The following is a 55367-nucleotide window of genomic DNA, read 5'->3' as shown; positions in this document are numbered from 1 at the left end:
GCGCCGGTCCGCCCTCCGCCGCCGGCGCATCATGTCGATCACCGGCGCCGGGGGTGTGGACGGCTCGTCCTCCTCGGCGGCCGCCTCCGCGCCGGGCTCGGCCGCGCCGGGCGCCAGCTCGAAGAGGGCGCCGGCCGCCCCGGACAGCTCGCCCAGCTCGGCCTGGCAGCGGCCGCACCCGTGCAGATGCGCCTCGAACGCCCGCCGGTCGGCGTCTTCGAGAAGGCCCAGGGCGTAGGCGCCGACGTCGGTGTGCTCGATCTGGGAGCTCATGAGGTCACCCCCCTCTCCTCCAAGGCGACGCGCAGGGCGCGCAGCGCGTAGTACACGCGGGACTTGACCGTCCCGACCGGGATGCCGAGGTACTCGGCGGCCTGGTTCACCGTACGGTCGCGCAGCACCGTCTCCGTCAGCGCCTGCCGATGCGCGGGGGAGAGGGACTCCAGCGCCTCCGTCACCACGACCTTGCGCAGCAGGCCGTCCATCTCGTCCGCCATCGGGAGGTTCTCCAGGGGGCCGTCGCCGACCTCCGGCGGCCTGACCTCGCGCTGCCGCCGGTTGTCGATCACGATACGCCGGGAGACCGTGGCCAGCCACGGCATCAGCGAGGACGTCCGGTCGTCCAGCCGGTCCGCGCTGCGCCACGCCCTGATCATGGTCTCCTGCACCACGTCCTCGGCCCACTGGCGGTCACCGCCGGTGAGCCGGAGCACGAACGCGAGGAGGGGCCGATGGTACTCGCGGTACAGCTCCGCGACGATCTCCTCGTCGCTCGCGGCCGATGGCGGCCGCGCCGTGCCGGGGCGGCGGAGCAGGCTCCGCAGCCCGCCGGTCGGGCGACCGGTCGATCCGGGAAGGGCCATGGCCGGGGCGTCTCCGTTGAGGTGGGGCGGTCGCCGAGCGGGGCTCGCCGACTGGTCGGTCGCGGGCGGGGCTGGAGGACGGTATGCGGTCACCTGGCAGTACGGGACCGCGCCGCTCCGCGGTTCAACGGCCTTGAGGCTCTTTTAAGGTTTTCTTCGGGAAGTCAGCGCTTGACCGCCTCCCTGACCTTCCCCGCCTGGGCCGCCGTGCCCGCCTTCACGGTCCGGCCGGCCTTCACCGCCTTCGCCGCCTGGGTGGCCGTCCCCGCCTTCACGGTCTTGCCCGCGGCCTTGCCGGCCTTCGCGGCCCGCCCGGCGCGGAGCGCCGCCATCTCGCGGATGTCCGGGTTGCCGCCCTGGGAGAACAGGCCGCCCCTGGACCGGCCGCGGGACCCGAGGCGGCCCTTCAGCGCGCCGGTCGCCTTGCCCGCCTTGAACGTGCCCGCGGCACCGGCCTTGCCCAGCACGCCGCCCGCCTTGGCGCTCTTGAACAGGCCGCCCTTGCCCGCCTTTCCGGCTTTGAACAGCCCGCCCTTGCCGGCCTTTCCGGCCTTGAAGAGCCCGCCGCCGGCCTTGCCCGCCTTGAACAGGCCGCCGCCCCGCTTGGCGGCCGGCTTCGCCCTGGCCGCCTTCGCGGCCTTCTGGGCGGCCTTGCGCCCGCCCTCCGCGCGGGCGATCCGGATCTGCCGCGCGGCCTCCCGGCGGGCGTCCCGCAGCGTGGCGGCCGCCTCCCTGCGCATCGCCTTGGCCTCGGCGCCGGTCCTGATCTGCGACTCGCGCATCGCGCGCCGCAGCTCCGCCGTGCGGGGCGGGCGGCGCGGCTCGGTCGCCGACATCAGCAGCGCGCCGAACAGCGCGGCGTTCTTCAGCAGGTGGGAGCGCTCATCGGCGCGGCGCTCGGGGTCGCTCTCGGTCCAGTAGCGGTGCTCGGTCGCCAGCGCGGGGATCAGCTCCACGGCGAGCATCAGCGTCGTCAGCCGGCGGAGCTTGCCGGTCAGCAGCAGCGCGCCCGTGCCGAGGCTCAGCGCGCCCTCGATGCGGACGAGGGTCTCCGGGTCCTTCGGCATCCAGTCGAGCCGGTCGGCGACCGGCTTGACGGCCGGGCCGACCTGCTCGGCGCGCTCCCGCGGATCGCGGATGGCGTCCAGGCCGGTCATGATGTAGGGCGCCGCCACGAGGGGGCGGGCCAGGGTCGTGAAGGGTCGCATGACCCTCTCCATGCCCAGCGCGCCGCACCTCAAGCGCGACCGGCCGGTGTCCCAGGCTCGTGGTGTCATGGGACGCATGTGCGGACGCTATGCCACCACCCGCGCGCGTCAGGAGCTGCTGGACGAGTTCCAGGTGCAGCTCGACGCCGTCGACGGGGATCTCCAGCCTGACTACAACGTCGCCCCGACGAAGCAGGTTCCGGTCGTCCTGAACCGGCGCCCGAAGGACGCCCCGGAGGAGGAGCCCGCCGTCCGGCAGCTGCGGACGGTGCGCTGGGGGCTCGTCCCCTCCTGGGCCAAGGACCTGTCCATCGGGTCGCGCATGATCAACGCCCGGTTCGAGACCGTGCACGAGAAGCCGTCCTACCGGCGGGCGTTCGCCCGCCGCCGCTGCCTGCTGCCGGCCGACGGCTATTTCGAGTGGTACACGCTCCAGAACCAGGGCGACGCGCCGGACCCGGCCGAAGGCGAGAAGAAGGCCAAGAAGAAGCCGCAGAAGCAGCCCTATTTCATCCGCCCGAACGACGGCTCCGTCATGGCGATGGCCGGGCTGTACGAGTTGTGGAAGTCGCCGGAGGACGAGTGGGTGTGGACGTGCACCGTCATCACCACCGAGGCGCCGGACGACCTCGGCCGCATCCACGACCGGATGCCGATGATCGTCGAACCGGACCGCTGGGACGCCTGGCTCGATCCGGAACTCACCGACACCGAGCGGGTGCGCGGGCTCCTGGTCCCCGCCATGGCCGGGACAATGGACGCCTACCCGGTGTCAAAGGCGGTCAACAGCGTGCGAAACAACGGGCCCGAACTCATAGAACCGCTGATTTCTGGGGATAGTCCGGGTAATCCGTCCGACAGTTTGTTCTGACCGCCGCCGCCTCGGGGGAGGGAGTGCGCACCATCGTGGACATCGCCGCCGCCCGTTCCCGCCTTGAGGTCATGCTCGCCGATCTGGAGCGGTCCATCGCCATTCTCCGCGGCGAGACGCCCGAGCACGACAATTCCGCGGCGGACGCCGGCGCCGGCCTCACCGCGCACGACCGCGTGGAGGCGGCGCTGGAATCCCTGGAGCGCCATCGCGGCGGGGTGGCCGCCGCCCTGGAGCGCATCGACGCCGGCGCCTACGGCCGGTGCGTCGACTGCGGTGAGGCGGTCCCGGAGGGCCGCCTGGAGGCCCGTCCCGACGCCGCCCGCTGCATCACCTGCCAGGCGCGCCGCGACCGCAGGCGCTAGCCCGCGCGGCGTGCGCTCGCCAGGAGGTGGACGCCCAGCGACTCGTCCCCCTGCGGGGCGTTCAGCTCGGTGCGGACGAGGCGGGGCAGGGCGCGGGGCGACTCGGCCAGCACGTGCTCGACCGTCGAGGGCGACAGCACGGTGCGCGGCCTGATCCACTCGACCTCAAGGCCGGCGTCGCCGAGCAGCTCGCGCAGCTGGTGGGACGAGAACGAGCGCGTGATCGTCCCGTCCGGCCAGGGGACGAGGACGACCTCGGCGCTCGGCACGTCCGACAGGTGCGCCCAGTAGTTCCGCTCGGCGAGCAGCGCCATCCCGAGGGTGAGGGAGTCGACGCAGAGCAGGACGCGGCCGCCGGGGCGCAGCACGCGGGCGATCTCGGCGATGGTGGCCTCGGTGGCCAGGTGCCGGGACAGCACCCGGTTCTCCGCGACCACGGCGTCCACCGAGGCGTCGACCAGGTAGGAGAGCGTTCCAGAGTCGCCCACCAGCGGGATCGTGCCCCGCACGGGGCGGCGGGTCTCGTCCCGGGCCGAGCGGCCGGCGCGGTCGGGGTCGCGCACCTCCAGCACCGCGTGGCCGGCCGCGGCGGCGTGGCCGGCGCTGCGCCCGTGCCCGCCCGAGATGTCCAGCACCCGCGACGGCCTGCGCGGCAGCCAGCGGGCCAGCTGCGCGTCGGCCACGGCCCGGTAGAACGTCCAGTAGCGCGCCAGGGACTCCCCGGACGCGGCTCCGGAGCCGTCGCGCAGGCTGGCGATGGTGGGCTCGGAAGGTCGCGCCGAAGGCACGGAGTGCACCGATTGCTCCTGTTCTCCGCGTGTATGTGACATCCTTCCCCGTCCGGGGCCGGTCATCACCCTGAGTGACCCGCCGGCGGGCCGCTCCGGGAATCGGCGGGGCCGTTCCGGTGTTGCACCGTCTCACAGCGAGCAACACGGAGGTGCAAGCCGATGACCACAGCCGTCGCCGATGGGCAGCGGAGAGCCGGGACGGCGATCCGGGGCGACGCACGCGCACCCGTCCGCATCGGAAGGCCGCGCGGACCGATATCGTCTGTGGGGTACGACGCCGCCGGCCCAGTCGGGGCCAAGGGCGCCACAGCCGAGGGGGTGGGTCAGGTACCGGGCACCACGGAGACCGTGGAGCAGCGCCAGGAGCGGTTCCAGCGCGACGTGCTCCCGTTCTTGGACCAGCTGTACTCGGCCGCGCTGCGCATGACGCGCAACCCGGCCGACGCCGAGGACCTCGTCCAGGAGACCTTCGCCAAGGCGTTCGCGTCCTTCCACCAGTTCAAGGAGGGCACGAACCTCAAGGCGTGGCTCTACCGCATCCTGACCAACACGTTCATCAACTCCTACCGCAAGAAGCAGCGCCAGCCGCAGCAGGCCGCCACCGAGGACATCGAGGACTGGCAGATCCACCGCGCCGAGTCGCACACCTCGAGCGGGCTGAAGTCCGCGGAGGCCGAGGCGCTGGAGCACCTGCCCGACAGCGACGTGAAGCGGGCGCTGCAGGACCTCCCCGAGGAGTTCCGCATCGCCGTGTACCTCGCCGACGTCGAGGGCTTCGCCTACAAGGAGATCGCCGAGATCATGGGCACGCCCATCGGTACGGTGATGTCCCGCCTGCACCGCGGCCGGCGCCAGCTCCGCGGCATGCTGGAGGACTACGCTGAGGACCGCGGGCTCACCCGCGCCGGCAGGGGGTCATCATGAGCTGCGGCAACCACCACGAAACGCCGTGCGACGAGGTCCTGGCCCGCGTCTACACCTATCTCGACGGCGAGCTCGACCAGGGCGGCTGCAGCGAGGTCCGGCAGCACCTCGACGAGTGCGGGCCGTGCCTGCGCGAGTACGGGCTCGAAGAGGCCGTCAAGAAGCTCGTGAACAAGTCCTGCGGCTGCGAGCAGGCGCCGAGCGACCTGCGGTCCAAGGTGCTCGGCCGGATCGAGGAGATCTGCGGCGAGATCAAGGCCACGGGCGGCGCGGAGAAGACCGAGAGCGCCTGACCCCGGGCGCTCGGCCGCGAGCGCCTGGCCGGGAGCGGCCGACCGGGAGCGGCCGACCGGGAGCGGCCGACCGGGAGCGGCCGACCGGGAGCGGCCGACCGGGAGCGGCCGCGGCGCCGCTCCGGCCCGCCGCCCCTTCGGTATCGTGCTGCGGGTGCTCGCACTCGTCACCGGCGCGGCCGGATTCATCGGATCCCATCTCGTCGACCGGCTCCTCGCCGACGGCCACGAGGTCATCGGCGTGGACGACATGACGTCCGGCGCGAACGTCCGCCCCGGCGTGGAGCTGTGGGAGATGGACGTCGCCGACCCGGCGCTGGTGGAGAAGGCGGCGGTGCGGCGGCCCGAGGTGATCTGCCATCTCGCCGCGCAGGTCAGCGTCCGCGCCAGCGTCTCCGACCCGCTCGCCGACGCCCGCACCAACGTGCTGGGCACCGCCAACGTGCTGGAGGCCGCGCGCGCGGCCGGCGGGCGGAAGGTGGTGTTCACCTCCAGCTGCGCGGTGTACGGGGTGCCGGACGCGCTGCCCGTCCCCGCCGACGCCGAGCTGCGGCCCGCGTCGCCGTACGCGGCCTCCAAGGTCTCCGGCGAGGTCTACGCGGGCATGTACCGGCGGCTGCACGGCATCGACTTCACGACCCTGACGCTGGCGAACGTCTACGGGCCCCGGCAGACCCCCGAGGGCGAGGCCGGCGTCGTCTCCATCTTCACCGACGCGCTGCTGTCCGGCCGCCCGACCAAGGTCTACGGCGACGGCACGCAGACCCGCGACTACGTCTACGTCCTGGACGTCGTGGACGCGTTCGCCCGCGCGGCCGGGGACGCGGGCGGCGGGCGCCGCTTCAACGTCGGCACCGGCGTGCAGACGACCGACCGCGACCTGCACACGCTGGTCGCCGAGGCGGCGGGCGCGCCCGACGACCCGGAGTTCGCGCCGCCCCGGCTGGGGGACCTGCCCGCGATGGCCGTCGACCCGCGGGCGACGCGGGAGGTGCTCGGCTGGGAGCCGAAGGTGGGCCTCGCCGAGGGGATCGCCGAGACCGTCGCCTGGGCGCGCGAGCGCGATCCCGCGCGGGCCGCAGGGCGCCGCTGAACACGCCTGGACACGGCAGAACACGCCTGAACACGTCTGGGCGCGGCAGAACGCGCGCACGCCCGGCAGAATTCGGCTGCATACCCCAAAACACGGGCTTGTCGTATTGTAGCCATTTCCTTGGGGTGAGTCTTTTTGATCCGAGAGGTACGGTACGTCGTACCCCGCGGGTCGCCGAGGCGAAAAGGCGCGGGGCCGCCGGCGCATTCGGCGCGGGTCGCCGGTGCATTCGCCGATGCACGTGCATTCTGTTGTGCAATCGGGTTGTGCGCTTACGTTGGGTGCATTCGCCGGGGCAATTGATCACCTATGGTGACGGTCGGTTCACGCTTTGCTCAGTTTTTCCCTCACGCCTGTGTGACCTGGGCAGTTCGCGTTAAGCTTGTGCCGAAATCAGCGACGGGAGCACGTGCGCGCCGATGCAATTCGGGGTATGTGCTCGCCCGGGAAGCCGGGCCCGCGCCCGGCCCCGGACGGAGGTCGGCCGCGAGGCCGGGACGGCCCGGTTCGGCGGGGGGAGGCAAGGAGCCATGCTCAAGCGTGTGTCGCCGGCAGGACACGGCGGGCGCCCGAGCGCCGCGGCGTCGTCGCTGATGCTGACCAAGGGCGTGTCCTGGGTCTAGGTGCCGGCAGGCGCACAGCACCCCGGCGGCGGCCCGCCATCTCGTCACTCCCCGAGGGGCGGCAATGCGTGGACTACCTCTCGCTGCCTGGGCGTACGTATGCGGTGTGGTGGCCCTCGCGGCCGGGCTCATCGCGACGTCGTCCTTCGCGGAGCTGGACTGGAGCAAGCTGGCCGTGCTGGCCCTGCTGTTCCTCGTCTGCGACTCGGCGCCGGCGCGGCTGAACATCGCGCGCGCCCGGGTGTCGCTCAGCTTCGCCGCGAGCCTGGCCTCGGTGGTGCTGCTCGGCCCGGTCGGCGCCGCGCTGCTCGGCCTGGTCGCCGTCGTCACCGGGCAGCGGTTCTTCGCCCCGGTCAAGCGGATCTTCAACGGTGCGCAGTTCGCGCTCAGCGGCTTCATCGCCGGGACCGTCTTCGACCTGCTCGGCGGCGCCCGCTTCCACCCCGAGCAGGCCCGCTGGGTGGAGAACGTCATCGGGCCGTTCCTCGGCGCGCTGGTCACCTTCGTCCTGGTCAACCTGACGCTGATGGGCGGGGTGCTGCTGCTCAGCCGGCAGACGACGCCGCGCGAATGGCTGCACGAGAGCGGCCAGCTCGCCGTCGGCTGCCTCGGCTACGGCATGGTCGGCCTGCTGATCGCCGGGCTGTGGCCGCGCGTCGGGCCGTTCGCCGCCGTGCTCGTCCTGCTCCCGCTGTTCATCGCCCGCTGGGCGATGGACCAGGCGTACGCGCAGCAGCAGGCGCACGCCGCGACCCTCGCCGCGCTGTGCCAGGCGGTCGAGACCAAGGACTTCTACACCCGCGGGCACTCCGAGCGGGTCTCCCGGGGCTCGGTGATGATCGCGCAGGAGATCGGGATGCGCGCCGACCGGGTCGAGGCGATCCGCTACGCCGGGATGCTGCACGACGTCGGCAAGCTCGGCGTCCCCACCAAGGTGCTGCAGAAGTCGGGCGCGCTGACCGAGGAGGAGTTCGCCGCGATCCAGCTGCACCCGATGCGCGGGCTGGAGATCGTCCGGGAGATCGGGTTCCTGGACGAGGCGCTCGCCGGGATCATGCACCACCACGAGAAGATGAACGGCCGCGGCTACCCGATGGGCCTCGCCGGCGACGAGATCCCCGAGTTCGCCCGGGTCATCTCGGTCGCGGACGCCTTCGACTCGATGACCTCGACCCGCTCCTACCGGGCGGCCCGCAGCATCGAGGAGGCCGTGGCCGAGCTCCGCCGCGGGATGGGCGACCACTTCGACCCGGAGATGGTCGAGGCGTTCCTGCGGGCCCTCGACCGGGAGGGCTGGGAGCCGCCGCGGCCGGTCGTCCTGCCGGACGACGCCGTCGCCGAGACCACCCAGCAGGACCACGACGACCCGAGCCGGCCGCTGCGGGTCACCGGCGGCGACGAGGTGCGGCACCAGTGACGACGAGCCGGATCCCCGCCCGCGAGCGGGCCGCGTGGCAGACCATCGACTCCGGCCAGCTGCTGCTGATCGCCACCGCCGGGCTGTTCGTCGTCGTCGCGGTCACGCAGGTCGCGGCCGTCGGCCTGCACCAGCCCAACGTCGCGATCATCTTCGGCGTGCTGATCGCGCTGGGCGAGCTGTTCCGCATGGTGATGCCCGGCAACCGGGAGGTCGCGCCGATCGCCAGCGCCGGTGCGATGGGGTACGCGCTGCTGGTCGGCGTCGGCCCCGAGGGCGCCCCGCCGGACGCGCCGCTCGGCGTCGTCCCGGCCGAGCACTCCGCGCTCCAGGTCGTCGCGGTCACCGCGGTGGGCATGCTCGTCGGCTCGCTGCCGCACATCGCGGTCGGCCGCACGCCGCGCCCGGACGCGATGGCGCGCCGGCTGTTCACCGTCGCGGTCATCGCGCTCTGCTTCCGGCCGGTGCTGGGCCTCGACCTCGCCTGGTACCTGCTGCTGGCCGTGATGGGCGTGGTGGTGATCGGGTCGTGCTTCACCGACGTGCTGATCGCCGCGATGATCCGGGCGGAGACCGTCCGGGCCCGGTTCGGCATCGCGCTGCGCGACGAGATCAGCGCGAAGATGGCGCTGTGCGCCGCGACCAGCGCGACCGCCATGCTGATCGCGGTCGCCACGACCGCGATGGGCGAGGCCGCGCTGCTGATCTTCACGGTGCCGATCCTGGTGACGCAGTTCGCGTTCCGCCGGTACGCGGGCATCCGCGCCACCTACCTGGAGACGGTCCGCGCGCTGTCGCGGGTCACCGAGGTCGGCGGCTACGTGGAGGCGGGCCACTCGCGGCGCGTGGCGCGGCTCGCGGTCGCGATGGGCCGCGAGCTCGGCATGACCGAGGAGGAGCTGCTCGAACTGGAGTACGCGGCGCTGATGCACGACATCGGGCAGCTGTCGCTCGGCGACCCGATCCCCGGCGGCGCGACCGTGCTGGCGTCCCCGGCCGAGCAGCGCCGCATCGCCGAGCTGGGCGCCGAGGTGATCAAGCAGACCGGGGTGCTGGACCGGGTCGCGCACATCGTGCAGCTGTCCTCGCACCCCTACCGGGCGGGCCGCGAACCCGTCGGCGACTCCGGTGAGCGGCCGATCCCGCCGCCGCTCGCGGGCCGCATCATCAAGGTCGCGAACGCCTACGACGACCTGGTGGGCGATTCCGCCGACCGCGACCGGGGCGCCGCCGTGCTGGAGCGGCTCAGGCTCGACTCGGCCGCCGAGTACGACCCGGCGGTCGTGGAGGCGCTCAGCCGCGTGCTGGACCGGCGCCCCCGCCCGTAGCGGGCCTGCACCGCCGCGACGCCGGCCGTGATCGCCGCCGCGGACGTCCACAGCAGGAGGGCGCCGAGGTGCTGGTCGTCCAGCGGTGACGCACCCCAGCGGCGGCCGAGGCTCCCGTACCAGTCGCCGCCGAGCACCGTCCCGTACCGCGTCAGCGCCATCCCGGCCAGCGCGTGCAGCGGCAGGACGGCGAGCGGGACGAGCGTCCCGGCCGTCCCGCGGTAGTAGGCGAGCCCGACGATGACGAACACGACCATCGCGAGCGAGTGGAGGGCGTGGTTGCTGAGCGACGGCGGGAACAGCGGCGACGCGTACCACGCGTAGAGGGTGAGCAGCAGCAGCGCCGACGCCGCGACCGGGTGGCCGAGCGCCCGCAGGCCGCGGCTGCCGGCGGCCGCGGCGAGCAGCGTCCGGCCCTCGCCGCGCATCGCCCGCAGCGCCAGCCGCACCGGCGCGCCGTACAGCAGCAGCGCCGGCGCGGCCACGCCGACGAGGACGTGCTGGATCGCGTGCGCGCTGAACAGCACCATGCTGTAGCGGGAGATGCCGCTCGCGGTGCCGAGCAGCAGGACGAGCAGCCCGGCGGCCCACGCCGCGGACCGCCGCAGCGGCCAGTCCCGGACGCGCACGAGGCCCAGCCCGTACAGGACGGCCCCGGCGGCGATCAGCACGAAGAACAGCGGATCGACCCACCAGTCCAGCAGGTAGGGGCCCGCCCCGGCCGGGCCGGGCAGCGGGAAGCCGAGCCGGAGCGCGGTGACGTCGAGGGTGCCGGGGGCGTTCTCGGGCGTGGGCGTCCTGGACAGCCCGGCGGCGAGCGCCATCGTCGCCGCCATCACGAGGGTCTCCGCCGTGCCGAGCCGGAGGAAGGCGCGCGGGCCCGTGCCGTCCCGCAGCGCCGGGATCGTGGTGCGGCGGTGCCACCAGCCGAACGCGCCGAGCGCGGCGAGCGCCGCGCCCTTCGCCACGACCAGCATCCCGTACCGCGACCCGAGGTGGACGCCGCCGAGCCGCACCCACGCGTTCACCGCGCCGCTGACCCCGACGACGGCGAACGCGACGAGCGCGAGGGAGCTGTAGCGTTCCACGACCCGGACGAGGCCGCCCCGCGCGCCGTCCGGGCCGTCCGGGGAGGGGTGGTGCCCGGCGCCCCGGGGGAGCCCGCCGCGGACGTCCGGCGCGACGGTGACCAGGGCGACGAGCCCGCCGACCCACAGCGCGACGCCCAGCACGTGGGCGGCGAGGCTGTAGACGGCGAGTGCGTGGTTCGAGGCGCTCGCGGCGTGCCCGGTGAACAGCGGCGGCAGCATGCCGGCGAGCGCGCCCGCGAGGAGGTACCCGGCGCCGCCCGCGGCGCGCGGCAGGCTCGCCGCGACCGCGATGGCGACCGCGGCGGCGAGGACGATGAGCAGCGCCCGCCCCTGCGGCAGCTCGACGAGGAGCGTCCGCATCATGTCGCCGGTGACGCCCGCGAGCCCGACCCCGAACAGGTCGAGGACGGTGCACACGATCAGCGCGAGCGTGCACAGCGCCCACAGCAGCGCGGTCAGCGACGCGGCGCGCAGGCAGCGGCGGCCGAGCGGGGACGCCCCCGGCACGAACGCGGCCGCGACGAGCAGCCAGCCGACCGTGAGGACGGCCGCGACGTCGCCGCCGAGCTTGGCGACCGACAGGCCGATCTTGGTCAGCGCGCCCTCCTGCGACAGCCCCGGCGTCGCGCTCGCGGTGAACGCGCCGCCGACCCGCAGCACGAACGCGAGGACGACCAGCGCGAGCGCGGCGGCCCCGATGACGAGCATCGCCCGGTCGGTCCGGGCCGAAGGCCGATCCGGGGTCGCCTCATGTGTCGTCACGGCCGGAAATACGCGTACAACCGGTGGAAAGTTCAATACTGTTTCCGCCAGACCGCAGACCGGCCGGCGCGCCCGGCCGCCCGATCCCGCCGAGGAGCGAGATGAGCGCCCAGCAGCCGGGGAGCAACACGTATCTGGAGAAGGTCGTCGCGCAGCAGGCGGTGCTGGCGGACGACCTGAAGAGCCGCCGCGCCCCGCAGGCGGCGCCCGGCGCGCCGGGCGCGGTCCCGGCGCCCGGCCCGCTCGCGAAGCGGGAGCGCGCCCTCGGCCGCGGCGCGCCCGGCGGCGACCAGACCGGCCCCGGCCCCGTGGACGTGCGGATCACCGGGTTCTGGCGGTGGAAGAACGTGCTCGTCCCGCCGAACGCGTTCGTGGTGCACACCCGGCGCGGCCGGGCCGAGCCGCTGCACATCGGGCTCGGGGTGTCGTTCCGGTTCAACCCGTCCACCGACTCGTTCATCGTGGTGCCGGGCGCGACGCAGACGATCCTCATCAACGCGTACTGCATCTGCCGGGAGCTGCAGGGCGTGCTCGTCCAGGGCTACGTCCAGTGGATCATCCAGGATTTCGCGACGGCGTACCGCAAGCTCGACTTCGGCGACGCCGACGACCCGATGCGGCTGGTGAACCTCCAGCTCCGCGAGCAGGCCGAGGCCGCGATCAAGGACAAGGTCTCCACGATGGGCGTGCGGGACGTCCTCAGCGACAAGCAGCCCATCATCGAGGAGCTGACGGCCCGGCTGCGCGCGGTGGCCGAGGGCGAGGACAACAGCGACCAGGGGCTCGGGCTGCGGATCGTCACCGTGCAGATCAAGGAGGCCGTGGTCAGCTCGTCCCAGCTCTGGGAGAACCTGCAGAAGCCCTACCGGGCGCAGCAGGAGCAGGTCGCGCGGCTCGCCGAGCTGGAGGCCGCGGAGGTCGTCGCGCAGCGCGAGATGGCGGCCGCGCGGACCAAGGAGTCGCAGCGGCTGGACCACGAGCGGGAGCTGGCCGAGCTGCGCGCCGCCAACGAGTCGCGGCTGTTCGAGGCGGAGGCGGCGGAGAAGCTGCGCCGCGCCCGGCGCGAGCACGACGACGCCCGCGAGGTCGCCGAGCTGGAGACCGAGACGACGCGGCACGCGCTGCGGATGGAGCGGGAGCGCCACGCGGAGGAGGCCGAGACGGGACGGCTGCGCATCGAGCGCGACCACGAGCTGGCCCGGCTGCGCACCGAGGGCGAGCTGGCCCTGGCCGAGTCCCGCGCGCGGTCCCGGCACGAGCAGGCGCTGCTGGACCTGGAGCGGGAGACGGCCCGCGCGGCGATCGAGAACGGCCGGACGCCCGCCGCCGTGCAGGCGCGGCTCATCGCCGCCCTTCCGGAGATCATGGCCAAGCTGCCCAAGCCGGACGAGCTGCGCACCGTCACCGTCAACGGCGCCGACCAGACCAGCGTGGCGGGCCTGATCGCCCAGCTGTCGGCGGTGATCGGCGCGCTGCGCGCCGCCGCGGACGGGTCGGTCAGTGACGCCTCCCCGCCGGCGGGAAGGTGACCGGCAGCGCGACGAGGGCGCGGTGGAACGGGCCGGGCCGCCACTCCAGCGCGTCCCTCGGGACGGCCAGGTCCAGGTCGGGCAGCCGGTCGAGGAGCACCTCGATCGCGGCGGACGCGATCAGCCGCGAGTGGCTCTTGGCCGGGCAGGTGTGCGGCCCGCCCGCGTAGGACAGGTGCGCGCGGTTGCCCTTCCGGTCGGCCGTCGCCCGGGACGGGTCGGTGTTCGCCGCGGCGTAGCTGATCAGGATCGGCTGGTGGGCGGGCAGCGTGTGCCCGTGGAAGTCGACGTCCTGGCGGGGGAACGTCGTCCCGTAGTTGGCCATCGGCGGGTCGGTCCACAGGATCTCGTCCAGGGCGTCCTCGACGGGCATGCTGCCGCCCGACAGGTCGCCGCCGAACCGGTCGTCCGACAGCAGCAGCAGGATGCCGTTGGCGATGAGGTTCTGCTCCGGCTCGGTGCCGGCGCCGACCAGCAGCGTCAGCTGGTGCGCCATCTCCATGTCGTCGAGCCCGGCGGGATGGCGCATCATCCACGACGTCACGTCCGCGCCCGGCCGCTGCCGCTTGTACGCCACCAGCTCGCCGGTGGCCTGGGCGAGCAGCGCGTTGCCCTCCTCGGCGCCCTCGGCGTCGAAGATCGCGCTCATGCCGCGGACGAGCTTGTCGCCGATGTCGCGGGGGCAGCCGAACATCTCGTTGAACACCAGCAGCGGCAGCGTCCGCGCGTACTGGCCGATGAGGTCGGCCTTGCCGTCGTCGGCGAACCGGTCGATGAGGGTGTCCGCGCTGGTCTCGACGTGCTCGCGCAGCGACGCCGGGTCGACGCGGTCCAGGCTGTCGACGATCACCGACCGGAGCCGCGCGTGGACGGAGCCGTTGGTGAACAGCGCGTTCGGCCGCGCCATCATCATCGGCAGCACCGGGCAGTGCGGGCCGACCTCCTCCTCCCAGACCTCGCTGCAGCGCGGGAACGTGTCCGGGTCGCGGAGGATCTCCAGCGCCGCCTCGTACCCGATGACCAGCGTCGCCGGGACGCCGGGGGCCAGCTCGACGGGCACGAGGTCGCCGTGGGCGCGCATCCGGGCGTAGGTCGCGGCCGGGTCCTGCGCGTACTCGGGGCCGTACAGCGGGAAGCGCTGCGGTTCGGTCATGCGGGTTCCCCATCCAGGGTGAGGAGGTGGTCGACGAGTGAGATGAGCGCCTCGGTGGACGACCTGCGGTCGCGGGCGTCGCAGGTGACCAGCGGGGTCGCGGGGGCGAGGTCGAGGGCCTCGCGCACCTCGGCGTCCGGGAAGACGGGCGAGCCCTCGAAGTGGTTGACGGCCACCGCGTACGGCAGGCCCTGCTTCTCCACGAGGTCCATGACGGCGAACGACTCCTTGAGCCGCGCCGTGTCCACGAGGACCAGCGCGCCGAGCGCGCCGCGCGCCAGGTCGTCCCACAGCCGGGTGAAGCGCTCCTGGCCGGGCGCGCCGAACAGGTACAGGACGAGGTCGTCGCTGAGCGTGAGGCGGCCGAAGTCCATCGCGACGGTGGTGGTCGTCTTGTCGCGGATGCCGGCGAGGTCGTCGACGGTCGCGCCGGCCTGCGTCATCCGCTCCTCGGTGCGCAGCGGGCGGATCTCCGACAGCGTCCCGACGTAGGTGGTCTTGCCGACGGCGAAGTGCCCCACGATGAGGATCTTGACGGCGGTCCGCACGCTGTCGCGGACGTAGGCCGCGTCAGAGGCGAGCGCGGAGTCCATCGAGCACCTCCTGAAGGAGCCGGGCCTTCGACTTCTGGGCCCCGGGCGCCGCGGCCCGGGTGGTGAGGTGCCCGCTGTCGACCAGGTCGGAGAGCAGCACCTTGACGACCCCGACGGGCAGCCCGAGGTGCCCGGCGATCTCGACGACCGACAGCGCGCCGCCCCGGCACAGCCCCAGGATGCGGAGCTTCTCCGGGGACAGCCCCTTGCGCGGCAGGTCGCCGGTGGCGATGACGAGCGTGACGAGGTCGAACACGTTGCGGGTGGGGTGCGCCCGGCCGCCGGTGACGACGTGCGGGCGCACCAGCGCGCGCTCGTTCCTGCGCGGGGTCATGCGGGACTGCCCGCGCCCGGCCGCGGCGGGGTGGTCAGCTCCTTGCCCAGCCGCTGCACGAGTTCCTGGAGGCGGAACGACACGGTCTCCATGTCGACGTGCTGCGTCGCCGACACCGCGAGGTAGGCGCCGGGGCCGGCCGCGACGAGGAACACGTAGCCGTCGTCGAACTCGTTCACCGTCTGCCGCCACGTGGTGCCCGCGTCGCCGCAGAACTCGGCGGTGCTGCGGGCGAGCGACTGCAGGCCCGCCATGCCGGCCGCCTGCCGCTCCGCCTCGTCCCGGCTGATCCGCTCGGAGTGCGCCATCAGCAGGCCGTCGGCCGACAGCAGGATCGCGTAGCGGGTCTCCGGCATCCGCAGCGCGTCGTCCAGCATCCAGCCGAGCCGGTTCGTACCGTCGTCCATCGCGCCGTCCCACCCCTTGTTCGTGGCCGCAGAGTTCATGGCCGCAGGTCCTTGCTGTCGGTGCCCTCGCCGTCGGGCGGTGTGGCGGCGCGGCCGGACCGCGTCCCGCGCTGCCAGGCGCCGAGGCCCGCGGCGGTCTCCCGCGCCGGGCGGGCCTGCGGCCGCTCCCCGGCGCCGGCCGCGCCGTCGCCGGCGTCGGGCTCGGCGGGACGTTCGGCCACGGCGACGCGGCTCCGCTTCGGCAGCCCGCCCGCCGTGGCGGCGGCGTCGGCCGTGCGGGGCGCGGCCGCGGGTTCGGGCGCGCGCTCGTCCGGCAGGGACGTCAGCAGCGCGCTCGGCACGAAGACGACGGCCCGCACGCCGCCGTAGGGGGACTGGCTGTCGACCGACACCCGGAACCCGTACCGGGCGGCGAGCACGCCCGCGACCGCGAACCCGACGCGGGGCGGGTCGCCGAGCCGGTGGATGTCCACCGACGCGTCGCCGGACAGCAGCTCGGCCGCGCGCTTCAGCTCGTCGGCGTCCATCGCGACGCCCGCGTCGTCGATCGTGATGGCGACGCCGTTGTGCGCGGAGCGGAAGTTGACCTCGACGGCGGTGTCGGGGCGGGAGTGCCGCGCGGCGTTGTCCAGCAGCTCGGCGAGCGTCAGCACGACCGGCTCGACGGCGCGGCTAGTCACCGCGGTGTTCGGCGTCCCCTCCAGGTTGATCCGCAGGTAGTCGCGGATGCGGGAGGTCGCGCCGCGCACCACGTCGGTGAGCGACGACGCCGAGCGCTGCTGCCCCGGCCACGACCCGCACAGCACGGCGGTGGCCTGGGCGCGCCGGCCGAGCTGGGCGTTCATGTGGTCGATGCGGAGCAGGCCCTCCAGCACGTCGGGGTCGTCGTGGCGCTCCTGCATGTGCGAGATGGCCAGCTGCTGCTCGTTCGCGAGGCTCTGCACGGCGCGCATCATCGCGCGCAGCGTCGACTTCGCGGACTTGTCCGCGCGTTCCCGGACGCGGGCGGCGGACCCGGCGAACAGGTCCAGGACGGTCTGCATCGCCTGCCCGTAGGCGGGCGCTTCGCGGTCCAGGTCGTGCAGCGGGCCGGTGACGCGCACGCCCGGGTTGGTGAGGGACTCCATCAGCTCGGGCAGCCGGACGTCCGCGAGGTGCCGCAGCTCCTTCTCGCGCAGGTCGAGGCCGCGGGCCAGCGCGGCGTTCTGCGCGCGGAGCTCGGCGGTCGCCTGCCGCTGGCGTACCAGCAGGACGCCGGCGGCGATGCCGGCGCCCGCCACGATGACGAACGCCGCCGCCAGGAGGAATTGCTCCATCAGATCCTCGGATGCAGGGGGTTTCGGGCGAGGTGGACCGGCCGCACGGCCGGGAGTGGGGTGGCGCAGAACACGCCACAGATTCGGCACCGTAAGGCCGTTCGCGCAGGTGTGCTTGTGCTCGCGCGCAAGGAACTTGCCGGTGGGCGCATCGCAAGATCACCCACAGTCTGAATCGCGTTACTTTCCGCTGGATTCACCTGATTCGGCGGCGGTGATCGTACTACCCTCGGCTCCGCAAGCGATCACCGTGCCGGGACGGGGCCGGCTCGGGACGGACCGGCGGAAGGGCCTGCGGTGGACGACCTCGGCGGGCCGGGCGCCTACCGGCTCGTCCTCTGCACGGCGGACCGCGCCGAGCCGTTCACCGCCGGCGGCTACCGGTTCCTGCTGCCGCTGCACGGCGAGCTCCTCATGCTCCAGGACGGCCGCGAGGCGCGGCTCGGCCCCGGCACGGGCGGCCTCGTCCCGCCCGCCGCGCCGCTCCGGGTCGTCCAGCGGCGCCCCGCCCGCGCCCTCGTCATGACGATCCCGGTGCACGAGGTGGACGGGCGGCTGGACCTGCCGCCCCGCCCGGTGACGGGCCTCGACCTGACCGCCGGCCTCGGCCGCGTCGTCGCCGACATGGTGCGGGCCGTGGGGGAGGAGCGCGACACCCTCTCCGAGCCGCAGTTCGACGCCGCCTGCGACCGGATCACCGAGCTGCTGTGCCTGGCCGTCGCGGGCCGGCACCGCCCGCCCTCGCCCGGCCATCTCGCCGAGGTGGAGGCGGTCGTGCGCCGGTACGTCCGCGAGCACGCCACCGACCCCGGCCTCACCGGCACCGCGATGGCGCAGGACCTCGGCTGGTCGCTGCGGCAGATCCAGCTCGCCCTGCAGCGCGCCGGGACGACGCCGCGCGAGCTGATCCGCGAGGAGCGCCTCCGGCTCGTCCGGGACCGGCTGCGCAACCCGCTCTACCGGCACGTCACCATCACCGACCTCGCGCACGCGACGGGCTTCTCCTCGGCGAGCGCGCTGAGCCACGCCTTCCGGCAGCGTTTCGGGATCAGCCCGCGCGAGCTGCGCCGCCGGACCGCGCACCGCTGACCCGCGCTTTGTGCCCGGTGACATGGACAACCGGCCGCCGGGGGCGTTCACTCGTGCTGTGGACGCACCACTCGACCGCGCGCCCGCCGGCGCCCTAGCGCCCTGGTCGGGGCTGAACTGCTCCGTCCTGTTCTGCGACGTCGCGGGCTTCGGCGACCCGTCCCGCACCGACGAGGACCGCCGGCTCGTCCGCGAGGTCGTCTACCGCGTCCTGCTGTCAGCGCTGGAGGCGTCGGGCGTCGGGGCCGCCGACATCTACCGCGAGGACCGCGGCGACGGCGCCCTGGTGATCGCCTCGCCGGCCGTCCGCACCGCGTCCCTCATCGACCCGCTCGCCGGGCACCTGGCCGTCGCGCTCCACCGGCACAACCGGATCGCGAGCGCCGCCGTCCGCGTCCAACTCCGCGCGGCCCTGCACGTCGGCCCCGTCACCGCCGACGCCGAGGGCCTGAACGGCCACGTCATCATCCAGACGGCCCGCCTCATGGAGGCCCCCGTCCTCAAGACGGCCCTCGCCGAGACGGGCGCCGACCTGGGCTTCATCGTCTCGCCGTTCGTCTACGACGCCTTCGTGACCCACCTGGACGGCCTGATAGCCCCGGACGCCTTCGAGCACGTGACCCTCAAGGTCAAGGAGACGGCGACCGAAGCGTGGATGTACCTGGCGGGCGCCCAGAACCGACCCGCCCCGGCCCGCCGCTCACCCGACCCCGACGGCCCCCAGGGAACCACCGTCTTCAGCGGCGACGTCCACGTCCGCGGCGACCTGGTCCTCGGAAACAAGATCACCCACGAACACTGACGGCACGTCCCCCCACCGCTCCTCGACCCCGCGCACGAGCCGCGCCCACTTCCCCGGCGACCGCGAAACCGCCAGATTCCGCACCGCCGTGAACCGGAACAACCACCCCAGCGCATCCGGCTTGATTTCGTACCCCGATTCGGCCTGGTAGGCGTCGACGAACGCGTCGGCCAGATCCCAGCGCAGGGTGGCCTGCCGGCAATGTGCGATATGCAGGGCGGCCAGCGTGACGTCGTACCACTGGACGTCCCAATGTGCGCGATCCCAGTCGACGATCTCGACGACTTTCTCGTCCTTGACGAGCAGGTTCTCCTTGTGCACATCGTGGTGGGTGAGCCCTTCAGGGCCGAGATCCAGCCCCTTTCTCGCGGCGCGCAGCCGGGTGAGCCCCGCGTGGACGGTCAGGATGTGCTCGGGAGGCCGTCCCTGGGCGCGCATGTCCACGACAATGGCGTCGGGATGCCGGAGAACGTCGAACATCCCCCAGTCGTAGATTCGCAGACCGTGCGCGGGATGGCGCAATACGCCGGGGTCGATGACGCCGGACGTGCGATGCGTGAGCGCCAGTTTCCGCGCGGCGTCCTCGACCAGCTGAGCGGACAGCCAATTCGGTGCGCTGTCGTGCTCGGTGTAGGGGCGGACGAACCACTGGTTGCGAGGGCCGGTGACCCACTGGTGGCCGTCCCGCGTCGTGATCGGAGACCGCACGATGGATCCCGCCGCGGTTGTCTCCAGTGCCCGAATTATGGCGAATTGTCGATTAAAAGGGACTCGTCCACGTTCCTTGCGCACCTTCGAGGCCACGTATGGCCGCCCCTCGTGCCAATACGTGTAGTGCAGGCTGTAGTGGCGCCGAGGAGGGCCCAGAAACAGCGGATCCCGGTGCCCGTAATACCAGCGCAGAACTTCGCGGCAGGTGAGAAATCGGTCGTCTGGTTCGAGCAAAGCGCGTCCTCGATAACGTGGTCGGGCCTTGCCGGAGACCCGGGAGGTGGTCGTCCCAAAATCGCACTTACTCACGCACTACAGGCATTCTACGGGAGTTGTCCAAGATCCCGTGTCATGTTCGCGACTTGTGCAGTGATGATCCGAGACTCGTCGACCTGTCCCAGATCAATGTGGATCTTCGCCTGCAGCCGGAGGATATTGATCTCCTCGTGCAGGTCGCCCGCCTGCTTGGCGAGTTCTCTCGCCGCCCGTGCGTGGGCCAGGGCCTCGTCGGGGTGCCCCAGCCGCCGGAGGATCTCGCCGAGCGCACTCAGCGTGATGATCTGCCCGTAGCGCTGCCCTATGTCTCCGGCCACGTTGAGAGCCTTTTCGGCGGTGCGCCGTGCCTTCTGATACAGCCCCATGTCCAGGTAGACCTTGGCGAGCAGATCGAGTGAGCCGGCGATGCCGCGCTTGTCGTCGATCGAGTGGCAGAGCCGGAGCGACAGCTTCGCCGCCCGCCGTGCCCTGCCGAGCCGTCCGGCGTGGAGTTCCACGAGTCCCAGCGCGTTCAGCGTGTTGGCCTCGCCGAGGCGGTCGCCGATCGACCTGCGGATGGTGAGCGCGCGGTTCACGTCCTCCCTGGCCCGCTCGTACAGGCCCAGTCGGCGGTAGCAGCGGCTCAGATTATCGAGGGCCTCCGCCTCGCCGTGCCTGTCACGCAACTGCTGCAAGATGTCGAGGGCCTCCAGGCCGGCCGCGAGGGCGCTCTCATACCGGCCGAGCCGTCGGCAGATCGTGGAGAGATGGACCAGCGCCTGGCCTTCCCCTTGCGGATCGGCGATTCCGCGCCGGATGGCGAGGGCGTGTTCGATGTGCTCGCAGGCCTGTTCGTGCCGGCCGATCCGCATGTGGAGGTAAGCGAGGAAGGCGAGTGTCTCGCCTTGGCCGTGGCGGTCACCGATGTCGCTGCGGATTCTCAGCGCCTTCTCCGTGGCCGTGAGCGAGTCCTTGATCCGCCCCGTCCCGTAGTAGATCCGGGCGAGGTTGTCGAGCGTCTCCGCCTCGCCCCGCAGGTCTCCGATCTCCTTGCGGATCTTGAGCGCGCCGTCGGCGCACTCGTAGGCCCGTGTGTACTTGCTGAGTCCCTGGTAACCGCGCGCCAACGTGTCGAGAGTGGTGGCCTCCGCGTGCCGGTCGCTGATGTCACGGCGGATCTCCAGGGCCTGCTTGCCCAGGTCGAGGGCCGTGCGGTAGTCGCTCACCTGGAGATGCGTCCTCGCCATGTTGTCCAGGACGGCGGCTTCGCCGTAGCGGTCCTCGAGCTGGATGCTGAGCTGGAGCGCCGCCTCGGCCCCCTGGAGGGCCTCCTCCGTCTGGCCCAGTTCGCGATGGCTGACCGAGATGTGATGGTGCATGAAGAAGCAGGCGAGCGGGTCGGATCCCCGCCGCGCCGCCTCCAGGCCGAGGCGGTGGACTTCCAGGTTCTCGTGGCAGTGGCGGCGCAACTCGAAGAAGTCGTAGACGGCATCGGCGAGCTCCCAGGTGAGCTGGTCCCAGCCCAGCCGGGCGACCTGTCGGATGAGCGCGATCAGGTTCGGTTGCTCGGAGGCGAACCAGTCGAGGTGGCGGGCCCTTTCGGCCGGGTCCGCGTTCACCGGCGGCGCGGTCAGCTCCTGGCGGATGGTCCGGCGGTAGCGATCGAGGAACCGTCCCGCCTGCTGGGCCGTGGTGAGGTACCACATCGCGAGCCGCTTGATCGCCGCCGATTGGACGATCGGTGTGTCCTCCTCGGCGGCGCGTCCTTGCGCGTATTCGCGGAGAAGCTCGTGCAGGTGGTAGCGGCCGCCGCCGACGGCCTGGACGAGACCGGCCGTCTCCAGCAGGTAGAGGAGTCGGCGGGCCGCCTCCGGCGTCGCTCCGAGAAGCGCGCCGACCGCCTCCGGCGCGACATGCGGTCCCTCCACGAGTCCGAGCAGCCGGAACGCGCGCCGCGTCTCGGGGACGAGCCCCCGGTAGGACAGGTCGAACGCGGCTCCGACGGCCTCGCCGGGGTCTTCGCCCAGGGCCAGTTTGGAAAGCCGGTCTCCCTCGGCGAGGGCGTGCACCGTGTCGGCCACCGACTGCTGTGGACGGGTGGCGATGTTCGCGGCGGCCACTCGGAGCGCGAGCGGGAGCCGGGCGCAGATCTGGACGAGCGCCGCCGCGGCGTCCGGCTCCTGCCGGGTCCGTTCGCGTCCGGCGACCTCGCTGACGAGGTCGAGCGCCTCCGCCTCCGACAGCAGATCCAGTGCCATCGCACGCGCGCCGTACCTCGCCACCAGGGCCGTGAGTTTCAGGCGGGCGGTCACGATGACGACGCATGAGGACGTTCCCGGGAGCAGCGGATAGACCTGCCGCGGATCCTCGGCGTCGTCCAGGACGATCAGCATGCGCTTGTTGGCGAGCCGCGACCGGTAGAGCGCCGCGAGTTCGTCCTCGTCGACCGGGAGCCTGCTGTCCGGGACGCGGAGGGTACGCAACGCCTGGCCGAGTGCCTCCCTGGACGTGAGCGCGCCGCGCTTGGAGTAGCCGCGCAGATCGATGAACAACTGGCCGTCGGGGAAGCGGTCCGACACCAGATGAGCCCAGTGCACTGCCAGCGCCGTCTTGCCGATGCCCGGCATGCCGGTCAGCGCGATGATCACCGGGGCGGGGCCGCCCGCGTCGACGAGGGAACCCAGACGGTCCAGGATGTCCCGGCGGCCGGTGAACCCGGGAACGTCCGGCGGAAGCTGGCGGGGCGGGGGGTCGGCCTCCGGCGCCGCCGCGCTCATGTGCACGATCTTGTCTCCGGAGACGGAGTCGCCCCCGATGCTCGCCCCGCCGAGATAGGTCGTCATGCCCGTCCCTCCACGGATAGACGGACCTTCGCCCACGGTAACGCCTGACTTGTCAAGAAAAATATGGACAAATGCACAAGTGGCGGGTATCGGTCGCGGGCCGTCGTGAGGAATTCGGCGCCCGTGTGGATCAGCGTATGGCCCTGCGCCTTACCAGTCGGCCGGGGAAGTACGGTGCCGGTGTGGATCAGAGTGAGGTCGTGCGTCTTACCAACTGGGCCGGGAACGTCACCTACGGGGCCGTACGCGTGCACCGGCCGGAGTCCGTGGAGGAGGTGCGGCGCGTCGTCGCGGGCAGCCGGCGGGTGCGGGCGCTGGGCAGCGGGCACTCGTTCAGCCTCGTCGCCGACACCGCCGGGGATCTCGTCCGGCTGGACGGGCTGCCGCCGCTGGTGGAGATCGACACCGCGCGGTCGACCGTGACGGTCGGGGCCGGGATGCGGTACGCGGAGGTCGCCGCGGAGCTGCACCGGAACGGGTTCGCCCTGCCGAACATGGCGTCGCTGCCGCACATCTCCGTCGCCGGGTCGTGCGCCACCGGGACCCACGGGTCGGGGGACGGGCGGCGGTGCCTGTCCGCGTCGGTCGTCGCGCTCGAACTCGTCGGCCCGGACGGCGGACTGGCCGAACTCCGGCGGGGCGACGACGGCTTCCCCGGTGCGGTCGTCGCGCTCGGGGCGCTCGGCGTCGTGACGCGGCTGACACTGGACGTCGAGCCCGCGTTCGAGGTGGCGCAGAGCGTCCGGGTCGGCGTCCCGCTCGACGAGGTGGCGGGGCGGTTCGACGAGGTCTTCGGCGCCGCCTACAGCGTCAGCGCGTTCACCGACTGGCGCAGCGGCGAGGCCGCGGTCTGGCTCAAGCGCCGCACCGACGCGCCCCGCCCGGCGTGGAGCGGCGGACGTGCGGCGGAAGGCCCGGTGCATCCCGTGCCCGGCATGGACCCGGCGTTCTGCACCGAGCAGCTGGACCGTCCGGGCCCCTGGCACGAGCGCCTTCCCCATTTCCGGCCGGATCTGACGCCGAGCGCCGGTCAGGAGCTGCAGTCCGAGTGGTTCCTGCCCCGGGAGGCGGCGGCCGAGGCGATCGCGCGGGTCCGGGGGCTCGCCGGGCGGATCGCGCCGGTCCTGCACATCTCCGAGATCCGGACCGTCCGCGGCGACGACCTCTGGCTGAGCCCCGCCCACGGCCGCGACTCGGTGACGCTGCACTTCACCTGGCGCGACGACCCGGACGGCGTGCTGCCCGTGGTCGGCGCGCTGCAGGAGCGGCTCGTCCCGCTGGGCGCGCGCCCGCACTGGGGGAAGGTCAGCACCACGCCCGCCTCGGAGGTCGTCGGGAGGTACGAGCGCGCGCCCGACTTCGCCCGGCTGGCACGCGAGCTGGACCCCGCCGGCAAGTTCGGCAACCCCTTCGTGGACGCGCTCTTCCCGCGCGGCTAGCCGCCGGGGAGGGTGACCGTGACGGTCAGGCCGCCCTCGTCGCGGGGGACGGCGGCCACGGTGCCGTCGTGGGCACGCACGATCGACTGGACGATGGACAGCCCGAGGCCCGCCCCCTTGGCGGTGACGACGCGGTCGGCGTCGAGGCGGCGGAACGGTTCGAACAGGGCCGGGATCTCGTAGGGCGGGACGGCCGGTCCCGAGTTGGCGACCTCCAGGACGGCGCGGCCGGAGTCGGTGCGGCAGGAGAGGGCGACCCGGCCGCCCTCGGTGTTGTGGCGCAGCCCGTTCTCCAGGAGGTTCTGCACGACGCGTTCGAGGAGGAGGGCGTCCCCGGTGGTCACCGCCTCGGCGGTGTCGGTCTCGACGGTGATCCCGGACTCCTCGGCCTCGGCGGCGGTCTGGGACGCGACGTGCGCGACGACGTCCGCCAAGTCGACGGGGGCGCGGTCGGTGATCTCGTTCTCGGAGCGGGCGAGCAGCAGGAGCCCGGTGATGAGGCGTTCGTGGCGCGCGTTGATCTGCAGCAGCGTCTCGCCGAGCTGCCGGACGTCCGGGGACGCCGACCCCCGGTGCATCGCGACCTCGACGAGGGCGCGGCCGAGGGTGAGCGGGGTGCGCAGCTCGTGGGACGCGTTGGCCACGAAGCGACGCTGCCCGTCGAAGGAGCGGTCGAGGCGCTCCACCATCGTGTCGAAGGCGTCGGCGAGCTCCTTGACCTCGTCGTGCGGGCCGCGCAGCGCGATGCGCTCGTGCAGGCTCCGGTCGGCGGCGGGCGCGCCCGCGATGCGGCGGGCCGTCTCGGTGACGCGGTGCAGCGGGGACAGGACCCGTCCGGCGATGAGCCAGCCGAACGCCGCGGCGGCGCCGCCGACGACGAGCAGGGCGATCGACCCCTGGGTGACCAGGGAGGTGACGGCCGCGTCGTGCAGCTCGGCGCGCTGCTTCACCATCCAGCGTTCGGTCTCGCTCATCAGCCGGTCGTCCGGGAGGCGCTGCACCGGCGGCGCCGTGGACGCCGGGGCGGGGTCCACGCGCGTCGCGAGCACCTTCGTGCTCGACCGGGAGAGCTGCTGGTCGAACAGGGCGTACGTGGCGCCGAGGAGCACCACGCCGGCGACGAGGAACAGTCCGCCGTAGGTGAGCGTGAGCCGGGCGCGCAGCGACAGCCTCATGGGATCCGGTACCCCGCTCCCTTGACGGTCTCGATGACGGGCGGGCCGGCGAGCTTGCGCCGCAGCTTGAGGACGGTGAGGCGGACGGCCCCGGTGAACGGGTCGGCGTTCTCGTCCCACACCTTCTCCAGGAGCTGCTCGGCGGACACCACGGCGCCGTCCGCGCGCAGCAGCTCGGCGAGGACGGCGAACTCCTTCTTCGCGAGGGGGACGTACCGCCCGTCCCGGAACACCTCGCGGCGCGCCGGGTCCAGGGCGATGCCGGCGCGCCGCAGCGTCGGCGGCGCGGCGGGGCGGCACCGCCGGCCGAGCGCGAGGACGCGGGCGGCCAGCTCCGGGAACGCGAACGGCTTGGTGAGGTAGTCGTCCGCGCCGAGCCCGAGCCCGTCGACCCGGTCGGTGACCTCGGCGGCCGCGGTCAGCATCAGGATCCGCGCCGCCGCCCCGCCCCGCACGATCTCCTGGCACACGTCGTCGCCGTGGACGAGCGGCAGGTCGCGGTCCAGGACGATCACGTCGTAGTCGTTGACGCAGGCGCGCTCCAGCGCCGCGGCCCCGTCGTAGGCGAGGTCGACGGCGTGCGTGCCGTCCCGCAGCCATTCGGCGATCGCGTCGGCGAGCAGCCGCTCGTCCTCCACCACCAGCACTCTCATGGACCGTGATGGTGCCCGAGGCCGTGTTTCGTTTCCGTTAGGGCGCGGCCCCCGGGACGCGGAAACGCGGGGGAAACGTCCGGCCGGGTTCCATCGCTCCTCGTCCGGCCGGAACCGCTCCGGCCGGGGGACGAGGAGGAGACATGCGACTGCGGATCCTGGCGGCGCTGCCGCTCGCGCTGGCGCTGGCGCTGACCGCCTGCGGCTCGGGCGGCGGCGAGGACCCGGGCGTGGCGTCGGCGGGCGGCGCCCGGCAGACCGGCGCGGCGGGCGGCGCGAAGCCCGACCGGGACGAGATGGGCGTGAAGTTCGCCCAGTGCATGCGGGAGCACGGTGTGCCGATGGACGACCCCAAGCCCGGCCAGGGCATCCAGATCAAGGCCAAGGGCAAGAAGGAGACGATCGACAAGGCCATGGAGGCGTGCCGCGACCTCAACCCGATGGCCAACGCGACCGGCGCCCCCGACCCGCAGATGCAGGAGCGGGCCCGCAAGCACGCCGAGTGCATGCGGCAGCACGGCGTCGAGGCGTTCCCCGACCCGGAGCCGGGCCGGCGCGGCATCCGCATCGACGCGAAGGTCGGCGAGGACCCCGACTTCGAGGCCGCCCAGCAGGAGTGCCAGAAGATCCTCCAGGGCGGCGGGCGATGAGGTCGCGCCTCGCGGTCGCGCTCGCGGTCGGCGCGGTCGTCGCGGCCGGCGGAACGGCGACGGTGGCCGCGCTCGGCGGCGGCTCCCGCCCCGGGGATGCGGCGGCGTCGGCGCTGCCGCCCGGCACCGCGAAGGTCGAACGGCAGACGCTCCACGACACGCAGACCGAGGACGGGCGGCTCGGCTACGGCCCCGCGTCGACGGTGACGAGCCAGCTGAGGGGCACGCTGACCAAGGTCCCGGACAGCGGCGACAAGATAACCCGGGGCCACGAGCTCTACGAGGTGGACGGCGACCCGGTCGTGCTGATGTACGGGTCGAAGCCGTCCTACCGGGCGCTGACGGTCGGCACCGAGGGCTCGGACGTGAAGCGGTTCGAGAAGAACCTCAGCGCGCTCGGCTACGGCGGCTTCACGGTGGACGACGACTACACGTCCGGCACGGCCGAGGCCGTCCGGGAATGGCAGGACGACATCGGCGTGCCGGAGACCGGTGTCGTCGAGCTCGGCCGGGTCGCGTTCGCGGACGGGCCCGTCCGGATCGACAGCGTCCAGGCCGATCCCGGCGAACCGGTCGCGCCCGGCAAGAAGATCCTGTCCTGCACGGGCACCCGCAAGGCCGTCACCGTCGAGCTCGACACCGCCGACCAGCGCCTGGCGAAGAAGGGCGCCGAGGTGGCCGTGACGCTGCCGGAGAACGAGACCGTCACCGCGAAGATCGACGAGGTCGCGACGGTGATCGAGCCGGGGGAGCAGGGCCAGGATCCGACGACGAAGGTCGAGGTGACGATCTGGCTCGACTCCGCAAAGGCGAAGAAGGCCGCCGCCCGCTACGCGCTCGCCTCGGTCGACGTCGCCTTCACCGCCGGGACGCGCGAGAACGTGCTGGCGGTCCCGGTCACCGCGCTGGTCGCGCTGAGCGAGGGCGGTTTCGGGGTGGAGGTCGTGAAGGGCGCGACGTCCGGCTACGTCCCGGTCGAGACCGGCCTGTTCGCGGACGGGAAGGTGGAGATCTCCGGCCCGGGGATCACCGAGGGCACGGTCGTGGGGGTGCCGGAATGATCGAGCTGCGGGACGTGACGAAGCGGTATCCCGGCGGCGTCGACGCCCTCGCCGGGGTGTCGCTGGACATCGCGGCGGGCGAGCTGGTGGCGATCGCCGGGCCGTCCGGCTCGGGGAAGACCACCATGCTGAACGTCCTCGGCACGCTGGACCGCCCCACCTCGGGCGTCGTCCGCATCGGCGGGCACGACGTGGGGCGGCTCTCGGACGCCGAACTGTCGGCGCTGCGCGCGACCCGGATCGGGTTCGTCTTCCAGCACTTCCACCTGGCGGCCGGCACGCGGGCGCTCGACAACGTCGCCGACGGCCTCCTCTACACCGGCCTGCGCGCGGCGGCGCGGCGCCGCCGGGCGGCCGCGGCGCTGGAGCGGGTCGGGCTCGGCCACCGGCTGGACCACGAGCCGCACGAGCTGTCCGGCGGGGAGCGGCAGCGGGTCGCGATCGCGCGGGCCGTCGCCGGGGACCCCGCGCTGCTGCTCGCGGACGAGCCGACCGGCGCGCTCGACTCGGCGTCCGGGGACGGGGTGATGGCGCTGCTCCGCGAGCTGCACGCGGCCGGGACCACCGTCGTGATCATCACGCACGACCGGGAGATCGCGGCCGGGCTGCCGCGCCGCGTCCGGATGCGGGACGGCCGCGTCGTCGCCGACTCGGTCCCGGCCGGGGCGGCGACGTGACGGCGCCGGGCACGCTGCGGCCCGCGCGGCTGCGGCCGGGCGACGTGGTCAAGGTCGGCGCGGTCGGCCTGCGGACCCGCCCGCTGCGGGCCTTCCTGTCCGCGCTCGGCATCGCGATCGGGATCGCCGCGATGGTCGCCGTCGCCGGCGTGTCCTCGTCCTCCCGCGCCGACCTGGACCGCGCGCTCGCCGCGCTCGGCACGAACCTGCTGACGGTCTCGCCCGGCAGCACGCTCACCGGGGAGAAGGCGCAGCTTCCGGTCGAGGCCGAGAGCATGGTGGCCCGCATCGCGCCGGTGCGGCGGGTGTCGGCGATCGGCCTGGTGGACGACGCGAAGGTCTACCGGACGTCGAAGATCCCGAAGACCGAGACCAACGGGATCGCCGTCTACGCGGCCCGCACGGACCTGCGCGACGCGACGGGGGCCGAGCTGAGCCACGGCGTCTGGCTGAACACCGCGACCGGCGGCTTCCCGGCGGTGGTGCTCGGGTCGGCCGCCGCGGAGCGCCTCGGCATCGGCCACGCGGCGCCCGACGTCCAGGTGCTGGTCGGGGGCCGCCTCTTCACGGTGATCGGCATCCTGGAGCCGGTGCCGCTGGCCCCCGAGCTGGACACCGCCGCCCTGGTCGGCTGGCCGGCGGCGCAGTCGCGGCTCGGCTTCGACGGGCATCCGACGACGATCTACACCCGGTCGGCGGACGCGCGGGTCGAGGACGTCCGGGCGGTGCTCGGCGCGACCGCGAACCCGGCGGCGCCGAACGAGGTGGAGGTGTCGCGGCCGTCGGACGCCCTCGCCGCGAAGAAGGCGGCGGGCGAGGCGTTCACCGGGCTGCTGCTCGGCCTCGGCGCGGTCGCGCTGCTCGTCGGCGGCGTCGGGGTGGCCAACACCATGGTCATCTCGGTGCTGGAGCGCCGCGCGGAGATCGGGCTGCGCCGCTCGCTGGGCGCGACCCGCGGCCAGATCCGCACCCAGTTCCTCGCCGAGTCGCTGCTGCTGTCGCTGCTGGGCGGGATCGGCGGCGCGTTCGCCGGGGCGCTCGTCACCGCCGGGTACGCCGCCTACCAGGGGTGGCCGGTCGTCATCCCCGCGTGGGCGGTGCTCGGCGGCATGGCGGCCACCCTCCTCATCGGCGCGGTGGCCGGCCTGTACCCGGCGATCCGGGCGTCCCGCCTCAGCCCCACCGAGGCGCTCGCCGCCACCTGACCCGGGCGGCCGGCGCATGGACGGCCCGGGACGGGTGACACCTCGGACATGACGGAAACGGACGCCGAGGCCGTCACGCTCGTGGTCACGTGGGACGTGAAACCCGGCCGGGAGCGCGACTTCGAGGAGTGGGCCGAAGGGCTCCACCGGGTCGCGACGAGCCACCCGGGGCACCGGGGCGCCACGTGGCTGCGGGCCGAGGGGTCCCGGCACCGCTACTACACGGTCGTGCACTTCTCCGGCCAGGACAGCCTGGACCGGTGGCTGGAGTCGCCCGATCGCGAGGAGTGGATCGGCCGGCTCCGCGGCATCGCCGAGGAGCACCACCAGGACACCACCGGGCTGGAGACGTGGTTCAACCTGCCCGGGGAGTCCGTCCCGGCGCCGTCCAAGGCGAAGATGATCATTGTGACGTTCTGCGCGGTCTATCCGCTGAGCCTGCTGCTGAACGCGTTCGCGACGCCGCTGACGAAGGCGTGGCCGGTGCCGCTGCAGGCGCTGACCTTCCCGGTGATCGTGATCCCGCTGCTCACCGTGGTCATCATGCCCGCGCTCAGCCGCCTGCTCCGCCGCTGGCTGTACCCGGCCGGGCGGACCCACCGGCCCGCCCGGCCGGGCCGCTGACCGGCCGCGCTCAGGAGAGAACGTTCAGGAGGGCACGCTCAGGAGAGGAGGTCGCGGAGTTCCCGGACGGCCTCGCGGAGCCTGTCGGCGAACACGTGCATCGCGCCGGCGACCGGCCGCGGGGTGCTCAGGTACAGGTTGAAGCGGTCCGGGAGGAGGACGTAGGCGACGCCGATGCACTGCTCGCTCGTCGAGCCGAACCCGAAGTACCGGATGTTGGCGGACGGCGCCGAGCTGGTGCTGAGGTAGTCGTCCCGCATCTTCAGCCAGCCGGGCGTGTCGAAGAGGGGCAGCGGCTCGGTGACGCCGAGCTCGGCCCCGCGCCGCTTCGCGATCAGCTGCAGCTCCCAGAGGTGCTGCTCGGGCGCCTGCCCGGCCTGGCACTCCTTCGCGCGGCGGACATGGGCCTCGGCGGCGGCGCGGAAGGCGTCCCGGCGGGCCTCGGGACCGGCCGCCGGGTCGTCCATGGCCGCGACGAAGTCGAGCACCTCGGGGGTGACGACGCGCATCGCCTCGGTGCGCCCGTGCCGGTACTGGCGGGTGGCGATCGACTCGTAGGTGGCGCCGGTGAGGCCCTTCGCCCGCTTGTGGGCGAGCTGGTAGGCCATCTGGACGAACGCGTCCGGCGACGTCTTCAGGCGCTTGGCCTCGTCGGCGCCGAAGTCGTCGAACGACACGGTCGTCGTCGCGGTCGCGGCGGCGTAGGCGGCGAACGAGGCCGCGGCGTCCTCGATGTCCCGCCGCATGGCGCCGTCCAGGGCGAACTCGATCGGCTCGATGGCGGGGAGCCCCTGCGGCGCGGCGCCCGAACGCCGGGACGCCTCCTCGGGGGACGTGCCGAGCAGGGTGTCGACGAAGCCGAGGATCGTGGTGCCGTCCAGGCCGCAGTGCTCGACGTTGACGCCCGCCGTCCCGTCGCCGAACACGATGAACGACACGGCCTTGTCGAACCAGCGGTTGCCGCTGTCGCCGTGGAGGAGGTGGTCGCAGGCGTCGAGGGCGCTCACCGGGGCGAAGTCCTCCAGGCAGACGCAGAACAGCGCCGTCTCAACCTCGTCGAGCGCCTTCTCGTTGCCGAGGGCCAGCAGCGCGTCGCGGCTCGCCGCCCACTCGGCGCGGGCCTTGGTCGTGAGGTGCCCGGTGGACGGCTCCGCGGCCGGCTCCGCCTTCAGGATCGTGCCCAGACCGGCCCGCAGCTCGTCCAGCGTGTGGGGGCGGCCGTCCGGGCCGAGCACGTCCATCCGGATCATGTTGCCGCGGAAGAAGACCACGATGTGCCGGGCGCGGGACGGGCCGGGCCACGCGTCGGTGTAGGGCGCCCGGACGGTGTCCTGCTCGGCGCCGGGGATGCGCGTCGTGGAGAACAGGAACCGGTTCTGCGCCATCGACAGCGGGCGGCCGCGCTGCACGGCCGGCGGGATCCGCTCCTCGTCCAGCCGCAGCTTGTAGTCCAGCGCCCCGGCGATGAGCCCGGCGGCGCGCTCCACCTGGCCCTCCGGCGACTCCTTGAACAGGAAGAAGAAGTTCGCGTTCAACGCGATCCGGTCGCGGCGGCCGAGGTACCGGTACGGCCAGAACGTGTCGAGCCAGCTGTGCACGCCCTCGCTCGCGTCGTAGCGTTCGAGCTCCGCGTGCAGCACGCGGCCGGGGCCGTCCGGGCGGGCGAACTCGGCGAGCGCCGCCTCCGTCTCGGCGCGCTCGTCGTCGGTCAGCAGCGGCCCGCACCATTCCATGAACCGCTCGCAGGTCGCGTCGAGCGTGGGCAGCGGCACGCGCGGCAGGCTCGCCTCGTTGCCGAAGGTGCGGGACGAGAGTTCTTCGCTGGCGTTCACTTCGTTCCTCGTTGTGTCGGTGCCTCAGCCGCGCGGGCGGGAAATGTAGAGCTGCGCGTAGTACCAGCCGCCGGTCTCCAGGCCGGACGGGTCGACCCCGAGCTCCGCGAGGCGCTCCAGGACGGACGCCTGCTCCTCCGGCGTCGCGAACCTCCGCTGCCGGAACAGCCCGTCGCGGCGGACGGTCTCGTATCCGGCGGCGGCCAGGGCGTCCGCGATCGGGTCGAAGGGGAACATGCGCAGGATGAAATGCGCCATCCACGGCGGCCGGGCCGCGCAGGCGCCGACGATCCGGGAAATGGTGCGTTCGGTGACATAGCCGAGGCAGCCCGTGGAGATGACCACGTCCGTCGCGGCGAGTTGCGCGCGCTGTTCGCCGGTCGGCTCGCCGCTTTCCAGGTCGGCGTGCACGGCGCCGTCGAGGAAACCGGCCTCGAGCGCGTAGGAAAGGGCGCCGTCCGAGGCGTCCAGGCCGAGGAAGCGGACGCGGTTCGCGGGTTCACCGGAACGGACCAGCTCCCGGTCGCGGGCCAGCAGTTCGGCGCGCGTCCGCCGGTGGGCGTCGCGGCCGCTGTAGCGATCGTACAGCTCGGCCATCGTCGCGCCGTGCTTCACCAGGGCCGCGTTGATGCCGTACGAGCAGCCGATGTCGAGCACGGTCGGGACGGCGACCCGGCGCGCCTCCCGGTATTCGGCGATGAGCCGCAGGAAATGCGGTTTCGCCAGTTCCGGGATGTTGTAGTCGAGATCGCGGAGCGTGCTGAAATAGGCGCGGGGGTCGGGCCGCGTGTAGATGTGGTCGAGCGAGATCTTCCCAGTCGTGTCGACGCGCAAGAAACGGCCTCTCCTAGTCCAGCAACCGGTCGACCCGGACGGCGCGCCCCTCCGCCGCCAGGTGCTCGGGCAGCACGCGGCCGAAGAGCTGCCTCGTCCGCGCGACGCTGCCGATGACCCCCGGGCGCTCGCTGTAGGCGAAGATCGCCGTGTGCCGCGCCGTGTCCCCCCGGACCGTGCTCACCCGGTGCAGCGAGTACCGCCCCTTGAACAGCTGCAGGTCGCCGGGCCGCAGCGTGAGCCGCTGGACGAACCGGTCGCCGCGCCCGGTGAGCACGTCCCGGACGTCGGCGAAGTTCTCCCGCTCCGCCGTCCTGATGTTCGGGCAGTACTCGAAGACGCCCCCCTCCTCCGGCTCCTGCGTGAGCAGGCTGACGGTGAACTCGTTGGTGTCGAAATGCCAGGGATGCTCCATCCCCGGCCTGACCACGTTCAGGACCAGCCCCGACAGCGGGTCGCCCAGCTCGTGCACGCGCGGCAGCCCGAAGCAGCTCGCCACGAACCGCTGGAACAGCTCGTTCGAATAGAGCCGGTGCACGATGGACCCGGCCGGGATGCGGTCGCGCGCGACGAACGCGTTGCCCCGCTGGACGGTGATACGCCCGGGATGGCCGTCCGGCAATGGGGTGCCGACATCGATGTTGTAGGCGTTCACCGTTTCGACGTCATAATGGGCGGACGGGGCGATCGCCGCGCATTCCGCGCGCAGCGCCTCCTGCAATGCGGGACGAATGAAGTCGGGCAGCACGCAGCACCCCGATTTCGCCAGTTCGTCCCGGGTCCGGGAAACGATCTCGCGCCGGCGGGCGCCGTCCAGGTCGGTCAGCGGATAACGGTCCGTGTCGGCCACCTGTGCGAGAGCCTCCGCCGCGCCCATAGCGTTCCCTCCGCTTCGCCGAACCCCAGACGGGTTTTAGCACAGTCCTTCCGGGAATTCATGGCCCGCCTTTCCGGTGCGGTTTGTCAGAAAACGATAAGCCCCGCCCGTGACCTGTGCTTTTGAACGGTCCCGAAGCCGCGCGGGCGCCGCCGCCGGTGTGTCCCATCTCACCCGCCGGCCCGCCCCGCACGGCGGTGGGTAGGTACCGGGGGGGACACGGGGGAACGAGGGGGCGGTTGTGCAGACATTCCTGCCGTATGCGGACTTCACGGAAACGGCCCGCGTGCTGGACCGGCGGAGGCTCGGCAAGCAGCGCGTCGAGACGATCCAGGTGCTCCGGGCGCTCACCGTGCCCGGGTACGGCTGGCGCCGCCACCCGGCGGCGCTGATGTGGACCGGCTACGCGGAGGCGCTCGTCCGGTACGGCCTGGAGATGTGCGATCGCTGGTGCGCCCTCGGCCACGCCGACACCTGCGCCGGGACGCTGGTCGCCGACCTGGCCGGGGCGACGGGCCTCGGGCGGCCGCGGCCGCAGGACCGGCTGGCCGCGGCCGGCGAGCTGCCGCCCTGGCTCGGCGACCCGGACTTCCACCTCAGCCACCGGTCGGCGCTCGTCCGGAAGGACCCCGCCTTCTACGGCCCTCTGTTCCCCGGCGTCCCGGACGATCTCCCGTACGTCTGGCCGTCCTCGGACCGCACGTCACATGAGGCGGGAGCAGGAGGGTAGGGACGGGGAGTAGGGGGGTGCGCAGCCGGAAGCGTGAGGCACCGGACCGATGCTGAGAGAGCTGGTGGCGGCGAGCCACCTGATGTCCATGGAGCAGCTGCCGGGCGCGGCGGCCCGGTACGCCGCGGACGTGGGCCTGCACGATGTCGTGATCTACATCTCCGACCTTCAGCAGACGGTGCTGCGGCTGCTGACCGGCAAGGGCGTGGACGCCGGGGGAGACCCCGGGGACGAGAGCCCGGAACTCAAGATCGAGGGGACGATCGCGGGCCGGGCGTTCCAGACCATGACGCCGGTGGTCGGGCACTCGTTCGACGACGGCACCTGCCAGTACTGGCTGCCGATCCTCGACGGCTCCGAGCGGATCGGGGTGATCAGGGCCACCATCCGCAAGGACGACCCCCGGGCCAGGGACGACGCCGAGTACCTCGCCGGGATGGCCGCGCTCATCATCATCAGCAAGGGCCCCTACAGCGACTCGCTCTCCCGGCTGGTGCGCACGCGGGACATGACGGTGTCGGCGGAGATGCAGTGGCGGCTGCTGCCGCCGCTGTCCTTCGCCAACGACCAGGTGGTCATCAGCGCCGCGCTGGAACCGGCCTACAAGCTGGGCGGCGACACCTTCGACTACGCGCTGGCCGGGGACACCGTCCACTTCGGGGTCTTCGACGCGATGGGGCACGACACCAGGTCCGGGCTCACCTCCAGCCTCGCCATCGCGGCCTTCCGCAACTGCCGGGTGCAGCGGGCCGGGCTCGTCGAGGCGGGGCAGGGGATCGAGGAGGTGCTGGCCGAGCAGGACGGCAGCGGGCGCTTCGTGACGGCGGTCATGGCGGAGCTCGACCTGCGCTCGGGCATCATGTCGTGGATCTCGCACGGCCATCCGGCGCCGGTCGTCATCCGCAAGGGGCGCTGGGTGACCGTGCTCGACTGCCCGCCGGGGACGCCGCTCGGCACCGGCCTCGGCGTCCCGCCCGAGCTGTGCATCGAGCAGCTCGAACCCGGCGACCGCGTCCTGTTCTACACGGACGGCATCGTGGAGGCGCGCGACCCGGACAAGCGGGAGTTCGGCCTCCACCGCTTCGTGGACTTCGTCATCCGCCACGAGGCCGACGGGCTGCCCGCCCCCGAGACCCTGCGGCGCCTCATCCACAGGATCCTGGACCACCACGGCGGACGCCTCGACGACGACGCCACCGTCCTCCTCGTCGAATGGCACGGCTGGCCGGGGCAGGGGGACCTGCCGGCGGCGGGCCGGAGCTGACCACCACCGCGCGACCCCCGCGCCCCCTACCCGCGACCTCTTACCGCGTCCCGAGGGCGTCCATCAGCATCGGGTACACCTCGTGCAGGTCGCGCTGCCAGTACGGCCAGTCGTGCTGCCCGTCGAAGAACCGGGCCGTCACCGGCACGCCGAGGTCGCGCAGCCGGTCCACGAACGCGTGCGCGTTGCCGGCGGCGGCGGCCTCCACCGGGTCGGTGAACGGCAGCCGGCCGAGCGGCCCGCGCTCGCCGTTGCCGCTCGCCACCCACAGCCGGACGCCGCGCAGCCGCCCGGCGAGGTCGGTCGGGTTGTGCGCGCGCCACACGTCGGACTGGTCGTCGGGGTCGCCCCACACCCGCCGCCAGTCGGTGCCGGGGCAGGCGAAGGACGGTCCCCAGCCGATCGAGTCGTCGCCCGGCTCGTGGCCGTGGAGGGTGTCGACGTAGCCGCTGAACGACGCGGCGGCCCTGAACATGCCGGGGAAGCGGGCCGCGTAGAGCATGGCGCCGAGACCGCCCATGGAATTGCCCGCGATCACGCGTTCGGATCCGGCGCGGTAGCCGTCTTCGAGAATGCGGCGGAGTTCGGTCATGTGGAACGTCTCCCATCGCGGGGAGCCGCCCTTCCCGTAGTTCCACCAGTCGGAGTAGTTGCCGCAGCGGCCGGCGTCCGGCATGACGACGATCACGTCGCTGCGGGCGGTGAGCCGCGCGACGTCGGTGTCGCGCGTCCAGGCGGTGTAGTCGTCGACGCCGCCGTGCAGCAGCCACAGGGTGGGCCAGGTGCGGTGCGCGTCCTTCGACCAGCCGCGGGGGAGCAGGAGGCGGACCTTCTGCCGGCCGTCCACGGCCGGCGAGTCGATCGTCAGGTCGACCGTCCGGGACGCTACGGGCGCCTCGGCGACGACCCGCGCGCCCGTGCCGGCGAGCGCGGCGGAATGGGCCGCGAGCGGGGTCGGGACGAGCATGGCGAAGGCCCCCAGCCAGGCGGCGGGGGTGATGCGACGGAGCAATGCGGGGCCTTCCGGAAACACCGGCAGGGGTGGTGCCGGCCGTGGAGAAAGGGGAGCGCCGTGATACGGCCTATTTCTCTCCCTACTCCGAGTAGGTTCCCGCCGGATGTGCCGGGAAAGCGCAAAGCAAAAAGCGTATAAAATGCATTTCCGCGGTGCCGCCGCGGGATGGGCCGGACGTGCGGACGCCGGATGCCCCGGCGGGCATCCGGCGTCCGTCCGGGCGTGCTCAGGCGTCCGCCACCGGCTGCGGCGCGGGCCCCTGGACGTAGCGGACGGCCCACCGCACGAGGCGGCGGCCGATCCCGTAGAAGATGAGCGCCAGCCCGGCCAGCGGCAGCACGAGCAGCATGATCTGCAGCCCGGACGTGATCAGCTCCAGCGGGCTCGCGCCCGCCGACGCCTCCGCCGCGAGCCGGCGCATCATCCACCAGTCCTTGGCGACCAGGGCGGGGATCTGGGTGGTGATGAGGCCGATCTGGAACACCAGCATCGGGATGACGGTCAGCACCCACAGGGTGACGAAGACCTGCGGCCAGCGCTTGAGGTCGTTCAGCCGCGCGTCGGCCGGGCGCCGCAGCAGCGCCCGCTTGAGGATCGGCCCGATGTACTTGAACAGGTCGGGGACGCCGACCAGGTCGGACATGATGTAGTACCCGTCGAACCGCAGCGTCGGCAGCAGCTGCTGGATCATCTCGATGTTGACGTACAGGACGGCCACGAGCAGCGGCTCGAAGCCCGTCTGCAGGTACACCAGCGTCAGCGCCACCACGAAGATCGCGTTGAAGTACACGCCGGCGAGGTCGGCGCGCAGCCGGCCGCCGCGGCCGAGCCGGTACGACTCGGTGATGTCGGTGTAGAACGCCGGCCACACCAGGTAGATCCCGCAGCCCATGGTGCCCGGCCGGACGCCGCCGTACCGGCAGGCGGAAGCGTGCCCGACCTCGTGGAACGCGCACGAGGCGACCCCGAGCCCCATGACCAGCAGGATGCTGACCGGGTTCAGGATCGCCAGCGACAGCGCGTCCGACATCGACCGGGAGGTGAGCAGCCACCCCTCGCTCACCAGGAAGGCGGCGATGAGGACCGCCATCACCAGGGGCTGGAACAGCCGGGCGAACAGCCCGCCGATGAACCAGGTGAACGACTCGGGGAAGACCGCGACCTTGAACTTCAGCGCCAGCCACGGGTCGGACTTCACCAGCGGCGCCGGCGTGCCGTCGCTGTAGGTGGTGACGCCGAGGGGGGCGAGCTTGCGGTCGACGAGGTAGACGACCTGCTCGGCGGTCAGCCGGGCGCCGGCCTCCTCGCTCACCGCGTCCGCCACCCGGTCGAGCGCCTCCTGGACGTCGCCGCCCGCGAGGTCGCGGTGCTCGTGCAGCGCCTTGGCGACGCCGAACAGCAGCGGCGGCAGCCGGACGAGCTGCCGGTTCGGCAGGCAGACGAGCTGGGGCGGTTCCCGGTAGCCGGAGTTCTTGAACTCGCCGACGAGTTCGGCGCCCTCGGTGAGCGCGGGCAGGACGAGGGCCCGGGGCTCCCCGCCGTCCAGGTCCGGCATCGCTGGAGTGCTCATCAGTGGTGGTCGACCACGGTCGCCGGGACGCAGGTCAGCGTGGAGTGCGGCGGCTGCGCCAGCAGGCCCGTCCCGAGCAGGCCGGTGGTGCCCGGCGAGTAGGTGGCCTGGCACGCGTACATGACGACCGTGGAGCCGTGGCCGTCGCCGCGCGGCGCCGACATGGCGAGCCGCGGCGGCAGGACCTCCGCGTCGAGCCGGTCGAGGTCGGCGTAGCTGAGTTTCTGAGGGTTTTCGTGGCTCATGTGACAGCTTTCGCGTGGACGGGAAGAAGGGGGAAGGGCTGGCAGGAGATCGCCAGCCCTTCCCTTGCGGGCCGGAGCCCGCCGTTACGTCGAGGCGACTCAGCCGTTGTTGGCGATCGCCGTGCCCGGCAGGCAGCTGTGGGTGCTGGTCGGGTTCTGGGACGCGACGCCCAGGGCCGACAGGAGCCCGGCGTTCTGCTGGTTGTTCACGACCGAGCAGGACTGCTGGGAGAGGACGGTGCTGTCGTCGTCGCCACCGCCGTGGCCGGCGTTGAGGTTGAAGTTGTGGTTGTCGGTGTCGTCGCCGCCCCCAACGAGGAGGGTGGACAGCACGGCGCGCTCCGGCAGGACCTCGCCGGCCAGCAGGTCCAGCTCGGTGTAGCTGAAGGACTTCATGTGGTTCCTTTTCTTCCTTGTCACGCCCGGATCTCAAGGTGGATACCGGATGTCCCTTCCTCGCCACAGGTCGTAGCGAGGTAGCTCTACGTATAGCACGTGTTACGGACCGTGGCCAAGTATGGGGTCGGCAGACGTCGTCTCACGCCGTTTCGCGGGCCGGCGCATGCGCCCGCCGATCCGAGGTAGGACGCCTTACGTCCAGGCGCATGATCAGGAGGAGGCGGCATGGACGGCAGCAGCTTCAGCATCGACGTCGCGGCGATCCGGGAGCGCGCCCGCGCGAAGATGGCCGACGGCCCGGTGACCGAGAACTACGGCAGGAGTCCCGAGGAGGTCATCGGCGTCCTCAACGACGTCCTCGCCACCGAGATCGTCTGCTGGATGCGCTACGCGCAGCACGCGATCAGCGCCACCGGCATCGACCGGGCGCAGGTCGCCGCGGAGTTCGGCGAGCACGCGGACGAGGAGCGCGACCACGCGATGCGCGCCGCCGAGCGCATCAGCCAGCTCGGCGGCGACCCCGACTTCGACCCGGAGACGCTCGCCGAGCGCTCCCACACCGCCTACGCGACCTTCGACGACAACGACCTGAAGGGCATGCTCCAGGAGAACCTCGTCGCCGAGCGGATCGTCATCGAGTCCTACCAGGAGATCATCCGGTGGCTCGGCGACGGCGACGTCACCACGCGCCGCATCATGGAGGAGATCCTCGCCGAGGAGGAGGAGCACGCCGACGACCTCATGGACCTCCTCGGGCAGTGACGGTTCAGGCCCGCCCGGCGGGTATGCGAGCCGCATGGAATTCGGATACTCGCTGCTCTGCGAGCAGACACCGCCCAAGCAGCTCATCACCGACGGCGTGGAGGCCGAGGAGGCCGGCTTCGACTACGTCACCGTCTCCGACCACTACTTCCCGTGGCTGGAGGACCAGGGTCACTCGGCCTACGCGTGGTCGGTGCTGGGCGGGCTCGCCCACGCCACGCAGCGCGTCCCGCTGATGACGCTGGTGACCTGCCCGACCATGCGCTACCACCCCGCCGTGGTGGCGCAGAAGGCCGCGACGATGGGCGTCCTGTCGGACGGCCGGTTCATCCTCGGGCTCGGCGCGGGCGAGAACCTCAACGAGCACGTCGTCGGGCGGGACTGGCCCCCGGCCGACGTCCGGCACGAGATGTTCGAGGAGGCCGTGGAGATCATCCGGGCGCTGTTCGGCGGCGACTACGTCAACTACCGGGGCAGGCACTACCGGGTGGACTCGGCGAAGCTCTACGACGTGCCCGACCGCCCGGTCCCGATCGGGATGGCCGCGTTCGGCCCCCGGGCCGGGCGGCTGGCCGCGCGGCACGCCGACATCCTGGTCTCCGACCAGCCCGTCGCCGAGGTCGCCGAGCTGTTCCGCCGCGAGGGAGGCGAGGGCAGGCCCGCCTACGGGATGATCCCCGTCGCGTTCGGCGACGACTACGAGGAGTGCGAGCGGCGCGCCCACCGCGTCTGGAGGTTCTCGGCGCCCTCCTGGAAGGTCATGGCGGAGCTCCCGGGGCCGGTGAACTTCGAGGCGGCGACGAAGACCGTCCGTCCCGAGGACGTCGTCGAGTCCGTCCCGTGCGGCGACGACGTCGGCGACTACGTCCGGGCGGTCCAGCAGTGGGCGGACGCGGGCTTCACGCACATCTCGTTCTGCCAGTCGGGCGCGGACCGCCAGAAGGACTTCCGCACCTGGGCGGAGGCGGACCTCCTGCCCGCCCTCCGCGAACGCTTCGGCTGACCGGGAACCCGTTTCGCTCATCCGAAAGACAGGGCGACCCGTCGTCCGAATCGCGGCCATTCCCCGGCGCGGGGATTGGCTCGGCGAGCACAATATATAACGCGTTCTCATCTCCGGTGGGGCTGTCATCTCCGCTGTTGGCGACGCATGGGCGGTGATCGTCGCCCGGCAAATGATGCAGCCTGCACACATGTGATGCACCAGCTAAAGGACGGTCGAAACCGGGATTTGCGGCCCGACCGGGAAACATATCCACAGAAGATGTCCTCTGGATCATTGACCGTACAAGAAGTTTTCCCTACCGTCTTTCATAGAACGCGTTCTACTTGGAGCCGCCGAGTCCCTGGGCGATGATGCGAGACGGCTCCGGCTCCCGGTCCCCGATTCCCGGCGTCCCGCCGCCCTCCGGCCAAGGGCGCGGCGCGCGCGGCTCGGGACCACCACCCACCCCGTCCCCCGGGTGCAGGCGCGACGCCCGCCGTCCGAAATGAGGACTCCCTTGTCCCGCATCAGCAAGCCGGCCGCGATCGCCTCCGCCTCGGCCGCGGCCGCCCTCGCCGTCGCCCTGACGGCCACCCCCGCCCTGGCCTGGACCGCCGGTCCCTTCACCGCCGACCTCAACGGCACCATGGTCATCGACGCGGGGATCCCCGCCTCCTGCACGAGCTCCACCCTGTCCGGCACCGTCGACGCCGCCGGCAACCTCACCATCACCTCCGCCTCCGTCGGCGGCTGCGGCGTCACGGTCACGCCCAAGAACCTGCCGTGGAGCGGCAAGCTCGACAACGGCACCGCCTCCATCGACGGGTTCTCGATGAGCGCCATCGGCTGCACCTACGGTGGCGACATCACCGGCAGCTTCACCGGGACCGACCTTCCGGTCAGCGCCACCTTCACCGAGCAGACGGTCGCCAAGACCAGCGGCTGGCTCTGCCCCGGCTCCGCCACGGTGACCGCCACCTACGACTTCACCGCGGCGTAGCCCCGCAACCGACCCCCGAGAACCGGCCGGCCCGACGTCACCGGCCGTCCCTCACCCGAGCCCCCGGCGGCCCCGCCGCCGGGGGCGACCCTTTCCGGGGCGTTAACTGTGTGTTGCTGATCGACTACGCGGGTGCGCGGCGGGGAAGGCTCTTCCGGGGCCTTTCTTCCAGGTGCGCGGGGGCGTGGGGCATGAGTGGGCTTTCGGCGGTGCCGGCCACGGTCGTGAGGGGCGGGGACAAGCGGTATCCGGCGCTCAGCCGGGGGTTCAACCAGCGGTGGGTCGCCGCGCCGGAGTACGTGCGGCTCGTGCGGACGCCCGAAGAGGCCAGGGCGGCGCTCGCGGAGGCGGTCGGCGAGGAGCCGGCGGACCCCGCGCGGACGCGGATCACGGTTCGGTCCGGCGGGCACTGCTACGAGGACTTCGTGTGCGGTGAGGACGTGCGGGTGATCCTGGACGTCAGCCCGATGTGCGGGGTGTCCTACGACGAGTCCATGAAGGCGTACTGCGTCGAGGCCGGGGCGACGAACTGGCATGTGTACGGCCGGCTGTATCCGGTCAGCGGGAAGGCGCTGCCCGGCGGGGCGTGCTTCTCGGTGGGGCTCGGCGGGCACGTCCCGGCGGGCGGGTTCGGGCTGCTGTCGCGGCAGCACGGGCTGACCGTCGACTACCTCTACGCGGTCGAGGTGGCGGTGGCCGACGAGGACGGGAACGTCAGGCTGGTGGTGGCCCGGCGCGACGACCGGGACTCTGAGCTGTGCGGGCTGTGGTGGGCCCATTCCGGGGGCGGGGGAGGGAACTTCGGGCTGGTCACCCGGTTCTGGTTCCGGGGGCTTCCGCAGCCGCCGGGACAAGTGCTCCTGGCGGCGTTGGCGTGGGACTGGAGCGACTTCACCAAGGACGAGTTCGCCGCGCTGGTGACCGCGTTCGGGGAGTACTTCCGCGACCATCAGAACCCGTCGACCGCGGCGGGGAAGCTGTTCGCGATGCTGAAGCTCAACCACGTGAGCAACGGGCAGATCGGGCTCCTGGCGCAGGTGGACGCGGACGACCCGGACGGCCCGCGGGCGATGGCGGAGTTCATCGCGGCCGTCGACGGGCGGATCGGGCCCGCCGCGACGAAGATGCGGTCGGTGATGGGGGAGCACTTCGTCCACCTCGATGTTCCGCGGGCGATGCCGTGGCTGACGGCGGCGCGGGCGCTCGGCTCCGGCGGCGGGAACCGCTGCGGCAAGTACAAGTCCGCCTATCTGCGGAAGCCGTTCACGGTCGAGCAGATCGATGCGATGTGGGCTTATCTCGGAAATGAGCGGTACACCGACTACGCCAATCGGCAGGCCCTCATTCAGGTCGACTCGTACGGCGGCGCCGTCAACAGGCCGCCGCACCCGACCGCGGCGAGGCAGCGCGACTCCATTCTGAAAGTGCAGTACCAGGTCTACTGGGCGGAGCAGGACGGCGGGGAGGACGCGCACATCGCCTGGATACGCGACGCCTACAAGGCGACGTTCGCGGCGACCGGCGGTGTGCCCGTCGCGGGCGGCGAGACCACGGACGGCTGCTACATCGGCTATCCGGACGCCGATCTCGGTGATCGCCGCTGGAACGAGTCGGGTCAGTCGTGGGAGACGCTCTACTACAAGGACGCCTACGCGAAACTCCAGGAGGTCAAGCGCCGCTGGGACCCGTGCAACGTGTTCCGGCACGCCCAGTCGATCCGCCCCTGAGCAGGGCCGCGACGCCGGTCGCGGACGCCTTGTCTCACCTTTATTGCATTCGTTGCCAATACTTGCGGCTGTGACGCCCGGGACAGTAGTTTCTACCGGACGAGCAGAGCGTCGGGCCGGGGGCGGCCCGGGCGGCTGGGGAGTCCATGAAGAAGCGTACCGACAGGAAGATCGCCATTGCGGGCACCGCGGCGGCGGCCGTGGTGCTGCCCACCGTCATGGTCGGCCTCGCCCAGGCCGGCATCGGCGTGCCGACCGGCAAGTCGGAGGCGTCCGGCAACTCCCAGGCGATCCCCTCGTTCGGACCGGCGACGCAGCCGTCGGCGCCCGCGGGCTCCGCGTCCCCCAGCGGGTCGCCCAAGCCGGCGAAGCTGCCGAGCGTCCCGCTCGGGACCAACCCGTTCAAGACGGGCGGCGGTTCGCCGAGCCCCGGCAACCCCGACACCGACAGCGGCAGCCACGGCAAGAAGCCGCACATGCCGCCGGGCACGACGTCCAGCAAGTACGCCAAGGCCCCGGACGGCGCCGCGATCACCGGCGTGAAGAAGGTCAACTCGCGCATCTTCGACGTGACGATCGCCTCGCCCGCGCTCGGCGCGGCCGTGAAGACCCGGGTGATGATCCCCAAGGGCTGGAAGTCCAAGACCACCAAGACGTGGCCGGTCGTGTACGCCTACCACGGCGGCAACAACAACTACACGTCCTGGACGAAGGACTCCGACATCGAGCAGGTCATCGGCCCGTACAACGCGATGGTCGTGATGCCCGAGGGCGGCTGGAACGGCTCGTACACCAACTGGTGGAACGGCGGCAAGGGCGGCATCCCCAAGTGGGAGACCTTCCACATCGACGAGGTCATCCCGCTGATGGAGCGCAACTTCCACGCCGGGTCGGTGCGCGCCGCGATCGGCCTGTCGTCCGGCGGGCAGGGCGCCATCACCTACGCCGAACGGCACCCCACCACGTTCAAGTACGCCGCGTCCTACAGCGGCGCCCTGAACATCACCGCGCCGGGCATGCCCGTCATCCTGACGTCCATGAACCGGCAGGCGGGCACGGCCATCTGGGGCGACCCGATCACCGCGCGGGCGAACTGGCGGGCGCACGACGCCACCGTCAACGTCGCCAAGCTGAAGGGCATCGGCGTCTACGTCTCGTCCGGCAACGGCGAGCCCGGCCCCTTCGACAACCCCGACACCCCGCCGCTGGACGCGGGGCGGATCGGCGAGCAGCTCGCCGGGACGATGAACGAGAACTTCGTCGCCGCCGCGAAGCAGGCCGGCATCCCGGTCACCGCGCACCTGTACGGGCCCGGCATGCACAACTGGAAGTACTGGAAGCGGGAGCTGGCCGCGAGCTGGCCGAAGATCGCCGCCACGATCGGCGCCGGCAAGTCCTGACCGGGCCGCCGGCCCGGTTCGCCGCCGAGGAGGACGGCGGGCGGTGGCCGCGCACGGCCCGTTCCTGCACAGCCCGGCCCGGCTCGGGGCGCGCCGGGTAGCGTGGCCGGGGTGAAGGGGTTCGCGCGGCGCGAGTTCCAGCTCGTGCTGCTCCGCCGCATGGCCGACTACCAGCCCGGCCTCGTCGAGGACGCGATGCGCGCGCTCGGCGCGTCCCGCACCGAGATGCGGGAGGTCAACGCGCGCTGGCAGCGCATCCTGCGGTCCCGGACGTTCCCGCGCGGCCGCCGCCGCTACGAGGCCGTCCTCGGCCCGCCCGCCGGCGCCGCCGGCCGGCGGATCGGCGACGTCGCGTGCGAGACCGCGTGGTGGCCGCCGCTGCCGCTGTGGCCCGGCCTCCGCTTCGAGATCATGATGGCGCCGGACGGCTCGGTCGTGCAGGAGTGGCTCGTCCGCGACGACGGCGTCCCCGTGCCGGAGCTGACGACCGCCGACGACCTCGTCCCCTGGTCGTGCGTGGTGGGCGACGTCGACGCGCGGTTCGGCGCGGTGGCCCACCAGGACGGCGACGCGCCCAGCCGCTGGCACGCGACGATCACGATGCCCGACGGCGGCGCCTACGTCGCGCATTTCGTCTGGGGCCTCCTCCAGACGGTCGTGAGCACCTGAACGCCGCGCCGCGAAAACGGTACGGCTTGCCGAATATTGGGCTCACTTTGGCACGTCTGCTTGCGGGCTGCGTCATGGAGATTGCGCACCCGTCCCTAGCGTGAGGCTCATGGACGCAGTGAACGGACGGCGCGGCGAAAGTCCGGCGGGGGGCAAGGCAAAGGGCTATGTCCTCGGAACACCCTTTTGGGTGGAAATCGCCAGCCCGGACGTCGAGGTGTCGCGCCGCTTCTACGGCGACCTGTTCGGCTGGTATTCCTACACGCTGGCCACCGACGGCTACGGCGACTACGTGGTCTTCACCCTCCGCGACATCAACGGCCCGGGGGTCGCCGGCATGCAGCGGCTGACCGACGACACGCAGCCGCCGTCCTGGTCGTGCTACTTCTACACGGGCGACCTCACGGCCACGCTGGACGCCGTCCAGGCCGCGGGCGGGCAGCCGCTGATGGAGCCCGCCACCATCGCCCACATCGGGCGCGCGGCGCTGTGCGCGGACACCCAGGGCGCCGAGTTCGCACTGTGGGAGCCGCACGACCCGGAGCTGACGCCCGACGCCGCCGTGCCGGAGTCGATGTGCTGGGTGGAGCTGGCCTGCCGGGACGTCGAGGAGGCCCGCCGCTTCTACGGCGCCGTGTTCGGCTGGAAGGCCGTCGACCGCGACTACTACGGCACCGTCTACACCGACTGGGAGGTGGACGGCTGGCCGGTGGCGGGCATGGTGGCGATGGACGAGCGCTGGCCGCCCGGCTACCCGGCCCACTGGATCCCGTACTTCTGGGTGTCCGACTGCGACGGCTCCGCCGCGCGCGCGGTCGAGCTGGGCGCGCGGACCCGCGTCCCGCCGAGCGACATGGAGAACGGCCGCTTCTCGGTCCTGACGGACCCGACCGGCGCCCGCTTCGCCGTCCTCGCGCCGAGCCGGGAGGCCGCGAGGAGGTTCCATCCCCGCCGCTGACCCGGCCGGACGTACAGCTGTGGACCCGCCGACCTTTGGATGATCTTGATGATTCCCGACGACGGCGCAGATCGCGCCCGCCTCCCCAGTGCCGCCGGCATGCGAGCTGTCAGGGGCCGGCGATGCCCGAGGTGACCTCGTTCGCCCCCGGCTTCCCGACCTGGGCGGAGCTGGCCAGCCCGGACCCGGAGCGGTCGAAGGACTTCTACTGCGACCTGTTCGGCTGGTACTCCTACACGCTGACCTCGGACATGGGCGAGTACGAGATGTTCACTCTCGGCGGCGTCCAGGGGCCGGAGGTCGCCGGGATGCAGACCCTCGCGGACGACTCCCTGCCCTCCTCGTGGACGTGCTACTTCCGCACCGCCGACATGGCGGCCTCGCTCGACGCCGTCCGCCGGGCGGGCGGCCTGGTCCTGGTCGACTCGCTCGACGTGGCCGACCTCGGGCAGCTGTCCGTGTGCTCCGACCCGGAGGGCGCCGACTTCGCCCTCTGGTACCCGTACCACCTGCAGGGCGCGGGCGTCGTGGACGAGCCGGCCGCGATGTGCTGGGTGGAGCTGGCCTGCCGCGACATCGAGGGCGCCCGCCGCTTCTACGGCGAGGTCTTCGGCTGGAGGTCCGTGGAACGCGACTACCACCGTCCCGTCTACATCAACTGGAAGGTGGGCGACTGGTCCGTGGCGGGCATGGTCCCGATGGACGAGCACTGGCCGCCCGGCTACCCGGCCCACTGGATCCCCTACTTCTGGGTGTCCGACTGCGACGAGTCCGCCGCCGCGGCGGCCGAGCTGGGCGGGCGCGTGCACATCCCGCCGACCGACATCAAGCCGGGCCGCTTCTCCGTCATCACCGACCCGACCGACGCCCGCCTGGCCCTCCTCACCCCGGCCGTCGAGGACCGCGCCGCCGTCCGCGCCCGCCCCTGACCGCGCCCGCCCCTGACCGCGCCCGCCCCTGACCGCGCCCGCCCCTGACCGCGCCCGCCGCGGGGCCGCGCCCCGCGGACCGCCGTCAGGGGGCCGGGAGGTCGCGGTCGGGGGCGTAGAGGCGGCCGAGGAGCATCAGGACGAGCTCGTCGATGACCTCGTCGAGGGTGGCGTCGACCCAGCCGGCGCTCCAGTCGTGCAGGAGGCCGTTGATGCTGCCGATGAAGGCGGTCGCGGCGATCCGGTAGTCGCGGTCCGGGATCTCGCCGCGCTCGGCGGCGGCGGCCGCCTCGGAGCAGATGAAGTCGACCCAGCGGGCGCGGCGGGTGAGCCGCTGCCGGTCCATGCGGGGGCTGACCCCGACGATCTCGACGAACGCGATGCGGATGCGGGCCCGGTCGGCGGTGATGCTGGCGGCGTAGGCGCGGAAGAGGCGGGCGGTGCGCTCGGCCAGGTCGAGGCCCTGGACGGACGGGAGCGCGGCGACGACGTCGCGTTCGGCGGCGTCGTTGACCTCGAGGTGCAGTTCCGCGAGGAGGTCCTCCAGCGTCTTGAACTCCTCGTAGAACTGGCGGGTGGACAGGCCGGCCTTCTCGCTGAGCGCGGCGACCGTCGTGCCCCGGTAGCCGGGGCCGCGGCCGAACATCTCCAGCCCGGCGTCCAGGAACCTGCGGTGCCGCTCGGCGCGCCGCTCGGCCGCGGATCTGCCCCGGTACCTGCCGGTCGGCTGTGCGCGCCTGCCCGCCACCTCGCTCCTCCCCACGACCCGGACGGCATTTTCCCGCATCTGGGTCTTGTGCCGTACCCCACCCTGGATTACTGTCCAGTAACCAAGTCCGAACACGGCCGTTTTCAGACTGGAGACCCCACCCCCACTGGAGGACGCGATGCCTTCCCGAAGTCTCCGAAGACGAACCGCACTGCTCGGCTGCGCCGTCCTGGCGGCGACCGCGCTGTCCGGCGCCCTGCCCGCGCAGGCCCAGCCCGCCGAGACGGCCGCGCTGCGCGACGTGATGGCCGTCGGCAACGGCCAGGGCGGCACGGTCAGCTTCATCGACACCGCCACCTACCAGAACCTCGGCTCCATCAACGTCGTCCCCGACCTGCAGGAACGCCTGAACTCGATGACGGTCGTGGAGCGCATCGGCTACGAGGCCGTCAACGCCGCCCAGGGCTACCGCAAGCTCGTCGACGACATGGCCGTCTCACCGGACGGCAGGACGCTCTACATCTCGCGGGGCGCGCTGTCGGACGCGGTCGCGTTCGACATCGCCACGAAGCGGATGCTGTGGCGCCACAAGACCGAGGGCTTCAAGGCCGACCACGCGGCGCTGTCGGCGGACGGCCGGCAGTTCATCGTCTCGGCCACCACCGCGAGCAAGGCCGAGGTCATCGACACCGCGACCGGGCAGCTGCAGACCAGCTTCGCGACCGGCACCTACCCGCACGCCAACGACTACTCGCCGGACGGGACGATCCTCTACAACTCCAGCATCGGGATCACCTCGCTCCCCAAGATCCTCAACGCGCTCAAGGGGGCGCGGTCCGTCACGGCGGTGGACGCCAGGACGTTCAAGAGGCTGCGCACGTACAACTTCGAGTACGGGATCCGCCCCGCGGTGTTCACCCGCGACAACAAGACGATGTACGCGCAGCTGTCCTACCTCAACGGGTTCGTCGAGTACGACCTGGCGGCCGGGAAGATCACGCGGACGGTGAAGATGCCGTTCAGCGAGAAGGCCGCCAAGATGAAGCCGGACGACTACCCGCAGAACTCCGCGCACCACGGCATGGCGATGAACGCGGACGAGTCCAAGCTGTGCGTGGCCGGGACGATCGACGACTACGTGTCCATCGTCTCCCGCCCCGGCCTGACCACCGACGGGACCGTCACCTACGCCGCCGACGCCCTGCCGTACTGGACGCAGACCAGCCCGAACGGCCACGACTGCTTCGTCTCGCTCGCCGAGGACGACCAGGTCTCCGTGGTCGACTACCGCACCGCCAGGGAGGTCGCCCGCATCGACGTCGGCCGCTTCCCGCAGCGGGAGCGCGCCGCCAAGCTCACCCCCGAGGCCATCGCGTCCCTGGACCCGGCCAAGGGCTGACCCGCCCGCCGAACCGGCCCGGCCGACCGGCCGCCGCGGGGCCCGCCGCCACCCACATCCGGCGGCCCCCGCGGTGGCCTCCTGCTTTTCGCGGGGCGCCGGCGACTTGTCTCCAGAATTGTTGACAATTTGGGTGACAAGGTGGAGGGTACCGGCATGAGCACTTCCGCCTCTCCCAGCCCGCTGCTCGTCGTCAGCGCCCACGCGGGCGACTTCGTCTGGCGCGCCGGCGGCGCGATCGCGCTGGCGGCCTCGCGCGGCGACCGCGCCAAGGTGGTGTGCCTGAGCTACGGCGAGCGCGGCGAGTCCGCGCGCGCCTGGCGCGAGGGCAAGCGGCTGGAGGAGATCAAGAAGCTGCGGCGGGCCGAGGCCGAGGCCGCCGCGGCGGAGCTGGGCGCCGAGATCGAGTTCCTGGACGCCGGCGACTACCCCCTCGTCGAGTCGCAGGAGCTGGTCGACCGGCTCGTGCGGATCTACCGGGAGTTCGTGCCGGCCGTCGTCCTCACGCACACCCTCGCCGACCCGTACAACGGCGACCATCCGGCGGCGGCGCGGATGGCGCTGCAGGCCCGCGTGCTCGCCCAGGCGATCGGCTACGACGCGCCCGGGGAGCCGCTCGGCGCGCCGCCGGTGTTCCTCTTCGAGCCGCACCAGCCGGAGCAGTGCGACTTCAAGCCCGACGTGCTGCTGGACATCACGTCCGTGTTCGACAGGAAGCGCGCCGCGATGGAGTGCCTGCCCGCGCAGGTCCACATGTGGGACTACTACACCGAGCTGGCCAAGCGGCGCGGCGTGCAGCTGAAGCGCAACGCGGGACCGAACCTCGGGCTGCCGCACGACACGCGGGCCGAGGCGTTCGTCCGGCTGTACCCGCAGACCACGACGGAGCTGGCATGAGGACCGTCGTCGTCACGAACCCGCCGCGCGCGGACGCCGCCGCGGTCGACTCCCTCGCCCGGTACGGCGTCGCGACCGTCCACGAGGCCATGGGGCGCACCGGGTACCTCGGGCCGTCGATCCGGCCGGTGCACCTCGGGTCGCGCATCGCCGGGACGGCGGTCACCGTCCTGTCCTGGCCGGGCGACAACCTGATGATCCACGTCGCGGTCGAGCAGTGCCGCCCCGGCGACGTGCTGGTGGTGGCCACCACCTCGCCGTCCACCGACGGCATGTTCGGCGAGCTGTTCGCGACCGCCCTGCGGCACCGGGGCGTGCGCGGGCTCGTCATCGACGCCGGGGTGCGGGACGTCGCGGAACTGCACGCGATGGGCTTCCCGGTCTGGTCGGCGGCCGTCAGCGCGCAGGGCACGGTGAAGGCCACGCCCGGCGCGGTGAACGTGCCGGTCGCGATCGGCGGGCAGCTCATCCGGCCGGGCGACGTGATCCTCGCGGACGACGACGGGGTCGTGCGCGTCGAGCGGGAGTCCGCCGCCGCCGCGGTCGAGGCGGCGCAGGCCCGGGAGGAGAAGGAGGCCGCGACCCGCGCCGCGTTCCAGCGGGGCGAGCTCGGCCTCGACCGGTACGGGCTGCGCGAGCGGCTCCCGGAGCTGGGCATCGAGTACGTCGACTACGCCCGCTACGCCGAGCAGACCGGGCGCGGCTCATGACCGGGGTGCGCTGCATGCTCTTGCGCGGCGGGACGTCCAAGGGCGCGTACTTCCTCGCCGAGGACCTGCCCGCCGACCCGGCCGAACGCGACGACCTGCTGCTGCGGGCCATGGGCACCCCCGACCCCCGGCAGATCGACGGGATCGGCGGCGCGCACCCGCTGACCAGCAAGGTCGCGGTGGTGTCGCCGTCCGCCGACGGCGCGGCCGACGTCGACTACCTGTTCCTGCAGCTCGGCGTCGAGGAACCGACGGTCTCGGACCGGCAGAACTGCGGGAACCTGCTCGCCGGCGTCGGCCCGTTCGCCGTCGAGCGGGGGCTCGTGCCGGCGGGCGGGGACCGGACGAGCGTCCGCATCCGGATGCTGAACTCCGGCAGCGTGGCCACCGCGACATTCCCGACACCCGGCGGGGCCGTGGACTACGACGGCGGCACCGCCATCTCCGGCGTGCCCGGGACGGCCGCGCGGATCGATCTGGACTTCGCGGGGACGGAGGGATCGTCCTGCGGGGCGCTGCTTCCCACCGGCCGTCCCCGCGACCTGATCGACGGCATCGAGGTCACCTGCGTCGACAACGGCATGCCGGTCGTGGTCGCCGCCGCGTCCGACCTCGGCGCCACCGGCTACGAGACCGACCTGTCCCGCCTGCGGGACAGGATCCAGTCGCTGCGGCTGGCGGCGGGCGAGTTGATGGGCCTCGGCGACGTCGCGGCCGCGCCGGTGCCGAAGACCACCCTCGTCGCGCCGCCCCGCGCCGGCGGCATGATCTGCACCCGCACGTTCATCCCGCTGCGCATGCACACCTCGATCGGCGTCCTCGGCGCCGTCAGCGTCGCCACCGCCCTGCTGCTCGACGGCGCCGTGGGCCGCGACCTCGCCGAGGTCCCGCCGCCGGGCGCGCCCATGGGCATCGAGCACCCGGCCGGCCGGCTCGACGTGGTGGTCGAGCTGGACGGCACGTCCGTCCGGCGGGCCAGCATCGTCCGGACGGCCCGCAAACTCTTCGACGGCACCGTCTTCCCCCGGAGTATCCGATGAGCATCAAGCACGAGATCGCCCACGTCGCGCACGTCGAGCTGCTGACGCCCGAGCCCGAGAAGAGCCTGTGGTTCTTCACCCGCGTCATGGGCCTCACCGAGGTCGGCGCCGAGGGCGACTCGGTGTACCTGCGGACGTGGGACGACTACGAGCACCACACGCTCAAGCTCACCGCGCACAGCACGTCCGGCATCCGGCGGACCGGGCTGCGCGCGTCCTCGCAGGAGGCCCTCGACCGGCGCGTCAAGGCGATCGAGGAGGCCGGGCTCGGCGTCGGCTGGCGGGACGGCGACCCCGGCCTCGGCCCCACCTACGTGTTCCGCGACCCCGACGGCCACGAGCTGGAGATCTACTGGGAGTCGGAGTGGTTCGAGGCGCCGCCGGAGCTGGCGCCGTCACTGAAGAACCAGGCGCAGGCGTACCCGGCGATGGGCGTGTGCGTCCGCCGCCTCGACCACGTCAACTTCCTGGCCGCCGAGGTGGTGCCGAGCACCGACTTCCTGCGGGACGTCCTCGGCGGGCACGCCACCGAGCAGATCCAGCTGGACGACGGCTCGATCGCCGCCCGCTGGATGACGTTCACCAACAAGTCCTACGACATCGTCTACACGCGGGACTGGACGGGCACCACCGGCCGCCTGCACCACATCGCCTTCGCCACCGACACCCGCGAGGACATCCTCCGCGCCGCCGACATCTTCCTGGACAACGACGTCTTCATCGAGACGGGCCCGCACAAGCACGCCATCCAGCAGACGTTCTTCCTCTACGTCTACGAGCCGGGCGGCAACCGCATCGAGCTGTGCAACCCGTGCGCCCGGCTCGTCCTCGCGCCGGACTGGAAGACGATCACCTGGACGGAGGCGGAGCGGGCCAAGGGCCAGGCGTGGGGCCTGAAGACGATCGAGTCGTTCCACACCCATGGCACCCCGCCGGTCGGTTAGACAGGCGCCGCAGCAGGTCGCGGCTGGCGGCGGCCATCGCCGGGGGGACGTCCAGCTCCTCCAGCATGGCCGCGGCCGCCTCCATCTCGGCGGCGCGGCGGACGGCGTGCCGGTAGGTGCCGCCGACGAGCCGGTCCACGGTGTGCTCGCCGGCCGCGGTCAGCTCCGCGACGATGTTCGCGCGGAGCCACTCCTCGCAGCCGGCGGCCCGCGCGGCTTCGAGCGCCTCGACGACCGACCCGGCGAGCCCCTTGAAGAACACGCTGCGGAGCAGCTTGCGCTCGGCGGCGAGCCCGGCGGGGCCGTCCATCACCTCGACGTCGGCGCCGAGCGGGCCGAGGACGCCCGCGACGCCGGCGGCGCCGGCGCCGCTGGCCAGCAGCGGCGTGCGCAGCCCGCGCCCCGGCACCGGCGCCATGATCGCCACATCGGCGAACCGGACGCCGGCCTCCCGCGCGATGGCGTCGAGCTCCCGCTTGAGACCGGGCGAGCCGGTGTTGAGGTCGGCCCAGACCGCGCCGCCGCCGACCGCTCCGGCGCCCGCCCTGAGCGCCGCGGCGGCGTCGTGCGCGCTGTTGACGCTCAGCACGAGATCGGCCCCGGCCGCCGCCTCGGCCTCGCTGCCGCAGGCGACCATCCCGTCCGGCACGGCGACGGCGGGGTCGTAGCCGCGCACGACGGCGCCCGCCGCGACGAGGCCGCCCGCGATGGCGCCGCCCGCCTCACCCAGTCCCAGCACCGCGATCGCCGGCATGCCGTTCCCCTCCCGCGCGAGACCTCCCGCCGCGGCTACCCTAGATCAGCGACAAAAATGGCGACAATCCGGGAGTGCCGGTGACCGATGTGGCGAGCGGGATCCGCGAGGCGATCCTGAGCGGCCAGTTCGTCCCGAACCAGCGGCTGATCGAGGCGGACCTGTCCGAGCAGTTCGCCGCCAGCCGCGCCAGCGTCCGCGCGGCCCTCGCCGAACTGGCCAACGAGGGGCTCATCGAGCGCGTGCAGAACCGCGGCGCCCGGGTCCGCGCCGTGTCGCTCGCCGAGGCGGTCGAGATCTGCGAGGTCCGCATGGTGGTCGAGGGCCTGTGCGCGGCCAAGGCCGCCGAGCGGGCCACCGACGCCGACGCCGCCGGGCTGCGGGAGATCGGCGACGCGATGCGCGCCGCCGTCGACTCCGGCGACGTGCTCGGCTACTCCCGGCTGAACGAGCGCCTGCACCGCCGCGTCCGGGAGATCAGCGGGCAGCGGACGGCCGCGGGCGTCCTGGAGCGGCTGCGCGCGCAGAACGTCCGCCACCAGTTCCGGCTCGCCATGCACCCGGGCCGCCCGCAGGTCTCGCTGCCGCAGCACCTCGGCATCATCGAGGCGATCGCGGCCCGCGACCCGGACGCCGCCGAGCGGGCCGCCCGCGCCCACCTGCGCAGCGTCATCGAGACCCTCCCGGAGGTCGACCCGGGCGCCGCCTCCTGACCGGCGCCTCCCGGCGGAAAACCCTTCGCGCCCGCGCGGCGGCGGCGGTTACCGTCGCGCTTGCCGCAGCGGGCGATCTTGCCCTGCGGCGGTCGTCATCGAGCGAAAAAGAGGATCCCGATGACAACCACCGCCCTTGCCCTCGCCAAGGTCCGCAACATCGGGATCATGGCGCACATCGACGCCGGCAAGACGACGACCGCCGAGCGGATCCTGTTCTTCACCGGCGTCTCCCGCCGCATCGGCGAGGTGCACGACGGCGCCGCCGCGCTCGACTACATGAAGCAGGAACGCGACCGCGGCATCACGATCACCTCCGCCGCGACCACCTGCCTCAAGGTCACGGCCGACCGGCACCTCGGCCGGTTCACCTACGTCCGGGTCTACACCGGGCGCCTGGCGCCTGGCGCCACCGTGCTCAACAGCGCCAAGGGGCGGAAGGAGCGGATCGGCAAGATCTACCGCGTCCACGCGGACAAGCGGGTGGAGACCGGGTCGGCGGGCGCGGGCGACATCGTCGCCGTCACGGGCCTGAAGCGGACCGCCACCGGCGAGACGCTGTGCGACGCCGCGCACCCGGTCGTCCTGGAGTCCATGGACTTCCCGGCCCCGGTCATCGAGGCCGCGATCGAGCCGAAGTCCAGGGGCGACGCAGAGAGGCTGGGCGCGGCCGTCCACCGGCTGTCGGAGGAGGACCCGTCCTTCCAGGTCCGCGACGAGGACGGGCAGACCGTCATCGGCGGCATGGGCGAGCTTCATCTGGAGGTCCTCGCCGACCGCCTGAAGGAGGAGTTCCATGTCGAGGTCCGCAGCGGCATGACGTCCGGCCGGGGCGTCTTCACGATGCGGTTCGCGGCGTA

Annotated in this window: 54 protein-coding genes and 2 pseudogenes (1 of these 56 only partly in view); 33 read left to right on the top strand and 23 right to left on the bottom strand. The window is 72.7% G+C overall.

Annotation, left to right across the window (positions count from 1 at the left end; translation table 11 throughout):
• The 3 genes from ABTW95_RS20935 to ABTW95_RS20925 form a co-directional block, all read right to left on the bottom strand.
• Positions 1-273 carry the 5' portion of an anti-sigma factor family protein gene (locus tag ABTW95_RS20935; RefSeq protein ID WP_500227137.1) on the bottom strand. 450 nt of this gene lie to the left of the window's left edge, so only the first 273 of its 723 coding nucleotides appear in the window; the start codon lies at positions 271-273; its stop codon lies beyond the left edge, outside the window.
• A complete protein-coding gene (locus tag ABTW95_RS20930; RefSeq protein ID WP_396445696.1) occupies positions 270-863 on the bottom strand; it encodes a sigma-70 family RNA polymerase sigma factor in 594 nt (197 codons plus the stop codon). The genes ABTW95_RS20935 and ABTW95_RS20930 overlap by 4 nt, the downstream gene beginning before the upstream one ends.
• 164 nt (positions 864-1027) lie before the next feature.
• Positions 1028-2071 (bottom strand): DoxX family membrane protein, encoded by a 1044-nt coding sequence (locus ABTW95_RS20925; protein ID WP_500227136.1) that lies wholly within the window; start codon positions 2069-2071, stop codon positions 1028-1030.
• Between the two features lie 76 nt (positions 2072-2147).
• Here ABTW95_RS20925 and ABTW95_RS20920 point away from each other — a divergent pair, with 76 nt between their 5' ends.
• Positions 2148-2942 (top strand): SOS response-associated peptidase, encoded by a 795-nt coding sequence (locus ABTW95_RS20920; RefSeq protein WP_396445693.1) that lies wholly within the window; start codon positions 2148-2150, stop codon positions 2940-2942.
• A gap of 23 nt (positions 2943-2965) precedes the next feature.
• A complete protein-coding gene (locus tag ABTW95_RS20915; protein ID WP_396445692.1) occupies positions 2966-3307 on the top strand; it encodes a TraR/DksA family transcriptional regulator in 342 nt (113 codons plus the stop codon).
• On the opposite strand, the gene ABTW95_RS20910 is transcribed toward ABTW95_RS20915, so the two are convergent.
• Positions 3304-4104: a class I SAM-dependent methyltransferase gene (locus ABTW95_RS20910; RefSeq protein WP_396445691.1), complete on the bottom strand. Its 801-nt coding sequence runs from the start codon at positions 4102-4104 to the stop codon at positions 3304-3306. The genes ABTW95_RS20915 and ABTW95_RS20910 overlap by 4 nt on opposite strands.
• 312 nt (positions 4105-4416) lie before the next feature.
• On the opposite strand from ABTW95_RS20910, the gene ABTW95_RS20905 reads away from it, so the two are divergent.
• From ABTW95_RS20905 to ABTW95_RS20885, 5 genes are all read left to right on the top strand, one after another.
• The gene (locus tag ABTW95_RS20905) at positions 4417-5022 is read left to right on the top strand and encodes a sigma-70 family RNA polymerase sigma factor (protein ID WP_067633376.1); all 606 of its coding nucleotides are present in this window, start codon (positions 4417-4419) and stop codon (positions 5020-5022) included.
• Entirely contained in the window at positions 5019-5315 is a 297-nt protein-coding gene (rsrA, locus tag ABTW95_RS20900; RefSeq protein ID WP_396445690.1) for a mycothiol system anti-sigma-R factor, read from the top strand. Before ABTW95_RS20905 ends, rsrA begins: the two co-directional genes overlap by 4 nt.
• Before the next feature lie 154 nt (positions 5316-5469).
• Positions 5470-6408, top strand: coding sequence for an NAD-dependent epimerase/dehydratase family protein (locus tag ABTW95_RS20895; protein ID WP_396445689.1), 939 nt, complete (start codon positions 5470-5472; stop codon positions 6406-6408).
• Positions 6409-7095: 687 nt separating this feature from the next.
• Complete coding sequence (locus tag ABTW95_RS20890; RefSeq protein WP_396445688.1) at positions 7096-8448, top strand: HD-GYP domain-containing protein; 1353 nt, start codon at positions 7096-7098, stop codon at positions 8446-8448.
• Positions 8445-9776, top strand: coding sequence for an HD-GYP domain-containing protein (locus ABTW95_RS20885; RefSeq protein WP_500227135.1), 1332 nt, complete (start codon positions 8445-8447; stop codon positions 9774-9776). Before ABTW95_RS20890 ends, ABTW95_RS20885 begins: the two co-directional genes overlap by 4 nt.
• A gap of 20 nt (positions 9777-9796) precedes the next feature.
• On the opposite strand, the pseudogene ABTW95_RS20880 reads toward ABTW95_RS20885, so the two are convergent.
• Positions 9797-11086, bottom strand: a pseudogene (locus tag ABTW95_RS20880) (bifunctional copper resistance protein CopD/cytochrome c oxidase assembly protein); the annotation flags it as partial.
• A 644-nt stretch (positions 11087-11730) separates the two neighbouring features.
• Between ABTW95_RS20880 and ABTW95_RS20875 the strand changes: the two are divergent.
• Complete coding sequence (locus ABTW95_RS20875; protein ID WP_396445686.1) at positions 11731-13158, top strand: SPFH domain-containing protein; 1428 nt, start codon at positions 11731-11733, stop codon at positions 13156-13158.
• On the opposite strand, the gene ABTW95_RS20870 is transcribed toward ABTW95_RS20875, so the two are convergent.
• The 5 genes from ABTW95_RS20870 to ABTW95_RS20850 are packed head-to-tail and all read right to left on the bottom strand — an operon-like array spanning position 13127 to position 16961.
• A complete protein-coding gene (locus ABTW95_RS20870; protein WP_396445685.1) occupies positions 13127-14311 on the bottom strand; it encodes a cytochrome P450 family protein in 1185 nt (394 codons plus the stop codon). The two genes, ABTW95_RS20875 and ABTW95_RS20870, sit on opposite strands and share 32 nt — an antisense overlap.
• Positions 14308-14904: a GTP-binding protein gene (locus tag ABTW95_RS20865; protein WP_396445684.1), complete on the bottom strand. Its 597-nt coding sequence runs from the start codon at positions 14902-14904 to the stop codon at positions 14308-14310. Before ABTW95_RS20865 ends, ABTW95_RS20870 begins: the two co-directional genes overlap by 4 nt.
• Entirely contained in the window at positions 14882-15238 is a 357-nt protein-coding gene (locus ABTW95_RS20860) for a DUF742 domain-containing protein (protein ID WP_396445683.1), read from the bottom strand. The genes ABTW95_RS20865 and ABTW95_RS20860 overlap by 23 nt, the downstream gene beginning before the upstream one ends.
• Complete coding sequence (locus ABTW95_RS20855; protein WP_396445682.1) at positions 15235-15684, bottom strand: roadblock/LC7 domain-containing protein; 450 nt, start codon at positions 15682-15684, stop codon at positions 15235-15237. The genes ABTW95_RS20860 and ABTW95_RS20855 overlap by 4 nt, the downstream gene beginning before the upstream one ends.
• Positions 15681-16961, bottom strand: coding sequence for an ATP-binding protein (locus ABTW95_RS20850; protein ID WP_500227134.1), 1281 nt, complete (start codon positions 16959-16961; stop codon positions 15681-15683). The genes ABTW95_RS20855 and ABTW95_RS20850 overlap by 4 nt, the downstream gene beginning before the upstream one ends.
• Positions 16962-17258: 297 nt before the next feature.
• On the opposite strand from ABTW95_RS20850, the gene ABTW95_RS20845 reads away from it, so the two are divergent.
• Positions 17259-18050 (top strand): helix-turn-helix domain-containing protein, encoded by a 792-nt coding sequence (locus ABTW95_RS20845; protein WP_396445680.1) that lies wholly within the window; start codon positions 17259-17261, stop codon positions 18048-18050.
• A gap of 58 nt (positions 18051-18108) precedes the next feature.
• Positions 18109-18852: a nucleotidyl cyclase domain-containing protein gene (locus ABTW95_RS20840; RefSeq protein ID WP_396445679.1), complete on the top strand. Its 744-nt coding sequence runs from the start codon at positions 18109-18111 to the stop codon at positions 18850-18852.
• Here ABTW95_RS20840 and ABTW95_RS20835 read toward each other — a convergent pair.
• Together ABTW95_RS20835 and ABTW95_RS20830 are read right to left on the bottom strand one after the other, a co-directional pair.
• Positions 18751-19797 (bottom strand): phosphotransferase, encoded by a 1047-nt coding sequence (locus tag ABTW95_RS20835; protein WP_396445678.1) that lies wholly within the window; start codon positions 19795-19797, stop codon positions 18751-18753. The two genes, ABTW95_RS20840 and ABTW95_RS20835, sit on opposite strands and share 102 nt — an antisense overlap.
• 89 nt (positions 19798-19886) lie before the next feature.
• The gene (locus ABTW95_RS20830; protein ID WP_396445677.1) at positions 19887-22661 is read right to left on the bottom strand and encodes a tetratricopeptide repeat protein; all 2775 of its coding nucleotides are present in this window, start codon (positions 22659-22661) and stop codon (positions 19887-19889) included.
• A 182-nt stretch (positions 22662-22843) separates the two neighbouring features.
• On the opposite strand from ABTW95_RS20830, the gene ABTW95_RS20825 reads away from it, so the two are divergent.
• A complete protein-coding gene (locus ABTW95_RS20825; protein ID WP_500227133.1) occupies positions 22844-24100 on the top strand; it encodes an FAD-binding protein in 1257 nt (418 codons plus the stop codon).
• On the opposite strand, the gene ABTW95_RS20820 is transcribed toward ABTW95_RS20825, so the two are convergent.
• Both ABTW95_RS20820 and ABTW95_RS20815 read right to left on the bottom strand, forming a co-directional pair.
• Positions 24097-25275 carry a sensor histidine kinase gene (locus tag ABTW95_RS20820; protein WP_500227132.1) on the bottom strand — a complete coding sequence of 393 codons (1179 nt, stop codon included), beginning with the start codon at positions 25273-25275 and terminating at the stop codon, positions 24097-24099. The genes ABTW95_RS20825 and ABTW95_RS20820 overlap by 4 nt on opposite strands.
• On the bottom strand, positions 25272-25928 hold the full coding sequence (locus ABTW95_RS20815; RefSeq protein WP_500227131.1) for a response regulator transcription factor: 657 nt from the start codon (positions 25926-25928) through the stop codon (positions 25272-25274). The genes ABTW95_RS20820 and ABTW95_RS20815 overlap by 4 nt, the downstream gene beginning before the upstream one ends.
• 143 nt (positions 25929-26071) lie before the next feature.
• On the opposite strand from ABTW95_RS20815, the gene ABTW95_RS20810 reads away from it, so the two are divergent.
• From ABTW95_RS20810 to ABTW95_RS20790, 5 genes are read left to right on the top strand one after another with little or no spacing between them, the layout of a single operon-like run.
• Positions 26072-26578, top strand: a complete 507-nt coding sequence (locus ABTW95_RS20810) for a hypothetical protein (RefSeq protein ID WP_500227130.1) — start codon at positions 26072-26074, stop codon at positions 26576-26578.
• Positions 26575-27639: a peptidoglycan-binding protein gene (locus ABTW95_RS20805; protein ID WP_396445672.1), complete on the top strand. Its 1065-nt coding sequence runs from the start codon at positions 26575-26577 to the stop codon at positions 27637-27639. Before ABTW95_RS20810 ends, ABTW95_RS20805 begins: the two co-directional genes overlap by 4 nt.
• The gene (locus ABTW95_RS20800; protein ID WP_396445671.1) at positions 27636-28316 is read left to right on the top strand and encodes an ABC transporter ATP-binding protein; all 681 of its coding nucleotides are present in this window, start codon (positions 27636-27638) and stop codon (positions 28314-28316) included. The genes ABTW95_RS20805 and ABTW95_RS20800 overlap by 4 nt, the downstream gene beginning before the upstream one ends.
• Entirely contained in the window at positions 28313-29521 is a 1209-nt protein-coding gene (locus ABTW95_RS20795; RefSeq protein ID WP_396445670.1) for an ABC transporter permease, read from the top strand. Before ABTW95_RS20800 ends, ABTW95_RS20795 begins: the two co-directional genes overlap by 4 nt.
• A gap of 48 nt (positions 29522-29569) precedes the next feature.
• Complete coding sequence (locus tag ABTW95_RS20790; protein WP_396445669.1) at positions 29570-30145, top strand: antibiotic biosynthesis monooxygenase; 576 nt, start codon at positions 29570-29572, stop codon at positions 30143-30145.
• A 38-nt stretch (positions 30146-30183) separates the two neighbouring features.
• Here the strand turns inward: ABTW95_RS20790 and ABTW95_RS20785 are convergent, their stop codons facing one another.
• From ABTW95_RS20785 to ABTW95_RS20775, 3 genes are read right to left on the bottom strand one after another with little or no spacing between them, the layout of a single operon-like run.
• Entirely contained in the window at positions 30184-31977 is a 1794-nt protein-coding gene (locus tag ABTW95_RS20785) for a choline/carnitine O-acyltransferase (RefSeq protein WP_500227129.1), read from the bottom strand.
• Positions 31978-32001: 24 nt separating this feature from the next.
• On the bottom strand, positions 32002-32811 hold the full coding sequence (locus tag ABTW95_RS20780) for a class I SAM-dependent methyltransferase (RefSeq protein ID WP_396445667.1): 810 nt from the start codon (positions 32809-32811) through the stop codon (positions 32002-32004).
• Between the two features lie 13 nt (positions 32812-32824).
• Positions 32825-33661: a HalD/BesD family halogenase gene (locus tag ABTW95_RS20775; RefSeq protein ID WP_500227128.1), complete on the bottom strand. Its 837-nt coding sequence runs from the start codon at positions 33659-33661 to the stop codon at positions 32825-32827.
• Between the two features lie 268 nt (positions 33662-33929).
• On the opposite strand from ABTW95_RS20775, the gene ABTW95_RS20770 reads away from it, so the two are divergent.
• Positions 33930-34418 carry an MSMEG_6728 family protein gene (locus ABTW95_RS20770; protein WP_396445665.1) on the top strand — a complete coding sequence of 163 codons (489 nt, stop codon included), beginning with the start codon at positions 33930-33932 and terminating at the stop codon, positions 34416-34418.
• Positions 34419-34467: 49 nt separating this feature from the next.
• Positions 34468-35682 (top strand): PP2C family protein-serine/threonine phosphatase, encoded by a 1215-nt coding sequence (locus ABTW95_RS20765; protein WP_500227127.1) that lies wholly within the window; start codon positions 34468-34470, stop codon positions 35680-35682.
• Between the two features lie 40 nt (positions 35683-35722).
• On the opposite strand, the gene ABTW95_RS20760 is transcribed toward ABTW95_RS20765, so the two are convergent.
• The 4 genes from ABTW95_RS20760 to ABTW95_RS20745 all read right to left on the bottom strand — a co-directional run bounded on the left by ABTW95_RS20760 (position 35723) and on the right by ABTW95_RS20745 (position 38908).
• Positions 35723-36694: an alpha/beta hydrolase gene (locus tag ABTW95_RS20760; protein ID WP_500227126.1), complete on the bottom strand. Its 972-nt coding sequence runs from the start codon at positions 36692-36694 to the stop codon at positions 35723-35725.
• Between the two features lie 229 nt (positions 36695-36923).
• Positions 36924-38267, bottom strand: coding sequence for a hypothetical protein (locus ABTW95_RS20755; RefSeq protein ID WP_500227125.1), 1344 nt, complete (start codon positions 38265-38267; stop codon positions 36924-36926).
• On the bottom strand, positions 38267-38512 hold the full coding sequence (locus ABTW95_RS20750) for a hypothetical protein (protein WP_396445660.1): 246 nt from the start codon (positions 38510-38512) through the stop codon (positions 38267-38269). The genes ABTW95_RS20755 and ABTW95_RS20750 overlap by 1 nt, the downstream gene beginning before the upstream one ends.
• 99 nt (positions 38513-38611) lie before the next feature.
• Positions 38612-38908: a hypothetical protein gene (locus ABTW95_RS20745; RefSeq protein WP_396454207.1), complete on the bottom strand. Its 297-nt coding sequence runs from the start codon at positions 38906-38908 to the stop codon at positions 38612-38614.
• 228 nt (positions 38909-39136) lie between these two features.
• On the opposite strand from ABTW95_RS20745, the gene ABTW95_RS20740 reads away from it, so the two are divergent.
• From ABTW95_RS20740 to ABTW95_RS20705, 8 genes are all read left to right on the top strand, one after another.
• On the top strand, positions 39137-39673 hold the full coding sequence (locus ABTW95_RS20740) for a ferritin-like domain-containing protein (protein ID WP_396445658.1): 537 nt from the start codon (positions 39137-39139) through the stop codon (positions 39671-39673).
• A 34-nt stretch (positions 39674-39707) separates the two neighbouring features.
• Entirely contained in the window at positions 39708-40676 is a 969-nt protein-coding gene (locus ABTW95_RS20735; protein WP_500227124.1) for a TIGR03557 family F420-dependent LLM class oxidoreductase, read from the top strand.
• Positions 40677-41175: 499 nt separating this feature from the next.
• Positions 41176-41658, top strand: coding sequence for a PraA/PraB family alkane oxidation protein activator (locus tag ABTW95_RS20730; RefSeq protein WP_396445656.1), 483 nt, complete (start codon positions 41176-41178; stop codon positions 41656-41658).
• Positions 41659-41849: 191 nt separating this feature from the next.
• Positions 41850-43385: an FAD-binding oxidoreductase gene (locus tag ABTW95_RS20725; RefSeq protein ID WP_500227123.1), complete on the top strand. Its 1536-nt coding sequence runs from the start codon at positions 41850-41852 to the stop codon at positions 43383-43385.
• 146 nt (positions 43386-43531) lie between these two features.
• Entirely contained in the window at positions 43532-44785 is a 1254-nt protein-coding gene (locus tag ABTW95_RS20720; protein ID WP_396445654.1) for an alpha/beta hydrolase-fold protein, read from the top strand.
• A 111-nt stretch (positions 44786-44896) separates the two neighbouring features.
• Positions 44897-45454, top strand: coding sequence for a hypothetical protein (locus tag ABTW95_RS20715; RefSeq protein WP_500227122.1), 558 nt, complete (start codon positions 44897-44899; stop codon positions 45452-45454).
• Positions 45455-45644: 190 nt separating this feature from the next.
• On the top strand, positions 45645-46412 hold the full coding sequence (locus ABTW95_RS20710) for a VOC family protein (protein ID WP_396445652.1): 768 nt from the start codon (positions 45645-45647) through the stop codon (positions 46410-46412).
• 122 nt (positions 46413-46534) lie between these two features.
• Positions 46535-47341 carry a VOC family protein gene (locus ABTW95_RS20705; protein WP_396445651.1) on the top strand — a complete coding sequence of 269 codons (807 nt, stop codon included), beginning with the start codon at positions 46535-46537 and terminating at the stop codon, positions 47339-47341.
• Positions 47342-47426: 85 nt separating this feature from the next.
• On the opposite strand, the gene ABTW95_RS20700 is transcribed toward ABTW95_RS20705, so the two are convergent.
• Positions 47427-48104 (bottom strand): TetR/AcrR family transcriptional regulator, encoded by a 678-nt coding sequence (locus ABTW95_RS20700; protein ID WP_500227121.1) that lies wholly within the window; start codon positions 48102-48104, stop codon positions 47427-47429.
• A gap of 124 nt (positions 48105-48228) precedes the next feature.
• Here ABTW95_RS20700 and ABTW95_RS20695 point away from each other — a divergent pair, with 124 nt between their 5' ends.
• From ABTW95_RS20695 to ABTW95_RS20675, 5 genes are all read left to right on the top strand, one after another.
• A complete protein-coding gene (locus ABTW95_RS20695) occupies positions 48229-49449 on the top strand; it encodes a YncE family protein (protein WP_396453750.1) in 1221 nt (406 codons plus the stop codon).
• Positions 49450-49605: 156 nt separating this feature from the next.
• Positions 49606-50346 carry a PIG-L deacetylase family protein gene (locus ABTW95_RS20690; RefSeq protein ID WP_396445648.1) on the top strand — a complete coding sequence of 247 codons (741 nt, stop codon included), beginning with the start codon at positions 49606-49608 and terminating at the stop codon, positions 50344-50346.
• Positions 50343-51056: a 4-carboxy-4-hydroxy-2-oxoadipate aldolase/oxaloacetate decarboxylase gene (locus tag ABTW95_RS20685; protein ID WP_396453749.1), complete on the top strand. Its 714-nt coding sequence runs from the start codon at positions 50343-50345 to the stop codon at positions 51054-51056. The genes ABTW95_RS20690 and ABTW95_RS20685 overlap by 4 nt, the downstream gene beginning before the upstream one ends.
• Before the next feature lie 14 nt (positions 51057-51070).
• Positions 51071-52096: a 4-oxalomesaconate tautomerase gene (locus tag ABTW95_RS20680; RefSeq protein ID WP_396445646.1), complete on the top strand. Its 1026-nt coding sequence runs from the start codon at positions 51071-51073 to the stop codon at positions 52094-52096.
• Positions 52093-53040 (top strand): catechol 2,3-dioxygenase, encoded by a 948-nt coding sequence (locus tag ABTW95_RS20675; RefSeq protein ID WP_396445645.1) that lies wholly within the window; start codon positions 52093-52095, stop codon positions 53038-53040. The genes ABTW95_RS20680 and ABTW95_RS20675 overlap by 4 nt, the downstream gene beginning before the upstream one ends.
• On the opposite strand, the gene ABTW95_RS20670 is transcribed toward ABTW95_RS20675, so the two are convergent.
• Entirely contained in the window at positions 52946-53794 is an 849-nt protein-coding gene (locus ABTW95_RS20670) for a DUF1932 domain-containing protein (protein ID WP_396445644.1), read from the bottom strand. The two genes, ABTW95_RS20675 and ABTW95_RS20670, sit on opposite strands and share 95 nt — an antisense overlap.
• An 80-nt stretch (positions 53795-53874) precedes the next feature.
• On the opposite strand from ABTW95_RS20670, the gene ABTW95_RS20665 reads away from it, so the two are divergent.
• A complete protein-coding gene (locus ABTW95_RS20665) occupies positions 53875-54507 on the top strand; it encodes a GntR family transcriptional regulator (protein ID WP_396445643.1) in 633 nt (210 codons plus the stop codon).
• A 120-nt stretch (positions 54508-54627) separates the two neighbouring features.
• Positions 54628-55323: pseudogene (locus ABTW95_RS20660) on the top strand (GTP-binding protein); the annotation flags it as partial.
• Between the last annotated feature and the right edge of the window lie 44 nt (positions 55324-55367).

Source organism: Spirillospora sp. NPDC127506 (assembly GCF_040302145.1).
Taxonomy (GTDB): Bacteria; Actinomycetota; Actinomycetes; order Streptosporangiales; family Streptosporangiaceae; genus Spirillospora.
Note: the sequence above shows the minus strand (reverse complement) of the source record. Positions and strands in the feature narration are given on the sequence as shown.

What these genes read in the sequence shown, in the direction of transcription:
- ABTW95_RS20745 (WP_396454207.1), bottom strand. Translation starts at nt 38,908, where the DNA reads ATGAAGTCCTTCAGCTACACCGAGCTGGACCTGCTGGCCGGCGAGGTC.
- ABTW95_RS20675 (WP_396445645.1), top strand. Translation starts at nt 52,093, where the DNA reads ATGAGCATCAAGCACGAGATCGCCCACGTCGCGCACGTCGAGCTGCTG.
- ABTW95_RS20680 (WP_396445646.1), top strand. Translation starts at nt 51,071, where the DNA reads ATGCTCTTGCGCGGCGGGACGTCCAAGGGCGCGTACTTCCTCGCCGAG.
- ABTW95_RS20800 (WP_396445671.1), top strand. Translation starts at nt 27,636, where the DNA reads ATGATCGAGCTGCGGGACGTGACGAAGCGGTATCCCGGCGGCGTCGAC.
- ABTW95_RS20690 (WP_396445648.1), top strand. Translation starts at nt 49,606, where the DNA reads ATGAGCACTTCCGCCTCTCCCAGCCCGCTGCTCGTCGTCAGCGCCCAC.
- ABTW95_RS20740 (WP_396445658.1), top strand. Translation starts at nt 39,137, where the DNA reads ATGGACGGCAGCAGCTTCAGCATCGACGTCGCGGCGATCCGGGAGCGC.
- ABTW95_RS20670 (WP_396445644.1), bottom strand. Translation starts at nt 53,794, where the DNA reads ATGCCGGCGATCGCGGTGCTGGGACTGGGTGAGGCGGGCGGCGCCATC.
- ABTW95_RS20790 (WP_396445669.1), top strand. Translation starts at nt 29,570, where the DNA reads ATGACGGAAACGGACGCCGAGGCCGTCACGCTCGTGGTCACGTGGGAC.
- ABTW95_RS20765 (WP_500227127.1), top strand. Translation starts at nt 34,468, where the DNA reads ATGCTGAGAGAGCTGGTGGCGGCGAGCCACCTGATGTCCATGGAGCAG.
- ABTW95_RS20930 (WP_396445696.1), bottom strand. Translation starts at nt 863, where the DNA reads ATGGCCCTTCCCGGATCGACCGGTCGCCCGACCGGCGGGCTGCGGAGC.
- ABTW95_RS20890 (WP_396445688.1), top strand. Translation starts at nt 7,096, where the DNA reads ATGCGTGGACTACCTCTCGCTGCCTGGGCGTACGTATGCGGTGTGGTG.
- ABTW95_RS20920 (WP_396445693.1), top strand. Translation starts at nt 2,148, where the DNA reads ATGTGCGGACGCTATGCCACCACCCGCGCGCGTCAGGAGCTGCTGGAC.
- ABTW95_RS20735 (WP_500227124.1), top strand. Translation starts at nt 39,708, where the DNA reads ATGGAATTCGGATACTCGCTGCTCTGCGAGCAGACACCGCCCAAGCAG.
- ABTW95_RS20685 (WP_396453749.1), top strand. Translation starts at nt 50,343, where the DNA reads ATGAGGACCGTCGTCGTCACGAACCCGCCGCGCGCGGACGCCGCCGCG.
- ABTW95_RS20810 (WP_500227130.1), top strand. Translation starts at nt 26,072, where the DNA reads ATGCGACTGCGGATCCTGGCGGCGCTGCCGCTCGCGCTGGCGCTGGCG.
- ABTW95_RS20875 (WP_396445686.1), top strand. Translation starts at nt 11,731, where the DNA reads ATGAGCGCCCAGCAGCCGGGGAGCAACACGTATCTGGAGAAGGTCGTC.
- ABTW95_RS20830 (WP_396445677.1), bottom strand. Translation starts at nt 22,661, where the DNA reads ATGACGACCTATCTCGGCGGGGCGAGCATCGGGGGCGACTCCGTCTCC.
- ABTW95_RS20855 (WP_396445682.1), bottom strand. Translation starts at nt 15,684, where the DNA reads ATGAACTCTGCGGCCACGAACAAGGGGTGGGACGGCGCGATGGACGAC.
- ABTW95_RS20925 (WP_500227136.1), bottom strand. Translation starts at nt 2,071, where the DNA reads ATGCGACCCTTCACGACCCTGGCCCGCCCCCTCGTGGCGGCGCCCTAC.
- ABTW95_RS20695 (WP_396453750.1), top strand. Translation starts at nt 48,229, where the DNA reads ATGCCTTCCCGAAGTCTCCGAAGACGAACCGCACTGCTCGGCTGCGCC.
- ABTW95_RS20750 (WP_396445660.1), bottom strand. Translation starts at nt 38,512, where the DNA reads ATGAGCCACGAAAACCCTCAGAAACTCAGCTACGCCGACCTCGACCGG.
- ABTW95_RS20870 (WP_396445685.1), bottom strand. Translation starts at nt 14,311, where the DNA reads ATGACCGAACCGCAGCGCTTCCCGCTGTACGGCCCCGAGTACGCGCAG.
- ABTW95_RS20705 (WP_396445651.1), top strand. Translation starts at nt 46,535, where the DNA reads ATGCCCGAGGTGACCTCGTTCGCCCCCGGCTTCCCGACCTGGGCGGAG.
- ABTW95_RS20820 (WP_500227132.1), bottom strand. Translation starts at nt 25,275, where the DNA reads ATGAGGCTGTCGCTGCGCGCCCGGCTCACGCTCACCTACGGCGGACTG.
- ABTW95_RS20850 (WP_500227134.1), bottom strand. Translation starts at nt 16,961, where the DNA reads ATGGAGCAATTCCTCCTGGCGGCGGCGTTCGTCATCGTGGCGGGCGCC.
- ABTW95_RS20815 (WP_500227131.1), bottom strand. Translation starts at nt 25,928, where the DNA reads ATGAGAGTGCTGGTGGTGGAGGACGAGCGGCTGCTCGCCGACGCGATC.
- ABTW95_RS20755 (WP_500227125.1), bottom strand. Translation starts at nt 38,267, where the DNA reads ATGAGCACTCCAGCGATGCCGGACCTGGACGGCGGGGAGCCCCGGGCC.
- ABTW95_RS20860 (WP_396445683.1), bottom strand. Translation starts at nt 15,238, where the DNA reads ATGACCCCGCGCAGGAACGAGCGCGCGCTGGTGCGCCCGCACGTCGTC.
- ABTW95_RS20865 (WP_396445684.1), bottom strand. Translation starts at nt 14,904, where the DNA reads ATGGACTCCGCGCTCGCCTCTGACGCGGCCTACGTCCGCGACAGCGTG.
- ABTW95_RS20725 (WP_500227123.1), top strand. Translation starts at nt 41,850, where the DNA reads ATGAGTGGGCTTTCGGCGGTGCCGGCCACGGTCGTGAGGGGCGGGGAC.
- ABTW95_RS20805 (WP_396445672.1), top strand. Translation starts at nt 26,575, where the DNA reads ATGAGGTCGCGCCTCGCGGTCGCGCTCGCGGTCGGCGCGGTCGTCGCG.
- ABTW95_RS20720 (WP_396445654.1), top strand. Translation starts at nt 43,532, where the DNA reads ATGAAGAAGCGTACCGACAGGAAGATCGCCATTGCGGGCACCGCGGCG.
- rsrA (WP_396445690.1), top strand. Translation starts at nt 5,019, where the DNA reads ATGAGCTGCGGCAACCACCACGAAACGCCGTGCGACGAGGTCCTGGCC.